This window comes from Actinomadura sp. NPDC048021 (genome assembly GCF_040653135.1).
Lineage (GTDB): Bacteria > Actinomycetota > Actinomycetes > Streptosporangiales > Streptosporangiaceae > Spirillospora > Spirillospora verrucosospora.
Window position 1 is genome coordinate 276525 of the sequence record NZ_JBEZJQ010000002.1, and the last position, 54282, is coordinate 330806.

57 protein-coding genes and 1 riboswitch (1 of these 58 cut by a window edge) are annotated in these 54282 nt (G+C 73.2%); of the genes, 28 read left to right on the forward strand and 29 right to left on the reverse strand.

Features of this window, described 5'->3' with window-relative positions:
* Together AB0C87_RS04540 and AB0C87_RS04545 are read right to left on the reverse strand one after the other, a co-directional pair.
* Positions 1 to 299 carry the 5' portion of an RNA polymerase sigma factor gene (locus tag AB0C87_RS04540; RefSeq protein WP_345171667.1) on the reverse strand. It extends 307 nt beyond the left edge of the window, so only the first 299 of its 606 coding nucleotides appear in the window; its start codon is at positions 297 to 299; its stop codon lies beyond the left edge, outside the window.
* A 69-nt stretch (positions 300 to 368) separates the two neighbouring features.
* A complete protein-coding gene (locus tag AB0C87_RS04545; protein WP_360576539.1) occupies positions 369 to 1688 on the reverse strand; it encodes an MFS transporter in 1320 nt (439 codons plus the stop codon).
* Between the two features lie 42 nt (positions 1689 to 1730).
* On the opposite strand from AB0C87_RS04545, the gene AB0C87_RS04550 reads away from it, so the two are divergent.
* Positions 1731 to 2939 carry an arginine deiminase gene (locus AB0C87_RS04550; protein ID WP_345171671.1) on the forward strand — a complete coding sequence of 403 codons (1209 nt, stop codon included), beginning with the start codon at positions 1731 to 1733 and terminating at the stop codon, positions 2937 to 2939.
* A gap of 181 nt (positions 2940 to 3120) precedes the next feature.
* Here the strand turns inward: AB0C87_RS04550 and AB0C87_RS04555 are convergent, their stop codons facing one another.
* The 4 genes from AB0C87_RS04555 to AB0C87_RS04570 form a co-directional block, all read right to left on the reverse strand.
* Positions 3121 to 3666 carry an ATP-binding protein gene (locus AB0C87_RS04555; RefSeq protein ID WP_345171673.1) on the reverse strand — a complete coding sequence of 182 codons (546 nt, stop codon included), beginning with the start codon at positions 3664 to 3666 and terminating at the stop codon, positions 3121 to 3123.
* A 371-nt stretch (positions 3667 to 4037) separates the two neighbouring features.
* Positions 4038 to 6050: a PAS domain-containing protein gene (locus AB0C87_RS04560; protein WP_345171675.1), complete on the reverse strand. Its 2013-nt coding sequence runs from the start codon at positions 6048 to 6050 to the stop codon at positions 4038 to 4040.
* Positions 6051 to 6114: 64 nt separating this feature from the next.
* Complete coding sequence (locus AB0C87_RS04565) at positions 6115 to 7461, reverse strand: cytosine permease (RefSeq protein ID WP_345171677.1); 1347 nt, start codon at positions 7459 to 7461, stop codon at positions 6115 to 6117.
* Positions 7455 to 7572, reverse strand: a riboswitch (TPP riboswitch). It overlaps the preceding gene by 7 nt.
* A 233-nt stretch (positions 7573 to 7805) precedes the next feature.
* Complete coding sequence (locus AB0C87_RS04570; protein WP_353833406.1) at positions 7806 to 8141, reverse strand: rhodanese-like domain-containing protein; 336 nt, start codon at positions 8139 to 8141, stop codon at positions 7806 to 7808.
* Between the two features lie 209 nt (positions 8142 to 8350).
* On the opposite strand from AB0C87_RS04570, the gene AB0C87_RS04575 reads away from it, so the two are divergent.
* Positions 8351 to 8650 (forward strand): SSI family serine proteinase inhibitor, encoded by a 300-nt coding sequence (locus tag AB0C87_RS04575; RefSeq protein ID WP_360576541.1) that lies wholly within the window; start codon positions 8351 to 8353, stop codon positions 8648 to 8650.
* A 123-nt stretch (positions 8651 to 8773) separates the two neighbouring features.
* Here AB0C87_RS04575 and AB0C87_RS04580 read toward each other — a convergent pair whose 3' ends face one another.
* Positions 8774 to 9637, reverse strand: a complete 864-nt coding sequence (locus AB0C87_RS04580; RefSeq protein WP_345171683.1) for a DNA-formamidopyrimidine glycosylase family protein — start codon at positions 9635 to 9637, stop codon at positions 8774 to 8776.
* A gap of 198 nt (positions 9638 to 9835) precedes the next feature.
* Here AB0C87_RS04580 and AB0C87_RS04585 point away from each other — a divergent pair, with 198 nt between their 5' ends.
* The 3 genes from AB0C87_RS04585 (at position 9836) to AB0C87_RS04595 (ending at position 13336) form a co-directional block, all read left to right on the forward strand.
* A complete protein-coding gene (locus tag AB0C87_RS04585; protein WP_141579550.1) occupies positions 9836 to 10042 on the forward strand; it encodes a heavy-metal-associated domain-containing protein in 207 nt (68 codons plus the stop codon).
* A 65-nt stretch (positions 10043 to 10107) separates the two neighbouring features.
* Complete coding sequence (locus AB0C87_RS04590; protein WP_353833405.1) at positions 10108 to 11076, forward strand: hypothetical protein; 969 nt, start codon at positions 10108 to 10110, stop codon at positions 11074 to 11076.
* Between the two features lie 28 nt (positions 11077 to 11104).
* Positions 11105 to 13336 carry a heavy metal translocating P-type ATPase gene (locus AB0C87_RS04595; protein ID WP_360576544.1) on the forward strand — a complete coding sequence of 744 codons (2232 nt, stop codon included), beginning with the start codon at positions 11105 to 11107 and terminating at the stop codon, positions 13334 to 13336.
* A 178-nt stretch (positions 13337 to 13514) separates the two neighbouring features.
* Here AB0C87_RS04595 and AB0C87_RS04600 read toward each other — a convergent pair whose 3' ends face one another.
* Positions 13515 to 13946 carry a MarR family transcriptional regulator gene (locus AB0C87_RS04600; RefSeq protein ID WP_360576546.1) on the reverse strand — a complete coding sequence of 144 codons (432 nt, stop codon included), beginning with the start codon at positions 13944 to 13946 and terminating at the stop codon, positions 13515 to 13517.
* Positions 13947 to 14060: 114 nt separating this feature from the next.
* On the opposite strand from AB0C87_RS04600, the gene AB0C87_RS04605 reads away from it, so the two are divergent.
* Positions 14061 to 15140 carry an alkene reductase gene (locus AB0C87_RS04605; protein ID WP_360576548.1) on the forward strand — a complete coding sequence of 360 codons (1080 nt, stop codon included), beginning with the start codon at positions 14061 to 14063 and terminating at the stop codon, positions 15138 to 15140.
* Between the two features lie 4 nt (positions 15141 to 15144).
* Here the strand turns inward: AB0C87_RS04605 and AB0C87_RS04610 are convergent, their stop codons facing one another.
* The 3 genes from AB0C87_RS04610 to AB0C87_RS04620 form a co-directional block, all read right to left on the reverse strand.
* Positions 15145 to 15753 (reverse strand): transcriptional regulator, encoded by a 609-nt coding sequence (locus AB0C87_RS04610; protein ID WP_353833401.1) that lies wholly within the window; start codon positions 15751 to 15753, stop codon positions 15145 to 15147.
* 176 nt (positions 15754 to 15929) lie between these two features.
* Positions 15930 to 18107 carry a glycosyltransferase gene (locus tag AB0C87_RS04615; RefSeq protein ID WP_360576550.1) on the reverse strand — a complete coding sequence of 726 codons (2178 nt, stop codon included), beginning with the start codon at positions 18105 to 18107 and terminating at the stop codon, positions 15930 to 15932.
* A 1-nt stretch (position 18108) separates the two neighbouring features.
* The gene (locus AB0C87_RS04620) at positions 18109 to 18672 is read right to left on the reverse strand and encodes a hypothetical protein (RefSeq protein WP_360576552.1); all 564 of its coding nucleotides are present in this window, start codon (positions 18670 to 18672) and stop codon (positions 18109 to 18111) included.
* Between the two features lie 120 nt (positions 18673 to 18792).
* Between AB0C87_RS04620 and AB0C87_RS04625 the strand changes: the two genes are divergently transcribed.
* Both AB0C87_RS04625 and AB0C87_RS04630 read left to right on the forward strand, forming a co-directional pair.
* Positions 18793 to 19422: an RNA polymerase sigma factor gene (locus AB0C87_RS04625; protein ID WP_345171700.1), complete on the forward strand. Its 630-nt coding sequence runs from the start codon at positions 18793 to 18795 to the stop codon at positions 19420 to 19422.
* A complete protein-coding gene (locus AB0C87_RS04630) occupies positions 19419 to 20120 on the forward strand; it encodes a hypothetical protein (RefSeq protein ID WP_360576554.1) in 702 nt (233 codons plus the stop codon). Before AB0C87_RS04625 ends, AB0C87_RS04630 begins: the two co-directional genes overlap by 4 nt.
* Before the next feature lie 7 nt (positions 20121 to 20127).
* Here AB0C87_RS04630 and AB0C87_RS04635 read toward each other — a convergent pair whose 3' ends face one another.
* Positions 20128 to 20931: a transporter substrate-binding domain-containing protein gene (locus tag AB0C87_RS04635; protein ID WP_360576556.1), complete on the reverse strand. Its 804-nt coding sequence runs from the start codon at positions 20929 to 20931 to the stop codon at positions 20128 to 20130.
* A 221-nt stretch (positions 20932 to 21152) separates the two neighbouring features.
* On the opposite strand from AB0C87_RS04635, the gene AB0C87_RS04640 reads away from it, so the two are divergent.
* Positions 21153 to 21713 (forward strand): dihydrofolate reductase family protein, encoded by a 561-nt coding sequence (locus AB0C87_RS04640; protein WP_360576558.1) that lies wholly within the window; start codon positions 21153 to 21155, stop codon positions 21711 to 21713.
* A 61-nt stretch (positions 21714 to 21774) separates the two neighbouring features.
* On the opposite strand, the gene AB0C87_RS04645 is transcribed toward AB0C87_RS04640, so the two are convergent.
* Positions 21775 to 22185 (reverse strand): phosphoribosyl-AMP cyclohydrolase, encoded by a 411-nt coding sequence (locus tag AB0C87_RS04645; protein ID WP_345171708.1) that lies wholly within the window; start codon positions 22183 to 22185, stop codon positions 21775 to 21777.
* A 45-nt stretch (positions 22186 to 22230) separates the two neighbouring features.
* Positions 22231 to 23013 (reverse strand): helix-turn-helix transcriptional regulator, encoded by a 783-nt coding sequence (locus tag AB0C87_RS04650; RefSeq protein WP_360576560.1) that lies wholly within the window; start codon positions 23011 to 23013, stop codon positions 22231 to 22233.
* Between the two features lie 86 nt (positions 23014 to 23099).
* On the opposite strand from AB0C87_RS04650, the gene AB0C87_RS04655 reads away from it, so the two are divergent.
* Positions 23100 to 23528 (forward strand): hypothetical protein, encoded by a 429-nt coding sequence (locus tag AB0C87_RS04655; RefSeq protein ID WP_345171712.1) that lies wholly within the window; start codon positions 23100 to 23102, stop codon positions 23526 to 23528.
* Positions 23529 to 23597: 69 nt separating this feature from the next.
* On the opposite strand, the gene AB0C87_RS04660 is transcribed toward AB0C87_RS04655, so the two are convergent.
* The gene (locus AB0C87_RS04660; protein ID WP_345171714.1) at positions 23598 to 24176 is read right to left on the reverse strand and encodes a TetR/AcrR family transcriptional regulator; all 579 of its coding nucleotides are present in this window, start codon (positions 24174 to 24176) and stop codon (positions 23598 to 23600) included.
* A gap of 79 nt (positions 24177 to 24255) precedes the next feature.
* Here AB0C87_RS04660 and AB0C87_RS04665 point away from each other — a divergent pair, with 79 nt between their 5' ends.
* The 5 genes from AB0C87_RS04665 (at position 24256) to AB0C87_RS04685 (ending at position 29300) form a co-directional block, all read left to right on the forward strand.
* Positions 24256 to 25665, forward strand: a complete 1410-nt coding sequence (locus AB0C87_RS04665; protein ID WP_345171716.1) for an MFS transporter — start codon at positions 24256 to 24258, stop codon at positions 25663 to 25665.
* Between the two features lie 81 nt (positions 25666 to 25746).
* Entirely contained in the window at positions 25747 to 26769 is a 1023-nt protein-coding gene (locus tag AB0C87_RS04670; protein ID WP_360576563.1) for an NADP-dependent oxidoreductase, read from the forward strand.
* Between the two features lie 19 nt (positions 26770 to 26788).
* Complete coding sequence (locus AB0C87_RS04675; protein ID WP_360576565.1) at positions 26789 to 27163, forward strand: MerR family transcriptional regulator; 375 nt, start codon at positions 26789 to 26791, stop codon at positions 27161 to 27163.
* Positions 27164 to 27253: 90 nt separating this feature from the next.
* Complete coding sequence (locus tag AB0C87_RS04680; protein WP_345171722.1) at positions 27254 to 27826, forward strand: NAD(P)H-dependent oxidoreductase; 573 nt, start codon at positions 27254 to 27256, stop codon at positions 27824 to 27826.
* A gap of 1 nt (position 27827) precedes the next feature.
* Complete coding sequence (locus AB0C87_RS04685) at positions 27828 to 29300, forward strand: DHA2 family efflux MFS transporter permease subunit (RefSeq protein WP_360576567.1); 1473 nt, start codon at positions 27828 to 27830, stop codon at positions 29298 to 29300.
* Between the two features lie 50 nt (positions 29301 to 29350).
* Here AB0C87_RS04685 and AB0C87_RS04690 read toward each other — a convergent pair whose 3' ends face one another.
* Positions 29351 to 30157 carry an SDR family oxidoreductase gene (locus AB0C87_RS04690; RefSeq protein ID WP_345171726.1) on the reverse strand — a complete coding sequence of 269 codons (807 nt, stop codon included), beginning with the start codon at positions 30155 to 30157 and terminating at the stop codon, positions 29351 to 29353.
* 110 nt (positions 30158 to 30267) lie between these two features.
* Positions 30268 to 30840: a CGNR zinc finger domain-containing protein gene (locus tag AB0C87_RS04695; protein ID WP_360576570.1), complete on the reverse strand. Its 573-nt coding sequence runs from the start codon at positions 30838 to 30840 to the stop codon at positions 30268 to 30270.
* Positions 30841 to 30908: 68 nt separating this feature from the next.
* On the opposite strand from AB0C87_RS04695, the gene AB0C87_RS04700 reads away from it, so the two are divergent.
* On the forward strand, positions 30909 to 31298 hold the full coding sequence (locus tag AB0C87_RS04700) for a carboxymuconolactone decarboxylase family protein (RefSeq protein ID WP_353833390.1): 390 nt from the start codon (positions 30909 to 30911) through the stop codon (positions 31296 to 31298).
* Positions 31295 to 32167 carry a hypothetical protein gene (locus AB0C87_RS04705; protein WP_360576572.1) on the forward strand — a complete coding sequence of 291 codons (873 nt, stop codon included), beginning with the start codon at positions 31295 to 31297 and terminating at the stop codon, positions 32165 to 32167. Before AB0C87_RS04700 ends, AB0C87_RS04705 begins: the two co-directional genes overlap by 4 nt.
* On the opposite strand, the gene AB0C87_RS04710 is transcribed toward AB0C87_RS04705, so the two are convergent.
* Together AB0C87_RS04710 and AB0C87_RS04715 are read right to left on the reverse strand one after the other, a co-directional pair.
* The gene (locus tag AB0C87_RS04710; RefSeq protein ID WP_345187657.1) at positions 32164 to 32613 is read right to left on the reverse strand and encodes a hypothetical protein; all 450 of its coding nucleotides are present in this window, start codon (positions 32611 to 32613) and stop codon (positions 32164 to 32166) included. The two genes, AB0C87_RS04705 and AB0C87_RS04710, sit on opposite strands and share 4 nt — an antisense overlap.
* A 47-nt stretch (positions 32614 to 32660) precedes the next feature.
* Entirely contained in the window at positions 32661 to 33311 is a 651-nt protein-coding gene (locus tag AB0C87_RS04715) for a YoaK family protein (protein WP_360576574.1), read from the reverse strand.
* 169 nt (positions 33312 to 33480) lie between these two features.
* On the opposite strand from AB0C87_RS04715, the gene AB0C87_RS04720 reads away from it, so the two are divergent.
* Positions 33481 to 34815 carry a serine/threonine-protein kinase gene (locus AB0C87_RS04720; protein ID WP_360576576.1) on the forward strand — a complete coding sequence of 445 codons (1335 nt, stop codon included), beginning with the start codon at positions 33481 to 33483 and terminating at the stop codon, positions 34813 to 34815.
* Positions 34816 to 35201: 386 nt separating this feature from the next.
* Positions 35202 to 35405, forward strand: coding sequence for a hypothetical protein (locus AB0C87_RS04725; protein ID WP_345187664.1), 204 nt, complete (start codon positions 35202 to 35204; stop codon positions 35403 to 35405).
* Between the two features lie 58 nt (positions 35406 to 35463).
* Here the strand turns inward: AB0C87_RS04725 and AB0C87_RS04730 are convergent, their stop codons facing one another.
* Entirely contained in the window at positions 35464 to 37248 is a 1785-nt protein-coding gene (locus tag AB0C87_RS04730) for an alpha/beta hydrolase (protein ID WP_360576578.1), read from the reverse strand.
* Between the two features lie 355 nt (positions 37249 to 37603).
* Here AB0C87_RS04730 and AB0C87_RS04735 point away from each other — a divergent pair, with 355 nt between their 5' ends.
* From AB0C87_RS04735 to AB0C87_RS04760, 6 genes are all read left to right on the forward strand, one after another.
* A complete protein-coding gene (locus AB0C87_RS04735) occupies positions 37604 to 37762 on the forward strand; it encodes a hypothetical protein (protein WP_345187669.1) in 159 nt (52 codons plus the stop codon).
* Between the two features lie 62 nt (positions 37763 to 37824).
* Positions 37825 to 38331, forward strand: coding sequence for a MauE/DoxX family redox-associated membrane protein (locus AB0C87_RS04740; protein ID WP_345187672.1), 507 nt, complete (start codon positions 37825 to 37827; stop codon positions 38329 to 38331).
* On the forward strand, positions 38331 to 38843 hold the full coding sequence (locus AB0C87_RS04745; RefSeq protein ID WP_360576581.1) for a TlpA disulfide reductase family protein: 513 nt from the start codon (positions 38331 to 38333) through the stop codon (positions 38841 to 38843). The genes AB0C87_RS04740 and AB0C87_RS04745 overlap by 1 nt, the downstream gene beginning before the upstream one ends.
* Positions 38844 to 38874: 31 nt before the next feature.
* Entirely contained in the window at positions 38875 to 40710 is a 1836-nt protein-coding gene (locus tag AB0C87_RS04750; protein WP_360576582.1) for an ABC transporter ATP-binding protein, read from the forward strand.
* Entirely contained in the window at positions 40707 to 41201 is a 495-nt protein-coding gene (locus AB0C87_RS04755) for a S26 family signal peptidase (protein ID WP_360576583.1), read from the forward strand. Before AB0C87_RS04750 ends, AB0C87_RS04755 begins: the two co-directional genes overlap by 4 nt.
* A 98-nt stretch (positions 41202 to 41299) precedes the next feature.
* Positions 41300 to 41986 carry a response regulator transcription factor gene (locus tag AB0C87_RS04760; RefSeq protein WP_345187682.1) on the forward strand — a complete coding sequence of 229 codons (687 nt, stop codon included), beginning with the start codon at positions 41300 to 41302 and terminating at the stop codon, positions 41984 to 41986.
* A gap of 17 nt (positions 41987 to 42003) precedes the next feature.
* Here the strand turns inward: AB0C87_RS04760 and AB0C87_RS04765 are convergent, their stop codons facing one another.
* Positions 42004 to 43896 (reverse strand): protein-arginine deiminase family protein, encoded by a 1893-nt coding sequence (locus AB0C87_RS04765; RefSeq protein ID WP_360576584.1) that lies wholly within the window; start codon positions 43894 to 43896, stop codon positions 42004 to 42006.
* Here AB0C87_RS04765 and AB0C87_RS04770 point away from each other — a divergent pair.
* Positions 43885 to 45102: an ATP-binding protein gene (locus AB0C87_RS04770; RefSeq protein WP_360576585.1), complete on the forward strand. Its 1218-nt coding sequence runs from the start codon at positions 43885 to 43887 to the stop codon at positions 45100 to 45102. The two genes, AB0C87_RS04765 and AB0C87_RS04770, sit on opposite strands and share 12 nt — an antisense overlap.
* Positions 45099 to 45743: a response regulator gene (locus AB0C87_RS04775; protein ID WP_353835024.1), complete on the forward strand. Its 645-nt coding sequence runs from the start codon at positions 45099 to 45101 to the stop codon at positions 45741 to 45743. The genes AB0C87_RS04770 and AB0C87_RS04775 overlap by 4 nt, the downstream gene beginning before the upstream one ends.
* A gap of 192 nt (positions 45744 to 45935) precedes the next feature.
* Here AB0C87_RS04775 and AB0C87_RS04780 read toward each other — a convergent pair whose 3' ends face one another.
* From AB0C87_RS04780 to AB0C87_RS04810, 7 genes are all read right to left on the reverse strand, one after another.
* Positions 45936 to 46517 (reverse strand): dihydrofolate reductase family protein, encoded by a 582-nt coding sequence (locus tag AB0C87_RS04780; RefSeq protein ID WP_345187144.1) that lies wholly within the window; start codon positions 46515 to 46517, stop codon positions 45936 to 45938.
* Positions 46518 to 46573: 56 nt separating this feature from the next.
* Positions 46574 to 46774: an SRPBCC domain-containing protein gene (locus AB0C87_RS04785; protein ID WP_360576675.1), complete on the reverse strand. Its 201-nt coding sequence runs from the start codon at positions 46772 to 46774 to the stop codon at positions 46574 to 46576.
* Between the two features lie 68 nt (positions 46775 to 46842).
* Positions 46843 to 47955: a serine hydrolase domain-containing protein gene (locus AB0C87_RS04790; RefSeq protein ID WP_360576586.1), complete on the reverse strand. Its 1113-nt coding sequence runs from the start codon at positions 47953 to 47955 to the stop codon at positions 46843 to 46845.
* Positions 47956 to 48182: 227 nt separating this feature from the next.
* Positions 48183 to 49676 (reverse strand): serine hydrolase domain-containing protein, encoded by a 1494-nt coding sequence (locus tag AB0C87_RS04795; RefSeq protein WP_360576587.1) that lies wholly within the window; start codon positions 49674 to 49676, stop codon positions 48183 to 48185.
* A gap of 77 nt (positions 49677 to 49753) precedes the next feature.
* On the reverse strand, positions 49754 to 50134 hold the full coding sequence (locus AB0C87_RS04800; protein WP_345187137.1) for a VOC family protein: 381 nt from the start codon (positions 50132 to 50134) through the stop codon (positions 49754 to 49756).
* A gap of 137 nt (positions 50135 to 50271) precedes the next feature.
* On the reverse strand, positions 50272 to 51159 hold the full coding sequence (locus AB0C87_RS04805) for a LysR family transcriptional regulator (protein WP_360576588.1): 888 nt from the start codon (positions 51157 to 51159) through the stop codon (positions 50272 to 50274).
* Positions 51160 to 51243: 84 nt separating this feature from the next.
* Complete coding sequence (locus AB0C87_RS04810) at positions 51244 to 51768, reverse strand: SRPBCC domain-containing protein (protein WP_360576589.1); 525 nt, start codon at positions 51766 to 51768, stop codon at positions 51244 to 51246.
* Between the two features lie 171 nt (positions 51769 to 51939).
* Between AB0C87_RS04810 and AB0C87_RS04815 the strand changes: the two genes are divergently transcribed.
* Positions 51940 to 52764: an NmrA family NAD(P)-binding protein gene (locus AB0C87_RS04815; protein WP_360576590.1), complete on the forward strand. Its 825-nt coding sequence runs from the start codon at positions 51940 to 51942 to the stop codon at positions 52762 to 52764.
* Positions 52765 to 52887: 123 nt separating this feature from the next.
* Here the strand turns inward: AB0C87_RS04815 and AB0C87_RS04820 are convergent, their stop codons facing one another.
* On the reverse strand, positions 52888 to 54243 hold the full coding sequence (locus tag AB0C87_RS04820; RefSeq protein ID WP_360576591.1) for a hypothetical protein: 1356 nt from the start codon (positions 54241 to 54243) through the stop codon (positions 52888 to 52890).
* Between the last annotated feature and the right edge of the window lie 39 nt (positions 54244 to 54282).

Genomic DNA, 54282 nt, shown 5'->3' on the forward strand with positions numbered 1-54282 from the left:
TGGCGGCGGATCAGGTTGGTCGCGATCCCGTAGAGCCACGGCCGCGCGTCGGGACGCGCCGCGTCGTAGCGGCGGCGGCGGTCGAAGGCGACGAGGAAGGTCTCGGCGACGACGTCCTCGGCGGCGTCCCGGCCCAGGCGCCGCGCCGCGTACCGCATGATCTCCGGGGCGTGCCGGCGGAACAGGCCCGCGAACCTCTCGGGCTCGGTCCGGGACGCGGCGATCAGGGACGCGTCGGTGGGGTCGTCATCGGCGGCGGGCTCGGGCCGCGGGGGCGAGGAGCGGCTCGTGGTCGGCATGCGCGGGCCTCTCGGTCGTGGACGTTTCACCCCCTCTTGCCCGTGCGGCCTCGTACGGGTCCCTCCGGTTCAGGAGCCGTCCTCGACGACGGCGGCGCGGGTCTCGCGTTCCGGCGCGCGGAGCAGGAGATAGCCGAGCAGGGCGCCGGCGATCTGGAACCCGGCGATCGCGAGGACCAGGCCGACCGGGCCGATCGCGTCGGCGGACGCGGCGGTCAGCGCGGCGCCGACCGCGGACGCGCCGATCTTGAGGCTGCCGGCCGTGGTGTTGACCTGCCCGAGCCGGTCGGGGGGCGACTCGCGCTGGCGCAGCATGAGCGTGGCCGCGAACACCGGCCCCTCCGCGACGCCCGCGGCGACGAACGCCGCCGTCGCCCACGGCAGGGAGGGCGTGACGGCGAGCGCGGCGAGCGACGCGCCGAACGCGACGAGTCCGGCGATCATGACGGGTTCGGCGTGCCGGGGCGTCAGCCACCGGCTGGACGCCAGGGAGCCGATCAGCGAGCCGACCGCCATCGCCACGAGGAGCCGCCCGCCCGCGCTGGGCGGCGCGCCGATGTGCTCGGCGAGCAGCACCGCCGTGACGGCGACGCCGCCGAAGCCCATCCACGCGAGGGTCGTCGCGACGGTCAGGCCCCGCAGCACCCGGCCCTGAGCCAGCACCACCAGCCCGCCTGTGATCACTGAGCCGACCCCGGCCGGCGGCGGCCGCGTCCGCGCGCCCGTCTCGGTCTCGATGGCCGCGGCCCGCCCGCCGACCGCGCCGGTGTTGGCCGCGGCCTCCACCGCCGCGGTGCCCGGCGCGTCCGCGTCGGCGCTCGCGGACGGGCCGGGGAAGGGCAGGAACGGGAGGGTCAGGAGACCGAGGACGCCGACCGCGACGACGGCGGTCCCGGCGTACTGGCCGCCGGCCAGGGCGGCCAGGCCGGCGGCGAGGCCGGGGCCGGCGATCCCGGCGAGGTTGTAGCTGGAGGCCTCCAGCCCGTAGGCGCGCGAGAGCCGGCCGGCCGGGACGAACCGGGGCAGCAGGCTGGTCAGCGCGACGACGATGGGCTCGGTGCAGCCGATCACGGCGGCGACGACCAGCGCCAGGGCGAGCGGCGAGCGTCCCGCGAGGACCAGCAGCAGCCCGGTCGCGGCGACGTAGCAGGCGGCGAGGGCGACGGCGCCGCGGCGGGGACGCGCCACCCGGTCCAGCGCGTTCCCGATCACGGGGCCGCTCAGCACGTACGGCAGCGTCATCGCGGTCTGCAGGTACCCGGCGGTGGCGGCGTGGCCGGTCCGCGCCTGGACGGTCAGGACCAGCGCGGTCGCGACGCCCTCGGCGGAGACGCGCAGCATCGTCGCCGAGGTGAGGTGGAGGGGCAGCCCCGCGTTCCTGCCGATCACCCTCGAATGGTGGCATATCGTCCGCCGCCTAGACTGCGGAGGGTGACGGCAGCGAAGACAGCGCACGAGCACCGGGTCACCAGCGAGGTCGGACGGCTGAGGACGGTGCTGCTGCACCGCCCCGGCGCGGAGCTCAAGCGGCTGACCCCGCGCAACAGCGACAAGCTCCTGTTCGACGCGATCCCGTGGGCGGGCCGGGCGCAGGAGGAGCACGACGCGTTCGCCGAGGCGCTGCGGTCGCGCGGCGTCGAGGTCCTGTACGTGACCGAGCTGCTGCAGGACGCCCTGGAGTACGAGGCCGCGCGCGAGCAGGCGATCGCCGACGCCATCGTCGACCTGCGCCTCGGAGACCAGCTTCGCCGCGTCGTCGAGGACCACCTGCGCGGGCTCGACCCCGAGAACCTCGCGCACACGCTGATCGCCGGGCTCGCGCACGAGGAGCTGAAGGCCGGGCACGGCCTGGTCTACCGGCTGATGGACGAGCGGGACTTCATCGTCGACCCGCTGCCGGGCCTGCTGTTCACGCGCGACAACAGCACGTGGATCGGCGACCGCGTGGCGGTGACGAGCCTCGCGATGGAGGCGCGGCGGCGCGAGTCGGCCCTCACCGGCCTGATCTACGCGCACCATCCGCGGTTCGCCGGGGTGGAGCCGGTCTACAGCCCGTCCCTGGAGCACCTGGAGGGCGGCGACGTCCTGCTGCTGCGCCCGGGTGTGATCGCCGTGGGCACCGGCGAGCGGACGACGCCGGCGGGCGTCGAGCGCCTGGCCCGCCAGGTGATCGGGGCCGGGCTGGCCCGCACGGTGCTGGCCGTGCCGATCGCGCAGGAGCGCGCCACCATGCACCTCGACACCGTCTGCACGATGGTCGACGTCGACACCGTCGTGATGTACCCGCCGGTGGCGCACTCGCTCACCGCCTACACGGTGACGCTGGACGACGGCCACCTGCGCGTCGCCGAGCCGCGCCCGTTCCTCCAGGCCGCCGCCGACGCGATGGGCCTGGACCGCCTCAAGGTGATCGACACCGGTCTCGACCCGGTCACCGCCGAGCGCGAGCAGTGGGACGACGGGAACAACACCCTCGCCGTGGCGCCGCGCCTGTGCGTCGCCTACGAGCGCAACATCGAGACCAACGCGCAGCTGGAGGCGTCCGGGATCGAGGTCATCCGGATCAGCGGGAGCGAGCTCGGGACGGGGCGGGGCGGTCCCCGCTGCATGTCGTGCCCGATCCTGCGCGAGGAGATCTGAGCCGCGCCCGGGGCGGCCGGGGAGAAGAGGGTTCTGCGTTCTTCCCGGCGCCGGGGGCTCAGAGGCGCGCGGCGCCGGGAAGAACCATCAACGCTCGCGATGTCGACGGGGGCACGACATCGCCCGAGCGTTGGAGAGGACCATACAAGGTCGGGCGGGGTTCCTTCCAGGCAGGGTCGCTCTATGCCGGATATGCCCGACTTGGAGCTACTTCACTCCTGGTTCCGTTGCAGAGGTCTTCATCCGGCTCGTCGAGCAGGTCCGGAAAGGCGGAGAGATCCGGAACGACGGCGTGCGCGCCGGCGGGAGCGGCCATCCGCTCGTCGCCGGACGACCTGGGCGTCCGCAGGATGGCCCAGACGGTCGTGGTGCCGTCCTCGTGGCGCACCCCCCAGCCCTCGGACAGCGCCTCGACGATGCCGAGCCCGCGCCCGCCGAGCGAGGAGAGCGTGCCCGGTCCCCGGCGCGGCTCGGTCATGGCGCCGCCGTCGCTGACCTCCAGTTCGAGGAGGTCGCCGCGGCAGAGCCAGCAGACCTTCACCTGGCCGGACGGCAGCGGCCGCGCGTGCCGCAGTGCGTTGCTGAGCAGCTCGCTGACGATGACACTGGCGTCGTCCACGACGGAGTCGTAGACGCCCGAATCGGCCAGCTCCGAGCTGAGGCGCCTGCGGGCGACCGCGACGCTGGACGGTGCGTGTGGTAGCAGTACGACGCTCGACGCCCTCACCTCCCCGATGCTCCGCTCACTCGGACGAGTCCCGTCATCACCCTTCCGGTACGTCCGAAATGCCCTGATGGCCATGACGGGAAACCAGGACGAACCAGTTCACCACCTGCACAACGAGTCATCAGCCGTCCGGTCACGGTGATCACCCCCGGGATCGGAATCTCGTCACCAACGGCGACCAACCAAGGATCTATCCAGCCAACGGCGGATTTACTCCTCGCGCACGCGTTTCGTCCGTCACACGCCGCCGTCACCGCACTTCTCCGCACCGTTCCCAGCCTGCCACCCCGCGAGACCGCCGAAAGCGCTGGTCACGCCCGTCTCACCGGACCGCCCGGGACGGACTGTCCGCACGGTAAGTAACCGTCCGCTCAGCGCGCCGAACGCAACACCAGGCGCATGCACGTCCCCTCGCCCGCCCGCGCGCCACCTGCGGGTCCCCGCCCGTTCGTGACGGAGAGTAGTCGACCCGCCTGTTCTTCGTGGGTGTTTTCAGAGGGATTTGACTGGTTATTCAGAGTTTGGGGGGTTTCGATGTGAGATGTCTCACGCTCGGCCGGGTGCGCGGAGATCGTGCCGCCCTGCGCCTCCGTCAGCCGTCTGACGATGTAGAGGCCGAGCCCGATGCCGCCGAACCGGCGGCGATCGCCCGCGTCGCCCTGGACGAACCGCTCGAAGATCCGCTCATGGTCGCCGACCGGGATGCCGATGCCCTCGTCGGAGACCGTGACGACGATGCCGGAACCCTCGCGGCGGGCCCGCACCCGCACGGTCCCGCCGTCCGGGGAGTACTTGAACGCGTTCTCCAGCAGCTGCCCGAGGACGATGTCGGTGGCCATCGCGTCCCCGCTGCACGGCGGCAGGTCGGGGGCGATCTCCAGCTCCACCCGGTGCAGCGGCGACAGCGAGCGGAACCCGGCGACCACGCCCTCCAGGACGCGGCCGAGATCGAACGGCTCGATCGTCACGGCCAGCTCGTCGGCCCCGGCGCGCGACCCGAGCAGCAGGTGCTCCACGAGCCGCCCGAGCGACTGGGCCCGCTCGGCGATGGTGGCGACCGCGGCGCGGCGGTCGGCGTCGGTCAGCTCGTCCCACCGGTTGACCAGCGTGGACGCGAACCCCTGCACGACCGTGATCGGGGTGCGCAGCTCGTGGCTGGTCGTGGCGAGGAACAGGTCCTTGGCCTCCTCCAGCGCCTTGGCCTCCGAGACGTCGCGGAAGTCGACGACCAGCTCGCCGGTCTCCTCGATCTCGGCGGCCAGCACGTTCAGCCACGTGCCCGACTCCAGGCGGAACGTGAGCATCTCGCCGAGATCGGGCATGTCGAAGGGCAGCGGGCGACCGATCGCGTCCTCCGGCGGGATGCCGGTCAGGGTGTGCGCGGAGTTGTTCCAGTGCCGGACGACGAGGTCGTGGTCCAGCACCGCGATGCCGTCGGCGCTGGAGTCGATGACGGCGCGCTCGTGGGCCCGCTGCCGGACGACCTCCGCGTAGGCGACGGCGTTGCCGACCGCGACCCCGGCGTGCCCGGCGAGCAGTTCCAGCAGTTCGAGCTCGGTGTGCCCGACCTTGCGTCCGGAGAACAGCGCGTACAGAGCGCCGTACGGCCGGTTCTGCAGGTACGACAGGCCGAGCGCGATCGTGTGCAGGCCGGGCAGCTCCGACCAGATCAGGTCGCCGAGGCGCCGCTCGCCCGTCGCGAGCTTGACGGTCTTGCCCGACCGCAGCAGCTCCCCGACCAGGCTCGGCCGCAGCTCGGCGCACCGGCCGCGCATCCGCTCCGGCAGCCCCGACATGCTGACCAGCCGCAGCCGCTCGCCCTCGATCTTGACGAATCCGCCCGCGTCGGCGCCGGTCAGCTCGATGAGCGCGGCGGTGATCCGGTCGAGCACGACGGCCAGGTCGAGCTCGGCGCCGAGGTCGGCGACGATGTCGTTCAGCCGCCGGACCAGCCGGGCCCGCTCGGTCATCCGGTTCTGGACGATCTCGTCGTCCTCGACCGGGTGGTACACCCCGACCCAGCCGAGCAGCGTGCCCCTCGGATCCTTCAGCAGGCTCGTGTCGATGCGCACGTCGATGAGCCGGCCCTCGCGGTGGAAGCGGCGGGTGGCGATCGAGATCTGCCCGCCGTCGGTCTCGCCCTCGCCGCCGCGCCGGGTGAGGAGCCGCTCCTGGACGGCGTTGTGCTCGGCCTTCAGCTCGTCGGGGACGATCGGCGGGACCCGGCCGAGCATCTCCTCGGCGCTCCAGCCGAACATGCGCTCGGCCGCCGGGTTCCACACGGTGACCCGGTGCCGCTGGTCCACGGCTACGATCGCGTCGGCGGCGCTCTCGATGACGGCCCGCGCGATCGGATCGTGCACGTGCTGATACACGTCTGTCATCGTGCCACCGCACTCCGGCATGGCGCCGGGCAACTTGCGCCGAAACTTGCTTTCGACCCAAACCTTACCGTCTGGTAAGCCTACCGATGAGCAGGGCCGCGACCCCCGCCACCAGGAACGACAGCAGCGAGGCGCTCATCCACGCCTGCGGCGTGAAGTGCAGCGCGTCCCGCACGTCCGACCAGAAAGCGGTCCACCGCGCGACCGTGCCCGGGTTGACGAGCTGGTAGACGACGAACCCGATCGCCCATGCCGCGATCATGCCCCAGCGGGACGGCGCGGTCCGCGAGACGTCCCAGCCGCCGGCCCGGCGGCGGCCGAGGAAGAAGTCGGCGGCGAGGACGCCCAGCATCGGCACGAACACCGATCCGATCAGCGACAGGAAGCCCGCGTAGTCGCCGATGTCGAGGACCAGCGCGAGCACGGTGATGCCGACGCCGAGCGCGACGCTCAGCACCCGGCGGTCGGCCCGGGGGAACAGGTTCTGGATCGACACCGCCGTGGAGTAGGTGTCGGCGAACGACTGGTCGGCCTCCCGCAGCACGAACACGGCGAAGAACACCACGCCCAGCGAGACGCCCAGGAACGGGTCGAAGATCCTGCTCGAGTCGCCCGCCACCAGCGCCAGCGCGAGCAGCCCGAGGACGTAGGCGACGATCTGCGTGACGGAGTAGCCGACGGCCGCGGCGCCGAAGGCCCCGCGCTCGGTGCGCGCGTGCCGGGTGTAGTCGGCGGCGACCGGGACCCAGGAGATCGACACGGCCAGCGCGGCGTCCGCGCCGAGCCAGAACCCGCCCCAGGAGCCCTGCGTCAGGTCGGGCAGCGGCTCCCGGACGAGCTGGACGTAGAAGTACACGAGCGCGATCGCCACGGCGACGGTCACGTAGCGGCGCAGCAGCCGCACCGAGCCGAGCGGCCAGACCGTCAGCACGGTGGTGATCGCGCCCGCGGCGACCACGTAGCCCCAGCGCGGGACGCCGTCCCACAGCTCGCGGGCGGCGTCGGCGATGACGATCAGCTCGAACGTCCCCCACCCGACGAGCTGGGCGATGTTGAGGACGGTCGGCGCGTACGACAGCTTCGCGCCGAACAGGCCGCGCAGCAGCACCATCGCGGGCTGCCCGGTCCGCGCGCCGGGCACGGCGGCCAGGCCGAGCATCAGCCCGCCGAGGGCCGTCCCGACGGCCATCGCGACGATGCCCGCCATGATCGAGATCGTGGGGCGGCCGCCGGCGTCCGGCGCGAGGACGGTGTAGGCGCCGGAGAAGGCCAGGAGGCTGACCCCGAGGTTCCCCCAGAAGGCGCTCTGGTCCCAGAAGCCGAGGACCTTGGGGGCCGGCTCGTCGAGGGTGAAGGGGACCTCGTCGGGGGCGCGCTCGCCCTGAGGGCGCTTTTCGACGTCGGACGTCACGGGACACACACTCCCTACGCCGGCATTACCCGGACAGGTTCATGCGGTCGGCGACGCCTTGGAGGCCGCCCTCTCAGCCCGGCTGTGGCCCGAGCTCCCGCGGTCATCGGTCAGGCCCGATCGTACAACCGCCCGTCACGCCCCAGAAGAGGGCAACCGGGTCAGATCACGCGAAAGTTTTCAGATCCCCCAGAGTCATCGAGCTCACGCAGCGACATCGACGCTCACGCGACGTCATCGACGCTCACGCGACGTCATCGACGCTCACGCGACGTCATCGACGCTCACGCGACGTCATCGACGCTCACGCAGCGACATCGACGCTCACGCAGCGACATCGACGCTCACGCGACGTACGGCGGACCGTCCCCCGCGCCCTCCATCGGCCGGCCGGCCTCGGCCCACCCGTGCATGCCGTCGCCGACGTTCCTCGCCAGCCACCCCGCCTGATTGAGCGCGGACGTGACCTGGGCGGACCGCGCCCCGGACCGGCAGATCACGTAGACCTCCCGGTCGCGGGGGATCTCGCCGGCGCGGTCGCCGAGATGGCGCATGGGGATGTGGACCGCCGCGGGCGCGTGGCCCGCGTCCCACTCGTCCTGCTCCCGGACGTCCAGCAGGTAGCCGTCCTGCGGAACATCCGCGGCGACCACGGCCGGCACGTCTTCCCCGAAATTCATCACACCCCCCATGGAACCGTGCGAAGCCCCCCTGCGTCGAATCACGCATGCGGTATCGGACGCTCGTTTTCGCAGCGCCCGGGCTGGCCTTGCTCCTGTCCACGGCCGCCTGCGGCGACGAACAGGCAAACGGAAACTCCGCCGGAGCGCCTTCGGGCACGACGTCCGTGCAGCCGTCCGGCTCACCGGCGGACACGCTCACCGTGCGGGTGAAGGCCTCCAAGGAGGCGCCCGCCGAGACCTGGAGGCTGACCTGCGCCCCGCCGGGCGGGGACCATCCCGAGGCGGCCGGCGCCTGCGCGGCGCTCACCAAGGTCAAGGATCCCTTCGCGCCCGTCCCCAAGGACCAGATGTGCACCAAGATCTACGGCGGTCCGGAGATCGCCACGGTCGAGGGCACCTGGCAGGGCAAGCGGATCGACACCACGTTCACCCGCGACGACGGCTGCCAGCTGCACCGCTGGAGCCAGATCGGCCCGGTCTTCGGGAACGTCCCGAAGGTCCGCTGATCCCGTCCCCGATCCTTCGTCCCGTCCGGACGAGCCATCCCCGTTCCGGCTCCGTCCCCGACTCCCGTCGCCAGGCCCCGGCACCCGCCGGGGCCTGGCCCGTCTCACGGCGCCCGGGGCCCGCTACTTGAGGAGGCGGGACATGCGGCGGTCGGCGAGCGGCTTGCCGCCCGTCTGGCAGGTGGGGCAGTACTGGAGCGCCGAGTCGGCGAACGACACCTCGCGCACCGTGTCCCCGCACACCGGGCATTTCTCGCCCGCGCGCCCGTGCACCCGCAGGCCGGTCTTCTTCTCGCCCTTGAGGTCCTGGGCTTCGAGGCCGCGCGAGCGCTCCACCGCGTCCCGCAGCGTGGTGACGATCGCCTCGTGCAGGACGGCGACGTCCTCCTCGGTCAGCGAGGACGCGATCTTGAAGGGGGACATCCTGGCGACGTGCAGCACCTCGTCGGAGTAGGCGTTGCCGATACCGGCGATCACCTTCTGGTCGCGCAGCAGCCCCTTGATCTGGCTGCGCTTGCCGTTGACGATCCCCGCCAGGGCGGCGGTGGTGAACGACTCGTCCAGCGGGTCGGGGCCGAGTGAAGCCACGCCGGGCACGTCGTCGGGGTCGCGGACGACGTAGACGGCGAGGCCCTTCTTGGTGCCGGCCTCGGTGAGGTCGAAGCCCGAGCCGTCGTCCAGGTGCACACGCAGGGCGAGCGGGTTCTTGCCTCCGGGCCGGACGGGCCTGGCCGGGATCTCGTCGCGCCAGCGCAGCCAGCCGGCGCGGGCGAGGTGGACGACGAGGTGCAGCCCGTCGACGTCGAGGTCGAGGAACTTGCCGTGCCGGGTCGCGCCGGTGACGGTCAGCCCGCCGAGCGCGGTCACCGGCGGGTCGTAGGTCTTCAGCGCGGAGATGGCGAGAACATCGACGCGGGCGACGGCATGGCCGACCGCGCGCTCCCGCAGGAACCCCGCCAGCGCCTCCACCTCAGGTAGCTCAGGCATGGGTTCAGTATCCGCGACGAGGCACGCTGCCGGAACGTCCGTCCACAGCCCTGTGGACGCCTGTGGAAAACCCTGGGGGCGGTGTGACCCGGATCTCGGAATCACCCATACCCCCCAGGGGTTGTCACGGGTGTCCGGTTATGGCAGCATGAGGCCCACGAGATACCCCCCAGGGGTAAAACACCGAGGGAGAAGACGATGAGCACCGCCACCTACACCGTCAGCGGAATGACCTGCGGCCACTGCGTGAGCTCGGTGACCGAGGAGGTCGAGCAGATCGCCGGTGTGACCGGCGTGGACGTCGACCTCCAGACCGGCAGGGTCACCGTCACGAGCGAGACCCCCCTCGACGACGCCCGGGTCAAGGACGCCGTCGAGGAGGCCGGATACCAGCTGACCTCCTGAGCGGACCGCGCCTCGCCCCCGCGGCGGGGTGCGTCCCTCGCAACACCGAGCGGAGTGAAACGGCAATGAACAGCGCGACCAGGCTGGGGGCCTACGCGGTGGGCCTGGCGGTCGTCTTCGGCGGCGCCGCGAGCGTCGGCAAGATCGTCGGCCCCGTCGGAGGAACCGCGAAGATGGCGTCCCACGAGAACGGCGAAGGCGGGCACGGCAGCGGAGGGCACGGCGGCGGAGGGCACGAGACCGCGGCGTCCCACGCGCCGGGCGGCCTCCAGGTGTCGGAGGACGGCTTCACGCTGGCCCCGCAGCGGACCGTCCTCACCGCCGGGGAGAAGACGGACTTCCGGTTCACGATCAACGGGCCGGACGGCAAGCCCGTCACCGGGTTCAAGCCGCTGCACGGCAAGCGCCTGCACCTGATCGTGGCGCGGCGCGACCTGTCCGGCTTCCAGCACGTGCACCCGACCGAGGCCGGGGGCGGCGTCTGGACCGTCCCGATCACGCTGGCCAAGCCCGGCGTGTACCGGTTCTTCACCGACATCCAGCCGGACGGCGCGAAGCGGCAGCTCACGCTCGGCACGGACGTGTTCGTCCCCGGCGACCTGAAGCCCGCGCCGCTGCCCGGGCCCGAGCAGGTCGCGAAGGTGGACGGCTACGAGGTGCGGCTCACCGGGGGCCTCACTCCCGGGAAGTCGACCGAGCTGACCCTGAGCGTGAGCAAGGACGGCAGGCCGGTCACCGACCTGGAGCCGTACCTTGAGGCGTACGGGCACCTCGTCGCGCTGCGGCAGGGCGACCTGGCCTACCTCCATGTCCACCCGGACGGGGAGCCCGGCGACGGCGAGACCGAGCCCGGCCCCGGGATCACGTTCTTCGCCGAGGCGCCCAGCTCCGGCGCGTACCGCCTGTACCTGGACTTCAAGCACGACGGCAAGGTCCGCACGGCCGAGTTCACGGTGCACGCCGGGAACGTCCCCGCCCAGGAACAGGGCGAGGAGCCCGAACCGGGCCACGACGACCGGCCCCACACCCACTGACGTTCCGATCGAGGCAGAGGAGGACGCGATGAGCACGGACGCTGTGTCCGGGCGTGTCGAGCTGGCGATCGGCGGTATGACGTGCGCGTCGTGCGCCAACCGCATCGAGCGGAAGCTCAACAAGATGGACGGCGTGACCGCCACGGTCAACTACGCCACCGAGAAGGCCAGGGTCGAGTTCGCGCCGGAGGTCTCGCCCGACGAGCTGATCGCCACGGTGGAGAAGGCGGGCTACTCCGCCGCCCTCCCCGCCCCGCCGAAGGCCGCCGGCGAGGCGGCCCCGGAGCCGGCCGACGAGCTGCGCCCGCTGCGGCAGCGGCTGGTCACCGCGGTGGTGCTGTCGATCCCGGTGATCGCGATGGCGATGGTCCCGGCGCTCCAGTTCGAGGCGTGGCAGTGGCTGTCGCTGACGCTCGCCGCCCCCGTCGTGGTGTACGCGGGCTGGCCGTTCCACCGGGCCGCGGCGGTCAACCTGCGGCACGGCACGGCGACCATGGACACGCTGATCTCGCTCGGCACGCTGGCCGCGTTCGCGTGGTCGCTGTGGGCGCTGTTCTTCGGCACCGCGGGAGAGCTGGGCATCAAGCACGGGTTCGAGTTCTCGATGACCCGCTCGGACGGGTCGATGAACATCTACCTGGAGGCCGCCTCCGGCGTGATCATGTTCATCCTCGCCGGGCGGTACTTCGAGACGCGCTCCAAGCGCCGTGCGGGCGCCGCGCTGCGCGCCCTGCTGGAACTCGGCGCCAAGGAGGTCTCGGTCGTCCGGGACGGCCGCGAGGAGCGGATCCCGGTCGACCGGCTGGCCGAGGGGGACCTGTTCGTCGTCCGCCCCGGCGAGAAGATCGCCACGGACGGCGCGGTCGAGGAGGGCTCGTCCGCCGTGGACGCGTCCATGCTGACCGGCGAGTCGGTCCCGGTGGAGGTCGGACCCGGCGACACCGTGGTCGGCGCGACCGTGAACGCGGGCGGCCGGCTGCTGGTGCGCGCCACCCGGGTCGGTTCCGGCACCCAGCTCGCGCAGATGGCGCGGCTGGTGGAGGACGCGCAGACCGGCAAGGCGCAGGTGCAGCGGCTCGCCGACCGGATCTCGGGCGTCTTCGTCCCGGTCGTGATCGCGCTGGCGCTCGGCACGCTCGGCTTCTGGATCGGCACCGGCGAACCCCTCGCCGGCGCCTTCACCGCCGCGGTCGCCGTGCTGATCATCGCCTGCCCGTGCGCCCTCGGCCTTGCCACCCCGACCGCGCTGATGGTCGGGACCGGGCGCGGCGCGCAGCTCGGCATCCTGATCAAGGGCCCGGAGGTGCTGGAGTCCACCCGCGCGATCGACACCGTCGTGCTGGACAAGACCGGCACCGTCACCACCGGCAAGATGGCCCTGGTCGACGTCATCACCGCCGACGGCGTCGCGGAGGAGGACGTGCTGCGGCTGGCGGGCGCGCTGGAGAACGCGTCCGAGCACCCCATCGCCCAGGCCATCGCCAGGGGCGCCGCCGAGCGGGTCGGAGACCTCGGCACGGTCGAGGACTTCGCGAACGTCGAGGGCCTCGGCGTCCAGGGGATGGTGGACGGCCACGGCGTCCTGGCGGGCCGCCCGCGGCTGCTCGCCGAGTGGTCGCAGCACCTCACGCCCGACCTCGAACGCGCCATGGAGAAGGCCCAGGCCCTCGGCCACACCGCCGTCGCGGTCGGCTGGGACGGCGAGGCCCGCGCGGTGATCACCGTCGCGGACCAGGTCAAGCCCACCTCCCGGGAGGCGATCGAGCGGCTGCGCGGGCTCGGGCTGCGTCCGGTCCTGCTGACCGGCGACAACGAGACGGTGGCCCGCACGGTCGCCGACGAGGTGGGGATCGAGGAGGTCATCGCCGACGTCCTGCCGCAGGACAAGGTGGACGTCGTCAAGCGCCTCCAGTCGGAGGGGCGGACGGTCGCCATGGTCGGCGACGGGGTCAACGACGCCGCCGCTCTGGCCCAGGCCGACCTCGGCCTGGCGATGGGCACCGGCACGGACGTGGCGATCGAGGCGTCCGACCTGACCCTGGTGCGCGGCGACCTGCGGGCCGCGGCCGACGCGATCCGGCTGTCGCGCCGCACGCTGGCCACGATCAAGGGCAACCTGTTCTGGGCCTTCGCCTACAACGTGGCCGCCCTGCCCCTCGCGGCGTCGGGCCTGCTCACCCCGATGATCGCCGGAGGCGCCATGGCGTTCTCCTCGGTCTTCGTGGTCACGAACAGCCTGCGCCTGCGGCGTTTTAACTGATCACGGGGCGTGCCGTGTCGGGACGGGGGCCCGACACGGCACGCCCCGTTTGGTCAACGCGTCGCTCCGGCTTCGCACGCGATCGCGACAGCTGAGGTCGTTGCGTGGCGGGTGCACCGGTCCATGTGAGCGCCCCGGCGCCGGGTCTTCGGGCTCGGTGCCGGGGCTTCGCGCTTTGTCAGGGGCGCAGGCGAGTGAGGAACAGGGCGAGGGCCGGGTCGGCGGCGGCCTCGTCCAGGGACTCGGTGAGGGTCTCGGCGTAGGTGGGGGCGGCCTTGTCCTGGACGGCGCGGCCCTCGTCGGTGATGACGGTGTAGACGCCGCGGCGGTCCTTGGGGCACATCGCGCGGCGGGTGAGGCCGGCGGACTCCAGGCGCGCGACCAGGCGGCTGACCGAGCTCTGGTTGAGGCCGATCAGGTCGGCGAGCTCCTGCATGCGCAGCTCCCCGTCCTCGGCGCGGGCGAGGTGGCACAGCGCGCGGTACTCCGACAGGCCGATCCCGTGGCGGCGCTGGAGTGCCTTGGCGAGCCGGTGCTCGACCCGTCCGTGAAGCACGACGATGCCGTCCCACAGCGTGCCGTCCGCCATGGCCTCGGTGCCAGCGCTCATCGCGCACCCCACTTTCTCTTGACGCCAGTTTACCCGCGATGCCAACATGTGCATGTACATACAACTCATGCAGATGCATAAAAGTGCCCGGCGCCCGACCGGAGGGACAGGACGATGACCAGCCCCCTGCTCGCCCCGTACGAAGGCCCCCACCTCAGGCTGCGCAACCGGATCGCGATGGCGCCGATGACGCGGGGCCGCGCCGACGACGCGACCGGCGTCCCCCACCCGCTGACCGCGGAGTACTACGCCCAGCGCGCGACCGCGGGGCTGATCGTCACCGAGGGGATCTGGCCGCACCCGCTCGGCAAGGGCGGGCCCGGCATCCCCGGCCTGGTGACGGAGGAGCAGGTCGCCGGGTGGCGCGAGGTGACGGACGCCGTGCACCGGGAGGGCGGGACGATCTTCGCCCAGCTCTGGCACGTGGGCCGGATGTCCCATCCGCTCATCCTTCCGGGCGGCGCGGCCCCCGTGGCGCCCTCGGCGGTGCGCATCCGGTCCGCGGGCATCCACACCAGGGAGGGGAACGTCCCCCACGTCACGCCGCGCGCCCTGACGACCGCCGAGGTCGAGGAGACGATCGCCGCGTTCGCGGCCGAAGCGCGCAACGCCGTCCGGGCCGGGTTCGACGGCGTCGAGGTGCACGGCGCGAACGGCTACCTCGTCCAGCAGTTCCTGGCCGAGAACACCAACCGGCGCACCGACCGGTTCGGCGGCTCCCGCGAGGGCCGGCTGCGCTTCGCGCTCGACGTCGTGCGGGCCGTCGCGGACGCGGTCGGGCCGGAGCGGGTCGGGCTGCGCGTCTCCCCCGGCAACCCGGAGAACGAGATCGCCGAGGAGGACCCCCGGGGCACCTACCGCGCCCTCGTGGACGCCCTCGACCCCCTCGGCCTGGCCTACCTGCACGTCATCGAGCGCGGCGCGTACGGGGCACTGGCCGACCTGCGGCCCCGCTGGTCGGGCACGCTGATCGGGAACTTCAACGGCCCCGAGCCGACGTCCCGGAGCGCCGGCGAGGAGGTCGTCGCGGCGGGCCTGGCCGACGTCTTCTCCTACGGCCGCCTCTTCATCTCCAACCCCGACCTCCCCGCGCGGTTCGCGGCGTCGGCTCCGCTCGCCGGCGCCGTGGAGGATCTCGTCTACGGAGGCCACGCCGAGGGCTACGTCGACTATCCCCCGCTCGCCCGGGTGTGACGGCTCAGGACTCCACGGACCAGAAGGCCACTTCGTGCCGCATGCCCTCCATGAAGAGGCGTTCCGCGGTCGCGGGGTCGGGGTCCGCCTCGTCGATCATCTGGGCGATGCGGGCGGCGAGGTCCGCGAAGCCGGGGTCGGCGTAGGTGTCGACCCAGCGGCGGTAGCGGGGCTCGGCCGGCGGGTTCTCGGCGAGGATCCGCCCGAGCGTGGAGTAGCCCCACATGCAGGGGTACAGGGCCGCGAGGCCGTCGCCGTACACGGCGGCGCTCTCCAGCAGGAAGGACGTGTAGGCGGCGCACGCGGGCCCCTTCCGGGCGCCGTCGAGGTCGGCGGCGAAGCTCGCGGAGAGGGAGCGGTGCAGGTCGAGCTCATCGTGGAAGGTGGCGTGGGCCAGGTCGACCAGGTCGCCTAGGTGGGCGTCGGGGGCCTGCCACGCGAGGCGCGAGAACACCCGCACGTAGTCGTGCAGGAAGAGGTAGTCCTGCTCCAGCCATGAGCGGAACACGGCCTCGTCGAGGTTGCCTTGGGCGATGCCCTTCACGGTGGGGTGCTGGAGCTGCTCGTCCACCAGCGGGCGGCCGAGTTCCTCCAGGTGCGCGGCGAGACTCATGGCGCCAGTCTGCCGCAGACACGACCAGGGCCCCGCCGGGTCGTGCGACCCGGCGGGGCCCTGGTCTTGCACCGGTGTGCGGGTCGCCTCTCGGCGAAAGGCACAACACGGCTCCAGCCGAACGGTATTCCGTGAAGGCGAAAGGTGAGGCCCGGGGACACCAGGCACACCGGCTGTCATGTGTAACCGACGGGCCCCGGGGATTGTTCCCGGCTCCCGAGATCCGCGAAGGTCCCGGTCCGGCGGATGGTGTGCCAGCGCAGGCGCGCCCCCAGCAGCGCGGTCACCACGGACTGCACCACGACCAGGTACATGAGCTGCCGGTAGACGAACTGCTGGAGCGGCAGCGCCCACAGCGGGCGGACGGACTCGCCGTCCAGCCACAGGGCGTAGGCGCCGGCGGCCGCCTGCGCGGCGACGAAGAGCGTCCAGGAGACGACCGGGACCAGCGGGTCGAGGAAGATCAGCCCGAACACCGCGAACAGGTCGATGGCCGGGGCGAACAGGGGCAGCAGCACCTGGAACACCGTCAGGTAGGGCAGGCAGCGGCGGCCGAACCGCCCCGAGCCGCCGCGGTCGACGACGGAGCGCCGGTGCTTCCACATCGCCTGCATCGTCCCGTAGCACCAGCGGTACCGCTGCCTCCACAGCTGCCGCAGCGACGCCGGCGCCTCCGTCCAGGCCAGGGCCTTCTCCTCGTAGACCACGCGCCGCCCCGTGCGGCAGATCGCCATGGTGAGGTCGGTGTCCTCGGCGAGCGTGTCGCCCGGGACCCCGCCCACCTCGGCGAGGACGGAGCGACGGAACCCCCCGATCGCGCCCGGCACGGTCGGCATGCACTGCAGGAGGTCGAACATCCGCCGGTCGAGGTTGAAGCCGATGACGTACTCGATGTGCTGCCAGCGGCCGAGGAGGCCGCCCCGGTTGGCGACCTTGGTGTTGCCGCTGACCGCGCCCACCTCCGGGTCCGCGAAGGGCGCGATCAGGTGCCGGAGGGTGTCGCGCTGGAAGACGGTGTCGCCGTCCACCAGCACGAGGATCTCCGACCGCGCCGCGGCGACGCCCGCGTTGAGCGCGCTCGGCTTGCCCCCGTTCGGCTTGCGGAGGAGCCGCACCCCGGGCAGGCGCAGGGACTCGACGATCGCGGCGGTGCCGTCGGTCGACCCGTCGTCCACCACGATCACCTCGACGGTGCCCGGATAGTCGGTGTTCAGCAGCGTGGTCACCGTCGCCGCGATGCCGGCCTCCTCGTTGTAGGCCGGGACGACCACGGAGACGGGCGGGAACGGGTCCGGCGGCAGCCCGCCGGGCGGCGGGGGCGGCCCGGTCGGCCTGCGCCGCCGGCCCGCGGGCCGCCGCACCCGGCGCATGTGGACGTGCGCGAACACCAGCAGCGCCACGAGGCGCAGCACGCAGAGCAGGCCCGCGACCCCGAAGACCGCGCTCATGCCGCCGGTCAGCCCGGACGCGGCGCGCTGGGCGGTCACCAGCGTCCAGCCGACGGCCCGCTCGCGCGCGGGCACCGCGACCTCGGCGCGCGGCATGTCCAGTGCCTGCGCGAGCGTGGTGAAGCGGTAGCCCTGCGGCTGGAGCCGGTCGAGGATCCGCCCGACCGCCGCGACCGTCTCGGACCGGTCGCCGCCCGAGTCGTGCAGCATCACGACGGCGCCCTCGCCGCGCGCCCCCGCCGCCAGCGCCCGCTGGACGATCGTCTCGGTTCCGGGACGCGACCAGTCCTCGGTGTCGCGGTCGGTGAGGACGACGATGTAGCCGTCCCCTCCCGCCCGTTCGGCCGCGCGCCACTCGGGCGCGGTCAGGCCGTCCGGGCGGGAGGAGTACGGCATCCGCATCAGCCTGGTGTGGACGCCCGCCGCGCCCGCCAGCGCGCGTTGGGTGAGGTCCATCTCCAGGCGCGCCCGCCAGCGCGGCGCGGCGGCGAGGTCGGCGTGCGTGTAGGTGTGCGAGCCGATCTCGTGGCCCTCGCGGAGGATGCGGCGGGTCAGCGCCGGCTCGCGGGCCACGTGCGAGCCGACGGTGAAGAACGTGGCGTGCGCGTCGTGGCGGCGCAGGACGTCCAGGATCCGCGGCGTCCACTCGGGGTCGGGCCCGTCGTCGAACGTCAGCGCGATCGTCTTCGGGGGCATGCGGCGGCTCTTCGGGACGCCGCCGGAGAGGTTGACGACGGGACCGCCCTCGGTCACCCGTGACGGCACCGCCCCGGAATGCCCCGGATCGGCCCGCGGGGCCTCGCCGACGGTGCCGCCCGCGAAGCCGTCCATCAGCAGGAGGACGGCCAGCACCAGGCCGCCGAGCGAGAGCAGGATCCAGTGCCCCCGCGGTTCCCCGCGCCCCATGTCAGCCGTTCTTCTTCTTGTGTCCCCACGCGGGGGGCGTCGCCTGCGACCTGCCCGGCGCGCTCGTGGTGGTGCTCGTCGCCGTCGCCGCCGGCGGAGCCGCGGGAGCCGACGGCGCTGCGGGCGCCCCGGACGGCGCGGGAGCCGCCGACGCCCCGGGCCCGGCGGGCACCGCCGGCGGGCGCGGGGACCGGACGCCCGGTCCGGTGGGCAGCGGACGCGCGGCAGGAGCCCGCTCACCCGCCTTCCCCGCCGGGACGCTCGGGCGGTTCACCTTCGCCCGCGGCTGGGCGGACGGCTCGCTCCACGGCGTCAGCGGAACGTCGGCGCCCGTGGTCAGGCCGAGGCCGAGCGCGCCCAGGAACACCAGCAGCACCGCGCCGACGAGCAGGCCCAGCCGGCGTCCGAGCCGCGCCCGCCACCCGGTCGCGTCGACGAAGACGGGCATCGCCTCGGCCTCTTCCAGCGGAACGGGCTCCGCGAGAGGCCGGGGCGGCGGCGGAGCGACCGGCGCTATGCCGGTGACAAGCAGTTCGTCCCGGTCGTGCGAGGCATTGCCGATCATCTTCGTCCGTCATCTCGTGCGAGGGGGCCGGGGCGGCCGGGCGGGAGGGGTTTTCACTCCATCAGCGCGAACCCGCGCGTACGTGTCACACCACAACGGGAATGCCTGCACAATGGCGCGGTGGACGAGGACGAGCTCGGCCGGGCTCTGCGGGCGGCGCAGGACGGCGACGAGGAGTCCTTCCGCATGCTCTACCGCGACGTGCAGCCCCGCCTGATCCGTTTCGCCGGGGCCATCGTCGGCGCGGACGCGGAGGACGTGACGTCGGAGGCGTGGCTGCAGATCGCCCGTGACCTCCCGGCGTTCCGCGGCGACCTCGACGGGTTCCGCGGCTGGACCGCGACGATCACCCGGCACCGGGCGCTGGACCACCTGCGCCGCAAGTCCCGCCGCCCCGGCTCCGACCTCCCGGTCGAGGAGCTGGTCGCGATGGCCGCCGATGCCGACACCGAGCTGGACGCCATGGACGGCCTCGCCACCGAGCGGGCGCTCCGGCTGATCGCCGACCTGCCCCGGGACCAGGCCGAGGCGGTGCTGCTGCGCGTCGTCGTGGGCCTGGACGCCAAGACGGCGGGCAAGGTGCTCGGCAAGCGCGCGGGCGCCGTGCGGACCGCGGCCTACCGGGGCCTGCGGCGGCTCGCCGAGCGGCTGCCGGCGTCCCGCGCGGACGCGGCCGACGGCGCGCCGGGCTCCCGCCCCCTCGTCCAGGGTGACAGAAGCGGCGGCAGCGGCGCTGAAGGGGTGATATGAGCGACGACACCGAGCCCGGACGGCTGGACCCGCGCGCCGCCGAGCGGCTGCTCGACGGCGCCGGCGGCCACGCCGAGCTGCGCGAACTGCTCGCGGCGGCCTCCGCGCCGGCCCGCCCCGGTGAGCTCGCGGGAGAGGACGCCGCCGTCGCCGCCTTCCTGGCCGCCCCCCGGCCGGCCCGCCGCTCCCGGGCCGCGGCCCTGCGCCGGTTCCTGACCGTCAAGGTCATCGCGGTGGTGGGCGGCTCGATCCTGCTGTCCGGCGGCGTGGCCTTCGCGACCGGGAACTTCCCCGGTCAGGAGGCGGCGCCCGGGCCCTCGTCGACGCCTCACGAGCGCAAGACCCGCGAGCCGGGCGGCGGCCCCGGGTCCCGCCCCTCGCAACGTCCCGGCATCGAGCCGTCGCCCAGGCCCTCCCGGGAGGAGGGCAGGGCCGAGGGCGAGGGCGAGGGCGAGACCGGCAAGACGTCCGCGCCCGGCCTGCAGAAGAAGACCACGGGCACGAAGACGAAGCCGACGCCTCCCCGCGGTCCGGGGAGCAACAACGGCACGACCCGCCCGACCGCCCCGATCAAGACGAGCAACCCGAACAAGAAGAACGGCACCCTGGGCAACGGGGGCGCCGGCGACGCCCCGCAGGGCGGAAACCACGGTGGCTCCCGGACCGACGCCCCCCTCGGCGGCGGCGGCGGCCGGTGAGCGGCGGTCAGAGGCAGCCCTCGAACTGGGGCACCCGCACGTCCGACAGGTCCAGGCCCGACGAGCCGAACCACCTGTGCATGATCGCCGCCATCGTCCCGTCCTGGTACATCCGGGTGATGGCCCTGTTGAGCGCCTCGCAGCCGTCGGGGTCGCCACGCCGGACGGCGATGCCCGTCCGCCGCTCGCCGAACCGGGCGTTCAGCAGCCGGAACCCGGCGCCCCACCGCGCCCTCAGCCCGGCCAGGATGGTGTCGTTCGTGGTGATGGCGTCGATGCGGCCGCCCGCCAGCATGCGCATGCACTCGTCGTAGGAGCGCGCGGCCACCGGCACGGCCGGCACCTGCCGCTCGACCGTCACCGCCTCGGCCGCGCCCGAGCCGGTGACGGCGCAGATCCGGCGCCCTTTCAGGTCGCGGACGCCGTGCACGCCGCGCTCGCCGGCGCGGACCAGGATGTCCTGGTACGACAGGAGGTACGGGCCCGCGAACGCGAGCCGCTGCTTCCATTCCGGTTCGATCCAGAATGTCAGGACCATGTCGACGTCCCCGTCGCGAAGCAGCCGTTCCCGGTCCCTCGCCAGCGCGGGGACGAAGCGGACCTTCTTCCCCATCCGCGCGGCGAGGTAGCGGGACACGTCCACGTCCAGGCCTTCGAACGCGCCGTCCGGGCGCCGGAAACCGATGCCCGGCAGGTCCGGGCGCACGCCCGCGGTCAGCGTCTCCCCGTCGAGGATGGACGCCGAATCGCGTCCGGCGCACCCGCCGGTCAGCAGGAGGGCCGCCAGCGCCGCCGCGATCGGTCGCCGCATCCCTCGCCCTCCGCCCACGGCCCCGGCCGGTCGGGCAGGGCGCAACCGTCATCACGGTGGCAGGCGGCCGGACGTCCCTCCACCCGGTGACCGCATCCGGTCCTCCCGCCGCCGCCCGCCGCCACGGCCTTCCGAGGCGCCGTAAAGATCCCGTAAACGGTGTCCGCGAAGCTGCGAGCACAGGAAACGACGACGGTGAAACCGGACCCGAGGGGGAGATCATGCGTAAGTTCACGCTTCAGGTGCAGGTCAGCGCGGACGGCTACATGGCCGGTCCGAACGGCGAGATGGACTGGATGCGGTTCCCCTGGACCGACGACATCAGCCGGTACATCGACGCGCTGATGCGGCCGGTCGACTGCATCGTGCTGGGCCGCAAGCTCGCCGAGGGGTTCATCCCGGCCTGGGAGTCGGGGCCGGAGGGCGAGACGCAGGAGGCCATCGACCAGATGAACGACACGCCCAAGGTCGTCATCTCCGACAGCCTCACCGCCTCGCCCTGGAAGAACGCCGAGATCGCGGGCGGCGACCTCACCGAGATCGTGAACGGGCTGAAGGCCCGCCCCGGCGGCGACCTGATCGCCTACGGGGGCGGCACGCTGGTCCGGGACCTGATCGCCCGGGGCCTGCTCGACGACCTCTACCTGTTCGTCAACCCGACCGCGATCGGCACGGGCATGCCGGTGTTCCCGGAGGGCGGCTACCAGCGGCTCGACCTCGTGGAGTCGCGCCTGTTCGACTGCGGCATCGCCGTCATGCACTACACGCCGAAGGCCGCCTGACCGGCGGCGCGGGCCGTCCGGCCCCCGGCGATCGCCCGGGGCCGGTCGCCCGACCGTCCCGTCACTGCAGGAGGTGGCGCAGCTCTCCGCCGTCGCCGACGGAGCGGTAGTAGCAGGTGGGCCTGGCCTCCCCGGACGGAAGGTTCGTGTGGCAGGCGCCGCCGGTGGTGCGGTTGACGAGGTAGAGCAGGGAGTTCTGCTCGCAGTTCACGCGGACGTCGACCAGCTGGAGGACGTCGCCCGAGGTCGCGCCCTTGCGCCACAGCTCGTTGCGGGACGTCGACCACAGGACCGCGATCCGCTCCTCCAGCGTGGCCTTGAGGGCCTGGTCGTTCGCGTATCCGATGAACAGGACGTCGCCGCTGCCCGCGTCCTGGAGGACCACCGGGACGACCCGCGCCCCGGTCGCCGCGACGCCCGCCAGCTTGTCGAAGTCCAGGGTGAGCCGGGTGCCTTCTTCGAGTTCGTTCACCCCGCCATCCTGCCCGCCCGCGGCGCCGGCCGTCGCGCTGACACGTCACCCCCGCCGGCGGAGGAGGGCCGCCGTGGCCTCGTCGGCGGGCAGGAACGCTTCGAGACGAAGCTCGGAGAGCGTGACGTCCACGGCGGTCGCGAACGAGGTCAGCGTGGTGATCAGGCGCAGCTCCCCGCCGGGGACCCGCAACCGGAGCGGGACGGCGAACCCCAGGTGGTCGCCCGGCGACTCCACCGGGGGCAGGTAGCCGTCCAGCTCGTCGATGAGCTCCGACAGGCCCGGATCGGGAGCCTGCCGCGCCTGGTCGCGGAGGCTGCCGGTGATGTGCCGCCCCCATTCGGCGAGGTTCTCGACGCGGCGGGCCATCCCGTCCGGGTGCAGGGCGAGGCGGAGCACGTTGACCGGCGGTTCCAGCAGCGCGGGCGCGGCGCCCTCGACGAGGACGCCGAGCGCCGGGTTGGCGGCGACGAGTTCGCCGTGCGGCCGGACGACGACCGCCGGGTAGGGCATGTGACCGGCGAGGATGCGGTCGAGGGCCTCGCGCACCGGCCCCAGCTCGGGGGCGTCCAGGCGCGACTCGGTGTAGACCGGCGCGTATCCGGCGGCGAGCAGGAGCCCGTTGCGCTCCCGCAGCGGCAACTCCAGGGACTCGGCGAGCCGCACCACCATGGCGCGGCCCGGCCGGGAGCGCCCCTGTTCGAGAAAGCTCAGATGACGCTGCGTCGTGTCGGCCCTGATGGCCAGTTCGAGCTGGCTGAGGCGGCGCCGCGCCCGCCAGCCGCGCAGGTCGCGGGCGAACTGCCCGGGCTCCGCCACCTTTGTCATGCCCCCATTCAAACCGGACGTTCGCGGCGTCGCCATTCCCTGGAGGGAATCGCGGAGTCGCACCCGCGGCTCGCAGACTGCCGGACATGCCGATCGATGTGAAGCAGGTTGCCGACCGTTACCTCGCCCAGTGGAACGAGCCCGACCCCGCGGCGCGGAGCGCGCTGATCCGCGAGCTGTGGGCGCCTGACGCGCTCCACGTGCTGGTCAACCCGCCGGAGGAGGTCCGGGACGCCGCCGCGGCGCTCGCCGTGCCCGCGCCGCCCCTGGAGGTCCACGGGCACCACGCCCTGGACGCCCGGGTCGCCAGGGCCTACGAGATGTTCGTCGCGCCGGGCGAGCACGTCTTCGAGATCGCCGAGGAGCCCTCCGTTCTGCTGCCGCACGTGGTCGCGGTCCGCTGGTCGATGGTGACCGTCGACGGCGGCGAGGCCGTCGGCGGCGGGCTGGACGTCCTCTACCTGGACGAGGACGGCCGCGTCCGCACCGACCACCAGTTCGTCGGAACGCGGTGACGCGCCGCGCGGGGAGGGGCGGCCGTCAGGACGGTCGCCCTCCCCGCGCAGGGCGAGGGCGCCGAGCGGTCATCCGGCCAGGATCGACCGCACCGTCGCGGCCACGACACGGCCCGTCTCCTCCGCGTCCAGGCGCTCGGCGCGGGTCTCCTCGGCGGCGCCGTGCAGGACGTACTGCACGACGTTGACCAGCCAGGTGATCGGCAGGTCGGTGCGGAACACCCCTTCCTCCTGGCCCCGGCGGACGATGGCCTCGACGCGCTCCGCGGGATCGGCGTGCAGTTCGCGGACGCGTCCCGCCGGGAGGGCCTCCTGCGCCGCCGCCAGCAGCGCCCTCGACTCGGCCACGAGGGACCAGCTCGACTCCACCAGCCGCGCGAGCGCCTCCCGCGGGTCGCCGGACAGGTCGACGTCCGACAGCACCGCGTCCCCCGCGCGCAGGGCGTCGACCAGGGCGGCCTCCACCAGTTCGGCCCGGTTGCGGAAGTGGCCGTAGAGCGTCATCCGCCCGACCCCGGCCGCCTTGGCGATGTCGTCGGTGCTCGCGCCCGGGTCCGTGCTCAGGCACTCGCGCGCCGCGGACACGATGCGGGCGATGTTGCGCTCGGCGTCGGCGCGCCGGCGCCGGCCGGTGGTGGCGGAGGGCATGCCGCATCTTAACTCGTATGTCGCCGTACGCGTTATTCTGCTATATCTCGTATGAAGCTGTACGAGTTAAGGAGTCGTCATGGCAGAAGACGTCCACCCCCCGGCCGCGCCGCCCCATCCGCTGCGCTGGCGCGTCCTGGGATTCCTCGGCGTGGCCCAGCTGATGCTGATCCTCGACGTGACGGTCGTCGCGATCGCGCTGCCGCACATGGAGGCCGACCTGGACCTCGGCCGCCAGGCCGTGACCTGGACGGTCAGCGCCTACACCCTGGCGTTCGGCGGCCTCATGCTGCTCGGAGGGCGGGCCGCCGACCTGTTCGGGGCCCGGCGCGTCGTCCTGGCCGGACTGCTGGTCTTCACGGCCGCGTCGCTGGTCACCGGCCTGGCCGGGTCGTCCGCCCTGCTGCTGGGCGGGCGCGTGGCCCAGGGCGTGGGGGCGGCGCTGCTGTCGCCGTCGGCCCTCTCCCTCGTCGTCACCCTGTTCCAGGACGACGAGCGGAACAAGGCGCTCGGCGTCTGGTCGGCGCTGGGCGGCGGCGGGGCCGCCCTCGGCGTCCTGCTGGGAGGAGCGCTGACCGCCGGTCCCGGCTGGCCCTGGGTGTTCTTCGTCAACGTCCCCATCGGACTGGTGATCTTCGCCGCGCTCGCCCGGATGCTGCCGCGCCACCGGCCGGCCGCGCCCCGCCCCCGCCTCGACGTCCTCGGCGCGCTGCTCGTCACCGCCGCGTCCGGCGCGCTGATCTACGCGTTCATCCGCGCCGGGGACGACGGCTGGCTCAGCCCCGGCACCGGGTGGCCGGCGCTGCTCGCCGTGCTCGGCTACCTCGCGTTCGCCGCCCGGCAGAAGACCGCCCGCTCGCCCATGATGGACGTCGCGCTGCTGGTGCGCCGGCCGGTCGCCACCGGCACGTTCCTGATCGTGATGGCGACCGCCCTGATGATCGCGATGTTCTTCCTCGGCACGTTCTACTTCCAGCACGCCCGGGACTACGGCGCGCTGCGCACCGGCCTGCTGTTCCTGCCCATCGCGGTCGCGACGATGACCGGCGCCAACCTCACCGGCCGGTTGATCGCCGCGGCGGGTCCGCGGCGGCTCGCCGTGGCCGGGCTCGTCATAACCGCGGCGGGCATGGCCCTCCCCGCCTTCTCCCTCCACCCCGTGACCGTCGTGATCGGCACCGCGGTCGCGGGTGCGGGGACCGGGGCGATGTTCGTCGTCGCCTCCGCGACGGCCCTCGGCCAGGTCGCGCCGCACGAGGCCGGCATCGCGTCCGGGATCGTCAGCACGTTCCACGAGTTCGGGGCCTCGGTCGGGGCCGCCGTCATCTCCAGCGTCGCGGCCGCGAGCCTCACCGGCGACACCCTCGACGGCTTCACGGACGGCTTCGTCCTCGCCGCCGTCACCGCCGCCGTCGCGACCCTCGCGGCCGGCGTCCTGACACCGCCCCGTCCGCGCCGCCCGGCCGAACCGGGACCGGTGGACGCTTGACCCTGACGCGCGGGTCAAGGGTTAGCTTCTTGGCCCGCGTCCGGGCCTGATCCCGGACTCCAGTCCCTGAGGAGTGTCCCGATGCCGTCTTCGCCCCGCACCTCGCGCGTGGTCCAGCTCGCCGCCGTTCCCGACGGGCTGCCCGGGCCGGAGCATTTCAGCGTCGTGGACGTCCCCGTGCCGGCGCCGGCCGACGGGGAGGTGCTGGTCCGCAACCGCTGCTTCCAGGTCTTCCCGGCGCTGCGGACCCTGATCGGCGGCGGCGTGAAGGGCACCCCCTTCCCGCCGCTGCACCCGGGCGACCCCCTGTTCGGGGCGGCGATCGGCGAGGTCGTCTCGGCGCCCGGCGGCACCGGGCTCCGTCCCGGCGACCTGGTCCGGCACTGGCTGGGCTGGCGCGAGTACGCCGTCGTGCCCGCCGGCCAGTGCACGCCGCTCGACGGCACGCTGCCCGACCCGGCCGCGCACCTCGGCCAGGCGGACGTCGCGTACACGGCGCTGACCCGGGACGCCCGCGTCCGTCCCGGCGACACCGTGTTCGTCTCCGGCGCCGCGGGCGGGGTCGGCTCGCTGGCCGGCCAGATCGCCCGGCTGCTCGGCGCGGCCCGGGTGATCGGCAGCACGGGTTCGCCGAGCAAGGCCGCCCGCCTGGTGTCCGAGCTGGGCTACGACGCCGCCGTGATCCGGGGCGGGCGGCCCATCGCCGAGCAGCTGGCCGAGGCCGCACCCGGCGGAATCGACGTCCTCGTGGACAACGTGGGCGGCGAGCAGCTCCGGGCCGCGATCACCGTCGCCAGGCCCGGTGCGCGGTTCGTCCTGGTCGGGACGCTGGCCGGGCAGCTCGCGCCGGACCGCGCCGGCACCACGGCCCCGGTCGAGGTCGACACGTTCCAGCTCATCGCCAAGCGCATCGAGATGCGCGGTTTCGGCGGGCTGGACGACACCGGGGAGCGTCCGGAGTGGGCCGAGCGCTTCGGCGCCTGGCTGCGGTCCGGCGACATCGCCTTCCCGCACGTGCGCGTCGCGGGCATCGAGCACGCCCCGCGGGCGTTGCACGAACTGATCAGCGGACGGCATCTGGGAGCCGTCATCGTCGAGCTGTGACGTTCCGGGAGGAGACCACATGCGGATCGGCGACGCCGCCGCGGCGGCGGGGACCACCCCGCGGGCCCTGCGGTTCTACGAGCAGCGCGGCCTCCTGCCGCCGCCGTCCCGCACCTCCGGCGGGCAGCGGCGGTACGGGCCCCGCGAGGTGGCCCGGGTGCTGACCATCCGCCGCCTGCTGTCCCTCGGGCTGACCGTCGAGGACATCCGCGGCTGCGCCGACCGGCTCGACCTCCTGGACGGCGACGCGCTCCCGCCCTTCGGCGGCCCCGGCTGCACGACGAGCACCGGGGTCGCCCGGCGCCGGCTCGCCGCCCTCGACGCCGAGATCGCCCGGCTGACGGAGCTGCGCGACGCGCTCGCCGCCCGGATCGGCGAACCCGCGGACAGGTAGGGCCCCCAGTCATCTGACGGATGAGCCCCCGGTGGCGGTCTCCGTAGCTTCGATCGCGTCACCAAGCCGCGACTTCGAGGGAGAGACCGTATGACCGAGGAACCGCTGCGCGTCGCGATCATCATCGGGAGCACGCGCGAGGGACGGTTCGGGCCGACCGTGGGCACCTGGTTCGCCGAGCGGGCCGGGGAGCGCGACGACCTCACCGTCGACGTGGTCGACGTCGCGGACGAGCCGCCGCCCGCCGCGCTGGGGGCGCCGCCGTCCGAGGGATTCGCCCGCGTGACCCGGACGCTGCACGAGGCCGACGCCTACGTCGTGGTGACCTGCGAGTACAACCACAGCTTCCCCGGCACGCTGAAGAACCTGATCGACACCCACTTCCACGAGTGGCGGGCCAAGCCCGTCGCGTTCGTCTCGTACGGCGGGCTGGCCGGCGGGCTGCGGTCCGTCGAGCACCTGCGGGGCGTCTTCGCCGAACTGCACGCCGTGACGGTCCGCGACACCGTCAGCTTCCACCACCCGTGGAACTGGTTCGGGAACGACGGTCTGCCGAACGACCCCGAGGGGGCGTCCGGCGCGGTCAAGGGGATGCTCGACCAGCTCGCCTGGTGGGGGCACGCGCTGCGCGACGCCCGGGCCGCCCGCCCGTACGGAGGCTGAGGTGACCGCGACGGCCGAGGCCCCGCCGCGGGGCCGGACGGCGCCGGACCCGATGGCGGTCGTGCTGGTCCTCGTCCTCGGCACCATCATGATCACGCTGGACACCACGGTCGTGAACGTCGCCGTCGACCGGCTGTCGCAGGAGTTCCGCGCGCCCCTCGGCACGATCCAGTGGGTGGCGACCGGGTACTCGCTGGCGCTCGGCGCGGTGATCCCGTCCAGCGCCTGGGCGGTCGGGCGGTTCGGCGCCCGCCGGCTGTACCTGGGCGCGATCGCGGCGTTCGGGGCCGGGTCGCTGCTCGCCGGGCTGGCGTGGAACATCGAGTCGCTGATCGCGTTCCGGGTCGTGCAGGGGTTCAGCGGCGGGCTGGTGATGCCGGTCGGCATGACGATCCTGCTGCGCGCCGCCGGGCCCGAGCGGCTCGGTCGGCTGATGAGCACCCTCGGCCTCTCGATCCTCGTCGGCCCGCTCGCCGGGCCCGTCCTCGGCGGCTGGCTGATCGACGAGGTGTCGTGGCGGTGGATGTTCTTCGTGAACCTGCCCGTCGCGGCGGCCGTGGTGGCGCTGGCGGCGCGGCTCTTCCCGCGCGACGCCCCGGCGGAGGCGAAGCCGCTGGACATCCCCGGCCTGCTGACGCTCTCGCCCGGCATCGCCGCCGTGCTGTACGGCGTGACGACGGGCGGCGACCGCGGCGCGTTCGGCTCGCCCGGCGTCGTGGCGCCGATGGCCGCGGGCGGGGTGCTGATCGCCGCGTTCGTCGTCCGGGCGCTGACGGCCCGGCATCCGCTGATCGACCTGCGCGCCTTCCGGGACCGGACGTTCGCCGCCGCGACCGGCACGCTGACCCTGTTCGCGTTCGGCTACTTCGGCTCGATGCTGCTGCTCCCGCTGTACCTGCAGGTCGTGCGGGGCGAGAGCGCGACGATGGCGGGGGTGCTCGGCATCCCGTTCGCGCTCGGTTCCGGGACGGCGATGCAGGTCGCGGGCCGGATCGCCGACCGGGTGCCGCCCGGGCGGCTCGTCCCGGTGTCGGTCGCGACGGCCCTCATCGGGTTCGGGCTGTTCACCGTGCAGCTCGACGCGGACGCGCCCTACTGGGGGCTGTGCGCCACGATGCTGCTGATGGGCGCGGGCGGCGGCGCGACGATGATGCCCGCGATGACGGCGGCGACCCGCGGCATGGCCCGCGACCGGGCCCCGGCGGCCAGCGCGACGGTCAACCTGATCAACACGATGTCGGCCGCGATCGGGACGGCGACGGCGTCGGTCCTGCTGTCGTCGCTGATGCGCGGCCTGGTGCCGGACGAGCGGGACGGCGCGCTCCAGGCCGTCCACCGGCTGGGCCCGGACGGGCGCCGGGCGGTGGCCGGGCCGCTGGCGGAGGCGTTCCAGCACACCTACCTGCTCGCGGCGGGCATGCTGGCCCTCGCCCTGGTCCCGGCCCTGCTGCTGCCGCGCCGCCCAGCCGGGTGACGCGCCGGCCCCCGGCCCTCCGGCCGGGGGCGGCGCTCCTCCGGCCGGGCTCAGACCTCCTTGAGGAAGCCGGAGTCAACGGCGAAGTCGGCCCCGGTCGTGCTCGCCGAGCGCGGCGAGGCCAGCAGCACGACCACGTCCGCGACCTCCTGCGGCGCGGCCAGACGGCCGGTCGTGAGGCTCATCATCTGGGCCGCGCCGCCGTCCAGCACCGCGTCGCGGTCGGAGCCCATGGCCCCGGCGATGATGTCGGCGGCGCCGCCCTCGTCCGTCCACCACGGCGTCCGGACCGGGCCCGGCGACACCGAGTTCACCCGGACGCCCTGCGGCGCGAACTCCTCCGACAGCCCCTTCGTCAGGTTGTTCAGCGCCGCCTTCGCCGCGTTGTAGTCGTAGTTCATCGGCCCGGGACGCCGCCCGTTCCCCGACGAGACGTTCACGATCGACGCCGCGTCGCTCTCCAGCAGGTGCGGCATCGCCGCCCGCACCGCACGGACCACCGCGAACAGGTTGAACTCGAACATCTCGCGCCAGTCGTCGTCCGACGGGGTCAGGAAACCGAACCGGGGCAGCGTCGCGCCGGGCGGCGGACCGCCCGCGTTGTTGACCAGGATGTCGAGCCGGCCGAACTCCTCGACCGCCCGCGCCACGACCTGCGCCGGAGCGTCGGCGTCCATCAGGTCGGCGGGCACGTGCAGCAGGTTCGGCCCGGCGAGCGCGTCCAGCTCCCCGCCCGGCTTGCGGGACACGGCGACCACGCGGGCGCCCTCGTCCAGCAGGGTGCGCGTGACGGCCGCCCCGATCCCCTTCGACGCCCCGGTGACGATCGCGACGCGCCCGTCGAGCCTCAGGTCCATGGGTTCCCCTCTCATAAGGCGGGCGCGCCCATCCCGGACGCGCCTCGCCCTCTGAACCCCACCCCGTCCCCAGCGGTTGCACCGGAGTGCGCGTGCTCGCCGCCCGGGGACTAGGCGTTCCGGGTCTTCGCCTCGGCCGCGCGGCGCGCGCGCAGGGCGCGCACCCGGCCGCGGCTCGCGCAGGCAGGGGACGGGCACCAGCGCCGGCGGCCGGCCGTGTCGACGAAGACACCGCGGCAGTCGTCCTCGGGGCAGACCTTGAGATCGCTCCGTCCGGGGCCGGTCAGGTGGTCGACGGCCTGCCGCGCGATGCGCCCCAGCGCCGCCCCCGCGGTCGGGGGCGCGGACCTGGTGATCCGCCCGTCGACCGAGAGGGCGACCGGGTCCTCCTCCGCGAGGTAGCCGGCGAGGCTCCGCACGTCGTCCTCGTCCGGCGGGCGCCCGTCCACAGTCGCGAGGGCGATGGGACGGAGCAGCTCGCGCAGGAGGAGCGCCCGGTCCAGATCGTCCAGGTCGGGCGGCCGGACCGGGGCGAGTTCGCACAGGTCCAGCCACTCGGCGAACCGGCCAGGATCGGGAAGGCGCTCGACCGACCGCGCGCCGAAGGCGCGGCCGCGCGTGGCGAGCAGGTTCAGCCAGGTCGCACCGCAGTCGAGCCGGAACGCCGACGGATCACCCTTCATGCCTCAAGAGTAACGCTCGACCCGTTACGGTGCTACTGTAACGACCCAAGCGTTACAGAGGAGATCCCATGTCGCTCGCCGAGCACCTCACCCCCAGCCGCCCCGACCGCGACGCGGCCTACCGGCTGCTGGACGTCCTCCAGGACGAGGCCACCCAGAACGCCGCCCTCCCCGGCCTCGACGACCTCGCGCCGGGCTTCCCCGACTGGATCGTCACGAGCCTGTTCGGCGGCACCTACCAGCGCGACGGCCTGTCGCTGCGCGACCGGCAGCTGCTCAACCTCGCCGCCCTCACCGCGATGGGCGGCGTGGATCCGCAGCTCGCCGGGCATGTGCGGACCTGCCTGCGGCTCGGCATGGCCCGCGAGGAGATCGTCGAGGCGCTCGTCCACCTCGCGCCCTACATCGGCGTCCCGAAGACCCTGGCCGGCCTGCGCGTGGCGGCGGCGGAACTGTGAGGATCAGGACGGTCCTCGGCGACATCGCCCCCGGCGACCTCGGCGTGTGCGACGCCCACGACCACCTCTTCATCCGCTCGCCCCGGCTGCCGGGCGAGGAACTCGACGACCCCGCCGCGGCCGCCGCCCAGCTCCGCGCCTTCGCCCGCCTCGGCGGCGGGGCGGTCGCCCAGTGGACCCCCCACGGGATGGGACGCCGCATCGACGACCTCGCGGACGTCTCCCGCGCCACGGGCGTCCACGTCATCGCCGCCACCGGCCTGCACCAGGCCGCCCACTACGACGCCGACCCGCTGGAGAGCGTCCGGCCCGCCGACCTCTTCGTCGACGAGCTGACCCGCGGCCGGGCGGGCATGATCAAGGTCGCCACGGCCTTTCACGGCCTGGACGCCCGCGCCCGGCGCGTCATGACCGCGGCGGCCGAGGCGTCGAACGCGACCGGCGCCCCCATCGGCGTCCACCTGGAGCAGGGGACCTCGGCCCTCGACGTCCTCGACCTGCTCTGCGGCGCCCTCGGCGTGCCGCCGGACCGGGTGATCCTCGGCCACCTCAACCGCTCTCCCGACCCATGGGTCCACCGCCGCGCCGCCGAATCGGGCGCCTACCTGGCGTTCGACGGCCCGTCCCGCGCCCACCACGCCACCGACTGGCACCTGTTCGAGTCGCTCGCCGCGCTCGCCGAAGCGGGGCACACCGACCGGCTCCTGCTCGGAGGCGACACGACGACGGCGAGCGCACGCGCGGAACTGGGCGTCCCCCACACGCTCCGCGCCCTGCGCCCGCGCGTCGAGCGGCAACTGGGCCGCGAGGCGGCGACGGCCATCTTCGTCACGAACCCGGCCAGGGCGTTCGCCGCGCCCTGGCCCTAGTTCAGAGCCTCGTAGACGAGGGCGGCCACCGCGCCGTACGCCAGGTGGGGCACGACGTCGGACGCCCAGTCCGACGCCGACCACTTCCTGGGGTCGGTCAGGCCGAGAACGGTCATCGGGGCGGTCGACCCGGCCATCGCCAGCGCCGTCAGCACGGCGGTCCCGGCCGGCCGGGGGAAGCGCCGGCGTCCGGCGAGCAGGCCGTAGAGCAGCCCAGCGCCGAGTCCGGTGCCGAAGCCGAGCATCGGCCCGAGCCCGGCCTTGCGGTTCTCGGCCTCCTCGCCCTCGCCCAGAGCGAACCCGACGACGTCGGCCAGCTTCTCCACGCTCTTCTCCGGCGTGCTGCTGGCGGGCCGTCCCCGAACCGCCATATCGAGATAGGTCACCATGTTAAGAGCGGTGGTCCCGGCCGCCCCGGCGGTCAGCCCGCGCGTGATTCTGTCCATGCGGTCGCGCTACCCAGCATCCGCGTCCTCCCACCTGGCCCCGCCGGTCAGGCCCAGTTCCGGGCGTCCGGCCGCCGCGCGGCGAGGAAGGACGCGACGGCGACGACCACCAGCAGGACGGCCGCGCACCACAGGGGGGCCGACACCGAGACGTGCCGAATGAGCAGGGCGCCGATGGCCGCGCCCAGCAGCAGAGCCGCGATCGAGAGGCCCCTGCGCGCGAGGGCCGCACCGTGCTGCCCGCGCTCGCCGACCAGCGCGGTGAGGGTCGTGGTGACCACGACCGTCCTGAGGTCGGGCACCTCCAGCCGCCGGACGATCGCGTACTGCCAGCCCATCGAGATGGCCAGGACGGCGATCGTCGCGAGGCGGCCGGAGCCGGAGCGGTGACCGAGGTTCGCCACGATCACCGCGGCGGCGGCGAGCGCGACCGCCTGCACCGCCGTGGCCGCGCCCAGCAGCCGGCCCCGGTGCGCCGGCCGGGGGAAGGCGACGCGACCGCCCACGACCGCGCCGGCGCAGAAGAACCCCGTCGACAGCGCGGCCAGCATGATCTCCGTCCCGCTGCCGCCCAGCCCCAGCCCGAGAAAGATGATGTTCCCGGTCATGTTCGCGACGAAGACGTTGCCGAGCTCCAGGAAACTGACCGAGTCCACCAGCCCGGTCATGATCGTGAGCAGCGCGAGCAAGGACGGCAAGGGCCCTTGACCTCGGGGTTCAGGCACGCACGCATTCTCGCAACCCTCGCGCCGGCACCCCGCGAGCCACCCGGGGCGTGTCACGGAAAGGAACGGGGCGCGGGCGTCCTCTCATGCCGGTCAAGAGCGGGCATGGAGAGCACGCCGCCATCCGGAGTACGGTCCTGCCGTGGCTGATGATCTCGGACGGGTGTTGCTGGACCGGTACCGGCTGATCGAACCGCTGGGCAAGGGCGGCATGGGCACGGTCTGGCGCGTCCATGACACGCGGCTCGGACGGGAGGTGGCCGCCAAGCAGCTGCGGCTGCCCCCCGAACTGGACTCCGAGCAGCGGGCGTCCTGGACGGCGCGGCTGGACCGCGAGGCGCGCGCGGCCGCCCGGCTGCGCCACCCCGGCATCGTCACGGTCCACGACCTGGTGGTCTCCGAGGACGGCCAGCCGTGGATCATCATGGAGCTCGTGCCGGGGCGCTCCCTGGCCGATCTCCTCGCGCGGGAGGGCACGCTGGCGCCGGATCGCGCGGCGGCGCTCGGTCTCCAGATCCTCGACGCTCTGGCGGCGGCGCACCGGGCCGGGATCGTCCACCGCGACCTCAAGCCCGCCAACGTCCTGCTGGAGGGCGAACGGGCCCTGCTGACCGACTTCGGGATCGCCGCGGTGGAGGGCGAGACCGCGCTCACCCGTTCGGGCGCGCTGCTGGGCACGCCGGCGTTCATGGCGCCCGAGCAGGTCCGCGGGCAGCCCGCCACCGCCGCCACGGATCTGTGGGCGCTCGGTGCGACGCTGTACAACGCGGTCGAGGGCCGTCCGCCCTTCGCCGGCTCCGCCACCGGCGCCGTCCTGGTGGCCATCGCCACGGAGGCCCCTTCCCCGATGAGCAACGCGGGGCCGCTCCAGCCCGTCGTGGAGCGGCTGCTCGACAAGGACCCCGCCGGGCGTCCGGACACCGCCGCTCTCCGGGCCATGCTGAGCCGCGTCGCCTCCGCCCCGCCTCGCCCGGCCGCGGAGGCGCCCCCGTCCCCGGCGGCCCCTCCCACCAGGCCTCTGCCACCGGCGCCCGGCCACCCCAAACGCACGGTCCTGATCGCGGTGGCGCTTTTCGCGGTGCTCGCCGTCGCGGGCACGGGTCTCACTTACGCACTGCGAGGAGACTCCGCCTACGCGGCCAACAAGAAAGACGCGGCCACCATCGGGGCGCCTTCCGGATTCACTCTGAAGAAGGAGCAGAAGGTCGACGCGGACCGGGTCCGCCTCGTCTACTCCGGTTGCCCGCAATTCTGCGCCGGTTCCCCATCGACTCTCGCATCGACCGTCCAGGTCGCCGCCCACTGGCTGGCGAGGGTCCGCTCCGTCTCCAGCGTCGGCCCGCCCGTCGCGTCCGCGAACCAGGCGGTCTGGACGATGGCGGTCACCACCAACACCGCCCCCAGGATCTCCAACGTGCGGGTCATCGCGGTCGGCGACCCGATGCAGGACGTCGTCCTGCAACTCGAGGTCGGCTGACACGGCGGCGGGAGCCCGAGAGCACGGGCCGGGCATAATCGGTCATCGCTGATCGAGTCGGGCACGTGGGCGGGGCGCTGAGACCCATCGTGGATCGCCGGCCGAGACAGGCCCGTGCCGGGCGCGAAGGTTTCCCGCCCTGACCACGCCGCAGCTCCCCAAAGGCGAGGTGCGGCTGACCAAGGTCGTGCGGGTCCCGCGCTACAAGGGGCCCGGGTCACCGGTCCTCGGACGGGTCGGCGATGGCGACGCACGCCTGTCGTACGCCGCGTTGGGCGGCGCCTGGGGCCCGAGCCGGCGGACGGATCCGGAGGTGACCGGGTAGTCAGAACAAGACCTTCACCGAGACCACGACCGGCCGCGACGTCGCGTCCCAGCCCCTGAACGTGAGCGGCCGGAAGGGCTGGGTGATCGTCCGCGAGATGCACTTCCGGAAGGAGGGCGTCAGCTCGACGATGGACCTGTCCACCGTCGTGGTGGTCGACACCGGGCGGCCGCGGCCCTCGTTCGAGTGGCTGGACGTGCCCGCGTCCCACAAGCGGCTCTGGCCGGACGTCAACACGCTGCTCCGTTCGCTGCGCGTCGGCTGATCGGCGAAGCGCGCACCGGGCGGGCCGTCACACGGCCCGCCCGGCAGGGGTGTTCAGGTCAGCGGGTTCCGAGCAGGATGGACGTGGGGACCCGCGTGGCCACCGGCGGCAGCTTCGTGCCGTTGCCGGTGGCGGCCGCCTGGGGCGCCATCGCGCTCGCGTCCGCCGGGCCCCTGGTCTGGGGCGCCGATTCGGAGCCGTCGGCGAACGGCTGGGTGTCGCCGACGCACACCTTGCCCGCGGGCGGCAGCTTCCCGCCGACGAGGTAGCCGTCGACCGCCTTCGTCACGCACTCCGAAGTGCCGTAGGCGGTGTGTCCCCAGCTGTTGCTGGACAGCAGGCGGCTGTTGGGCAGCAGCTTGCTGGACGAGACGGCGTCGTTGTAGTTCGTGGCCGGGTCGTAGTAGTTGCCCACGAACAGGACGGGAGCGTTCGTCCGCCGGTTGAAGGGCCCCGTGTAGGCGTCCTCGTCGCGGACCTTCCAGGCGTCACGGGCGCACTGGACGCTGCTCCAGCCCCACGCGCGCCCGAAGTAGGGGGCCCTCTTGTCGGACGCCGCCGTCAGCGCCGGCCAGCTCCCCGCCTTCTTCGGGTGCAGGCCGTCGGTGCAGGTGACCCCGCTGAACGCCTCAAGGCCGTTGTCGTAGGGGAAGTCCTTGGCCGAGACCTTCTCCGCCGCCTCCTTCTGCCGCGCGACCTCGGCCCGGCGCTCCGCGATGCGGGCGGCGAGGGCCTTGCGCGCCTTGGCGGCCTGCGCCGCCGACGACGCGGGCGAGGTCGCCTTCCACAGGTCGGTGGCCATGGCGTCGATGACCTCGTAGCCTCCCGGGTCGTACAGCCAGCCGAGGGCCGCGCCGACGAAGTCGGCGTAGGTGACCTTCTCGCCTTCGACGTCGGCGGGCTTCGCCCTCAGCCGCTTGGCGAGGACGTCGAAGTTCTTGACGGGGTCCCCGAACTGCGCGAACTGGCACTTCGCCTTGCCCGCCTTGCCGCAGCGGACGAGGATCTCCCGCAGCGCCTTGTAGGCGCCGTCGGCGGACCGCAGCCGGTCGTCCAGTATCCGGTTCGCGGTCTTGGGGGTGCCGACCCAGGAGACGGGGTTGATGACCCCGTCCACGACCACGGCGCGCAGCCGGTCGGGGAACATGTTCGCGTAGTACTGGCCGAGCGCCGTGCCGTAGCTGAAGCCCAGGTAGGACAGCTTCTTGTCGCCGACCGCGCGGCGCAGGACGTCCATGTCGCGCGCCGCCTCGGCGGTCGACATCGCACCCGCCAGCTTCTTCCCGGTCGTCGAGCAGCCCTTGCCGACCGCCTTGGCCGACTTGACGTAGGCCGCCTCCTGCTTCGCGCCGACCGGGAACGCGATGCCCATCCCCGCCAGCGCGAGCGTCTGGTCCCTGGTGGACTTGAAGCAGGCGACGTTGGAGCTGAAGCCGATGCCGCGCGGGTCGAAGCCGACGACGTCGAAGCGGTCGAGGACGTCAGCGCCGAGGAAGTAGGGCGACTGGTACGCGATCGCGGTGCCCTGGCCGCCGGGCCCGCCCGGGTTGACGAAGAGGCTTCCGATCCGCTTCTTGGCGTTGCGCGCCTTCACCTTCAGCAGCGCGATCTCGGTCGTCGCGCCCTTGGGATCGTCGTAGTCCAAGGGCAGCCGGACGGTCGCGCATTCCGCGTAGTCGTAGCACTTGTACCAGGCGAGCTTCGGGGTGGGCACGCGGTCGACGCGCGCCTTCTCGACGGGGCTCGTCGTGTCGCCCGGGGCGGCCAAGGCGGTGGCCGTTAAAGCCGGCAGGAGCACCGCGCCGGCTACGCCCGTCGCGAGAATCCTGTGTCCGAGACGCATGAGGTTCCCTTCGTGGGGGTCGATCTGTGGGGATCGATGCCTCTCCCGCGCAGTTGCACGGATTGGTCCACTGATTCTCGAATGCGCCACTTGTCCCCGTGATCCACCGCCGGACCGGGTCTCCGCTCCGGAAGATCACCCCGCGGACGGATTGACGCTCATCCCCGAGGGCGGACCGCACGGCGCGGCGGAACACCGGCGGATCCCGCCGGCCCCCTCGCCTGGCCAGGCCGAACACGCCAGCGAGAGAAATGATCATTTTTGGCGGAATCGCGGCGCTCGGTGTGCTGTAATCCGGTTGGTCCGAATCATGATCACCGCCCACGGCCGCAACGGCCGGGGAGAGGAGACAAGCATGAGCCGTCTCGTCGACCGCCTGCTGGCGCGCGTGGCCCCCAAGGCCACCGCGTCCGCCGCCTGCAAGACGTACTACTACTGCTCGCAGACCATCTACTACAAGAAGGTCTGCTGCGACGGCCAGTGCCGCCACTACGTGATCGGCGCCTGCGGCTGACCGTGGAACTCCCCCGCGGGCGGCGGCGCGACGCTGCCCGCGGGTGCTCCTGAGGAGTGCGGATGGAACTCGTGCGGATCGGCTGCGCCTGCTTGGTCGGTCTGGTCTTCGCCGTGTCGGCCGTGTCCAAACTCCGCGACCTCGACGGCTTCGCCAGGTCCGTCCCCGCGCTGGTGCCCGCGTGGCCCGGCCGCGCCCGGCTACTGGCGATCGCCACCACCGCGCTCGAGGCGCTGGTGCCGCCGCTGCTGGTCGCGCCGGTGACCGCCCCCTTCGGCTTCGGGCTCGCCGCCGTGCTGCTGGCCGCCTTCACCGCGGCCGTCGCGGCGGCGCTCCGGCGCGGACGCCGCACCGCCTGCCGCTGCTTCGGCCCGTCCAGCGCTCCGCTCGGCCCGCGCCATCTCGCCCGCAACGGAGTGCTCCTCACCTGCGCCGTGCTCGGCGCCCTGTCCCCCGGGGACCTGCCGCCCGCGGGCGGAGTCGCGGTGGCCGCCGCGGCCGGGCTGGCCGGAGCGGTGCTGATCGTCTCCCTCGACGACATCGTCGAGCTGTTCGCGAGGAACCCCTGATGCCCTACCTCACCGCCGCCGTCGTCCTCGTCGGGCTGCTGTCCGCCTTCAACCTCGTCCTCACCCTCGCCCTGATCCGCAGGCTGCGCGGGCACGACGCCGCGCAACTGGGCCACGGGGAGCACGGGGGCCCGCCGATGGCGCTCGGCCCCGGCTCGCAGATCGGCGACTTCAACGCGACGACCACCGAGGGCGAGCCGGTCACCCAGGCGGACCTCCTCGGCCTTGTCGGCTTCTTCTCCGCGAACTGCCCGCCCTGCCACGAGCTGGCTCCGCGCTTCGCGGGACTCGCGACGGGCCTGCCCCGGCTCGCGGTGGTGTCCGGTGACGACCCCGAGCTGGTCGCGGTCCTGTCGCCGGCGGTCCGCGTCGTCGTCGAGGAGCACGACGGCGCCGTGAGCAACGCCTTCCAGAACACCTGGACGCCGGCGCTCTACATCGTCGACGGCGGGCAGCGCGTGGTGGCCGCGGGCGGGCGCCTGGAGGACCTGCCCATCGAATCCCCGGCGTGAAGACGCCGGGCGCGGGCCGGGGGCCGGGCGCATGAGGGGCCGCGCCCACGTCCGCGGACTGGCCGCCGCCGGGACCGAGGCGGCCGCCCTCATCTGGCGGTCGGCGCCCGGCGGCGTGTCCGGCTACCTGCTGGTCACCCTCGCCGAGGCCGCCGCGCCGATCGCGACCGCCTGGCTGATGAAGACGGTGCTCGACCGGCTGACGATGACGCAGGACCCGGTCGCGGGCCCGGCCGCCGCCCTGGTGGCCGCCGGGCTGGCCGCCGCCGCCCTGCCCGGGATCGGCACGTACCTGCGCGACCAGGCCGGCCGGGCCGCCGGAGTCCTCGCGACCGACCGGCTGTTCGCCGCGACGGAACGCCAGGTCGGGCTGCGGCGGTTCGAGGACCCCGTCTTCCTCGACCGGCTGCGCCTGGCGCAGGAGGCGTCCGCCAGCGCGGGATTCCTGGTCGACGCCGTCTGCGGCACCGCCCGCGGCGCGCTGTCCCTCGCCGGCTTCCTCGTCTCGCTGCTGGTGATCAGCCCGTCGATGACGGGGCTGGTGCTGCTGTCCGCCGTCCCGGCGCTGGTCGCCGAGCTCCTGCTGTCGCGGAGCCGGGCGGCCATGCAGTGGGCGACCGAGCGGACCCACCGCCGCGAGTACTTCTACAGCGGCCTGCTGACGGACGTGGAGGCGGCCACCGAGATCCGGCTGTTCGGCATCGGCGCCTTCCTGCGCGCCCGGATGATGTCCGAACGCGTACGCGGCAACCGGGCCGAGCAGCGGATGAGCCGGCGCGAGCTGGCCGTCCAGGGCGGCCTGACCGCGCTGAGCGGCGCGGTGGCGGGCGGCGGCCTGTGGTGGGCGATCGCGGCGGCGCGGCACGGGACGCTCAGCGCCGGGGACGTCACGATGTTCGTCGCCGCGGTCGCCGGCGTGCAGACCGCCCTGAGCCTGCTGACGTCCTCGATCGCCACCGCCCACGGCCGCCTGCTCGTGTTCACGCACTACGTCGCGGTGACCCGCGCGGAGCCGGACCTGCCGAGCGCCGCCACGGGCGACGCCCCGGCGCTGCGGCGGGGCGTCGAGTTCCAGGACGTGTGGTTCCGGTACAGCGACGACCATCCGTGGGTCCTGTGCGGCGTCGACCTGACGATCCCGCACGGCCGGGCCGTCGCGCTGGTCGGCCTGAACGGCGCGGGCAAGAGCACCCTGGTCAAGCTGCTCTGCCGCATGTACGACCCGACCCGCGGGCGGATCCTGTGGGACGGCGTCGACCTGCGCGACATCCCGCCGCACGCGCTGCGCGAGCGCATCAGCGCGGTGTTCCAGGACCACATGAACTACGACATGACCGCGAGGGAGAACATCGCGGTCGGCGACCTCCGGACGCTCGACCGGCCGGAGGCGGTCCAGGACGCGGCCGCCAGGGCGGGCGTCCACGACAAGCTCGCCGGGCTGCCGAACGGCTACGACACCCTGCTGACCCGGATGTTCTTCTCGGAGGCCGACAAGGAGGACGCCGGCACCGGGGTGGTGCTGTCCGGCGGCCAGTGGCAGCGCCTCGCGCTGGCCCGCGCCTTCGTCCGCGACGGCCGGGACCTGATGATCCTGGACGAGCCCAGCTCCGGCCTCGACCCCGAGGCCGAGCACGAGGTCCACGCCCAGATGCGCCTCCACCGGTCCGGCCGGACCAGCCTGCTGATCTCGCACCGGCTCAGCGCCGTCCGGGACGCCGGCCTCATCGCGATCCTCGACGAGGGCCGCGTGGCCGAGCTCGGCACCCACGAGTCGCTGATGGCGGCGGACGGACGCTACGCCCGCCTGTTCCGCCTCCAGGCGGCCGGATACCAGGAGACCCCGCAGCCCTCCGAGGACCTCGCGTGACGTGGCTCGCCGCCACGGCGGGCGTGCTCCTGGCGGTCGGCGCCCTCACCGTGTGGGTGCGCCTGCGGTACCTGGTCACCACTGTCGACGGGCCCAGCATGGAGCCGGCGCTCCACTCCGGCGACCGGCTCCTCGTCCGCCGGACCCGGCGGGTGCGCGCGGGCCAGATCGTGGTGGTGCGGATCCGGCCGCCGACGCTGGACGCGCCGCCCCCGGACGAGCCCGGCCCCGCCCCGGACGAGGAGGTTCCGGTCGTGCGGGACCACCCGGACGGGCTCCTGCTCGTCAAGCGGGCGATCGCCGTGGCCGGCGATCCCGTGCCGGTGGACCGGGTGCCGTCCTTGCGGGAGGCGCGGGAGGAGACCGTCCCGCCGGGCGCCCTCGTCGTGCTGGGCGACAACCTGGCCACCAGCTGGGATTCTCGCGACTACGGGTTCGTCCGCGCCGATCAGTTCATCGGCGTGGCCGTCCGCAGGCTCCCCACGCCCTGACCGCGCGGCCTCCCCACTCCGGACGGCCTCCCGCACGACCGGCGTGGACGCGCGAGTTGCATATGCCGGCGATATGCCGCGCCGCCTAGTCTTCGGGTATGCGCGTGCTGATCGTGGAGGACGAGCCCTACCTGGCCGAAGCCGTCCGCGACGGGCTGCGGCTGGAGGCGATCGCCGCCGACATCGCCGGGGACGGCGACTCCGCCCTGGAACTGCTCGGCGTGAACTCCTACGACCTCGCGGTCCTGGACCGCGACATCCCCGGCCCCTCCGGCGACGAGGTCGCCCGGCGGATCGTCGCCTCCGGCAGCGGCATCCCGATCCTCATGCTCACCGCCGCCGACCGCATCGACGACAAAGCCTCGGGGTTCGAGCTCGGCGCCGACGACTACCTCACCAAACCGTTCGAGCTCCGGGAGCTCGTCATGCGGCTGCGCGCGCTGGACCGCAGGCGCGCGCACGCCCGCCCCCCGGTCCACGAGATCGCGGGCCTGCGGCTGGACCCCTTCCGCCGGGAGGTCTTCCGCGACGGGCGCTACGTCGCCCTCACCCGCAAGCAGTTCGCCGTCCTCGAAGTCCTCGCCGCCGCCGAGGGCGGTGTCGTCAGCGCCGAGGAGCTCCTGGAACGGGCCTGGGACGCCAACGCCGACCCGTTCACCAACGCCGTCCGCATCACCGTCTCCGCCCTGCGCAAACGCCTCGGCGAACCATGGCTCATCGCCACGGTGCCCGGCGTCGGCTACCGGATCGACACCGCCGCCGGCCCCGACGGCCTGAACGAATAGACGCCCACCCCCGGGGCTCATCGGGCGGGGCGCCACCAGGACGTGGTGCCGCTCAGATTGCGCTGCACGTTGGTGACGCAGTGGATGTCGCCGCCGGCCGTGCCGACGTAGTGGGAGTAGTCCCAGTCCTCGATCCAGTGGACGCGCACGCCGGCTCCGCGCAGCGCCTGCTCGGTCTCCCGCTGGAACACGTCCTGCCCGCCCTGCCGCGGCCCGTGCTGGGCCGGGGCGAGATAACCGCCGGTGCCGGTGCTGATGCCGTTGGCGGCGTCCGGCAGGTACGTGACGGTCAGGTCCTTGCGCGGATAGCCGTCGGGCAGGCCGAGCTGCGTGAACAGCGCCGGAACGCGGATCACGTCCCGTTCGGTGATCCCGGCCTTCTCGCGGAACTGCCGCAGCGCGCGGTCGACGCCCGCCGTCGCGATGCGGGTGCCGTTCACCAGTTCGGGCTTGGCGAGGGCTTGGGCGACCGTGAGGCCCGGGAACTGCGTGTCGGACGGGGCGACGCCCTCGACCAGCCGCTGCCCGCCGCCACCGCTGCGGGCGACCTTCGTCAGGAGGTCCATGCCCATCCGCGGGTCCGCGACGACCATGGCCCAGCCCTTGCCGCCGCGCCGGGGCACGAAGTGGAAGAACTCGTCGATGTGGCCCACCCCGAGCCAGCTCGTGTCGATGGCGATCGGGTCCTGGTAGCCCTGGGCCTCCAGCATCCGGGTGAACGTCGCGTCGGGCGCGAACCTGCCCTCGCCTCCGTACACGATCCGCCCGGTCCGGTAATCGCCGTACGGCGGGATCGTCCCGAAGTTGCCGCTCGAACTGGCCGATCCGTAGTACAGGTTGTCGTCGGGCCGGTCGACCGCCGTCGCGTCGAACTCCTGGAGGCCCGCGACGCCCGGCCCGCGCATCAAGGTGAACACCGGCCGGGACGCGTCCCGCAGCGGGCGGTCGCGGGCCGGGAAGTGAGGGGTCACGGCGGGCGACCTGAGGTTGACCACGATGTGGTGCTCCTTGCCGTCCGGGCCCGGCATGGACGCGTAGCCGGCCTTGAACATGTCGCCCATCCACTGGTCGCCCCCCGCCGGCGACTCGATGAACGGTGCGCGCAGGCCCTCGGCGTCCAGGCCGTGCCGCAGGTCGCGCCGGTACGCCTCCTGCCCCTTGACGGGCTTGTCGGGCGCTGTTCCCTTTTCGAGCGTCACGGGAGCCTTGGGGTTCGCCACGACCGCGCGGTCCAGCGGCAGGAGGTCGTGCTGGAAGAGAACCGGCGCCACGCGCAGCCGGACCGTGTCGGCCCGGGTCCGGCCGCCGTCGGTGACCGTCAGCGTGAGGTCGCTGAAGCCGGACCAGGCGGCCGGGTCGCGGACGACGTCGCGCGCCTCGACGGCGAGCCGCACCCCGCGGCGCAGCTCGCCGGGGCGGATCCCGCCGTCCGCGCCGAGTGCCGTCAGCCGCCCGCCGCGGCGGACGAAGATCCGCACCTTGTCCGCCGAGCGGGCGTCGGCGCGCAGCGTCGCCCGCGCGGAACCGGACGCGCCCGCCATCGCCGGAATCTCCAGCGGCGCCAGGTCGGCGGCGTCGGCCGCACCGTTCACCACCGCGTCCGCCGCGTCGTCGCACGCCGCCAGCGCCGCATCGGTCAGCCGCTTCCCACCGGGGCCCGCCGCAGGACAGCGGGAGGCGTCGTCGTCCAGGTTCGGCAGCATGATCGCCCCCCGGGCGGCGGTCCACGCGCCGCGCCGGGCGTCGTCGGCGGCCGACAGCCGCCCGTCGCGATCGGCGTCGGCGCGCAGCAGCGCCCTCGCGGACGCCGCGCCCGCCGGCGCGGCCTCGGCCGTCGGACCGCACCCCGCGAGGCAGGCCACGGCGGCCGCGGCCAGCCCGGTTCGTACGATTCGCTTGTGATCGTTCATGAGGACGAGCCTCGCGATGGGACCCCCGCCCGGGCATCGGCCGTTCGGCAGATCTTCCTGGCGTGCGCCTCGGCCGTTCGGCAGAGCCGCCCGCGGGCCCGCGCGGCCGGAGCGGCGATCGCCGCGACGGCGGCGGCCGCCGCCGCGGGCACGCCGGGCGCGGGTCCGCTGATCACGTTCTCGGCCTGGCTGACCGGCGCCGCCCTGGTCCTGATGCTCGCCTTCCCGGCCGCCCGGCCGGGCGCGATCGCCGGCACGGCCGCGGCCGGCTCGCTGGCCGCGACCCTGCTCTACCGGGGCCCGGCCGACAACCGGACGGCCGGCTGGTGGGCGGCCGAGACCGCCGCCGCCCTGGTCCTCCTCCACCTGGTGGTGCGGCGCGCGGAGGCCCGTCCCGCCGCGATCGCGGGCGCGGCGGCCGCCGCCGCGGCGACCGCGCTTCCGCTCCGGCTGACGCTGCACGTCGTCCCGCCCGCCAGCGCGCGCGGGGCGCTGCTCGGTTGCCTGATCTGCGGGCTCGGCGCGGCGGTCGCCGCGAGCGCCGGGGCGTACCTGCGGTTCCTGAACGCGCGGCGGTCCCGGTCAGTGGCCGAGGCGCGCCGCGAGCAGCGCCTCGACCTGGCACGCGACCTGCACGACTTCGTCGCCCACGAGGTCGGCGGGATGATCGTCCAGGCGCAGGCCGCCCAGATCGGCGGCGACCCCGCGGAGGCACTCAGGCGGATCGAGGCGGCCGGAGCGCGCGCCATGGCCTCGCTGGACCGCACCGTCCACATGCTCCACGACGAAGGCCCCCGGGACGGGCCGCACAGCCTCGACGAGCTGCCCGCACTCGTGGACCGCTTCGGCGAGTCGAGCAGGGCCCGGGTCCGGCTGGCGCTGGACGCCGGCACCCCGCCTCCCGAGGTGTCGGCGACGGTGTACAGGCTGGTCGTCGAGGCCCTGACGAACGTCCGCCGGCACGCTTCGGACGCCACGGCGGTCGACGTCGCCGTCACCGCGACCGGTTCCGCCCTGCGCGTCGCCGTCACCGACGACGGCCGCGGGAGCCGTGCGAGGCCGCTGCGCGAGCGGCGCCGCGGCGGCCTCGGGCTGCCCGGGATCGCCCTGCGCGTCGAGGCCCTCGGCGGCGACTTCGACGCCGGCCCCACGGGCGAGCGAGGCTGGCGGGTCGCCGCCCTGATCCCGCTACGATCAACGCGATGACCACTCGGATCGTCATCGCCGACGACCAGGCCGACGTCCGCGGCGGCTACCGCATCATCCTGGACGCCCAGCCCGACATGCGCGTGGTCGGAGAGGCGGCCGACGGCGTGACGGCCGTCGAACTGGCCCGCGAGCTGCGTCCCGACGTCGTCCTCGCCGACATCCGGATGCCTCGCATGGACGGCCTGGAGGTCACCCGGCTGCTCGCCGGCCCCGGCGTGCCCGATCCCCTCAGGGTGGTCGTCGTCACCACCTTCGACCTCGACGAGTACGTGCACACCGCCCTGCGCGACGGCGCCTGCGGATTCCTGCTGAAGCGCTCGGGCCCCGCGCTGCTCGTGGAGGGCGTCCGCGCGGCCGCCGCCGGGGACGCGCTCATCAGCCCCTCGATCACCACCCGGCTGCTGCGCCGCTTCGCCCCGCCGCGCCCGCGCGCCGACGACGGGCGCCTCACCGGCCGCGAGACCGAGGTCGCGATCCTGGTCGCGCGGGGCCGCACCAACGCGGAGATCGCCGCCCAGCTGTCCGTCACGCCCGGCACCGCCAAGACGCACGTCGCGAACATCCAGCACAAACTGGGCGTCCGCAACAGGGTCGAGATCGCCGCCTGGGCGTGGCAGACCGGCCGGCTCAACCCCTGACCGCCCCTTCGCGGAGCGGAGGGCCGAGGAGGGCGGGTCCGGTGTCGCCGCCGAGCGGATCGCCATCGCCCTGGCGGCGGTGAGCCGGCAGGCCGGTCGGCTCGAACGCGCGCGCTCGACGCCGCGGTCGCCGAGCTCGGACCTGCTGTAACGGGCGTGGCCTGTGACGTTTCGGTGCCATCCTTTCCGTGGTCAGCCGATGTGGCGGTAGCGGATGTGGGTGGTCAGCGGGGAGTGGAGCACCTCAACGGGCTCGAAGTCGAACTCGACCCCCTCGAAGATCCGCTCGCCCGAACCGAGCAGCACGGGCGCGATGTCGAGGGTGAGTTCGTCGATCACGCCGGCCGCCAGTGCCTGCCGAACGGTCGAGGCGCCGCCCGCGATGTCCACGCCCTTGTCACCCGCGGCCTGGCGCGCCGCGGCGTACGCCGCGTCGAAGCCGTCGGTGACGAAGTGGAACGTCGTCCCCCCGGCCATAGGGATCGGATCGCGGGGGTGGTGGGTCATGACGAACACCGGCGCGTGATAGGGCGGTTCGGGGCCCCACCAGCCCGACCAGTCCTCGTCCCAGTCCCCGCGGATCGGGCCGAACATGTTGCGGCCCATGACGTACGCGCCCCTCGGGCGCATCAGCCACCCTTTCGCGATCTCGTCCGCATCGTTGGCCCGCGGGTCGCCGATGTGCCAGCCGTGCAACTCCCGCCCCCGCTTCCCCAAGGGGTCCTCGCGGCTCTGGTCGGGTCCGGCGACGAAGCCGTCCAGCGAGATCGACATATGGCAGGTGGTATCCGACATCATGTGCTCCATTCAGTGGTTCTCCCTCCCGGCCATCAGCCCTCCGCGCGCTTCCCAAGGCTCCCGGTGACACAGGCTTCGCGCCGTCCGGCCCGTGCATCACGCAGTCCCACTCCCCGCCGACGCGGGACTCGAACGCCCGCGTGGTGGTCGTGAACCCATCGGGACCCCCACCATCGCGACAGGTGCCGCGCCTCGGTGAACGCCTCGAACACCAGCTCCCGCGGGGTGTCGATGACCCGGGAGCCCGGAGCACCCGATGTTGGAGCCTGTCACGCGTTTCTTGCCGGAACCCCGCCCTCGTTCACCGCGTCGGCTTGGTCCGCTCGGCGGGCGTGCCGCAGAACACTTCCTTGACGAGCGTGTCCAGCAGCTTCTCGAAGTCCTTCACCGGTCCCCGGGTGGCCGAGTCGACCCAGGTCACCGAGCCGGTCAGGGTCGTCTTGCCGTCGGGCGAGCTGTACATCAGCGCGCCGTAGCCGTGGGGCGGGCTGCCGTTGTGCTGGTAGACGGTGCCGCATTTCGGGCCCATGTCCTCCGCGAACACCCCGAGCCCGTAGCTGAGCTCCCCGTACGGCCGGCGCATCTCGGCCAGCAGCTCGGCCGGCAGGAGCCTGCCCCGGTTCAGCGCGGAGAAGAACGTGGACAGATCCTGGGTGGTGGAGATCAGGTCGCCCGCACCGACCAGCAAGGACAGGTTCTGCCGGGAGATGTCGACCGTCTGGCCCTGGTAGCTGTAGTAAGCGTGGGCGTGCGGCGCGGGAAGCTCCGTCCGGTTGCCCGCAACCATGGTGGCCGACATCCCGAGCGGCCGCAGGCTCCGCCGCTGCAGCAGTTCGGCGTAGGAGCGGCCGGTGACCTTCTCGATCACCAGCAGGGCGAGCGTGTAGTTGGTGTTGGAGTAGTTCTGGTCCGTCCCCGGCTCGAACCGCGCCGGCTTGGACAGCGCCAGGCGTACCAGCTCTTCTGGCCGGTAGCTGCGGAACCGGTTGTTCAGCCATGCGTCGCCGGTGGCGGGAATCCCCGGCACGAACGTGCCGTCGTCGTAGTACTCGCCGGTGTAGTTGAACAGGCCGCTGGTGTGCTGCAGCAGCATCCGCGCCGTGATCCGCCGATCCAGGCCGAGGTCCGGCAGGTAGCCGGCCACCGGGTCGTCCAGTCCGACCTTCCCCTCGGCCACCAGCTGCAGCATCAGGGTCGCGGAGAAGGTCTTGACGACGCTGCCCGTCCAGAACCGCCCGTTGGTCGGCGGCTTGGCGGCCGCACCCAGCTTGCGCACTCCGGCACTGGCGACCCACTCGCCCCGCGCATCGCGCACGCGCAGCTGTATTCCGGTGAAACCGGCGTCGACGAACGCCTGCATGGCCTTCTGCAACTGCGAGCGGTCCTGCCCGGCAGCGGCCGTCGGCCCGGTCACGCCGCCGTGCGCGCTGGCCGGAGCGGGGCTGACCGCGTCCCGGCCACCAGCGCGGCGGCCAATGCTGTGACGGCCACTCGCCGCAGGGCCTTGGTCGCTGGTGGGGGTTGGATTCTCATCGTTCCTCGTTTCACTGCGGAGTGGGGGCCGGACGCCGGTGAGCGGCCGCGTGGCCCCGTCGGTTCGCCCACCGGTAGGTCCGTTTCGGGGTCTGGTGCGCGGCCCGGTTATCGAGCCGGTCCGGCCTGGCCGTTGCCGAACACCTCGGCGACCAGGCGCTGTGTCGCCTCCTGGAACGCCGCGCCCATGGACATGGCGGCGTCATCGACGTAGTTCAGCGTGGCGGTCAGCGTCGTGCCGCCGTCGGGCGTGCTGTACATCAGGGCCGCGTGGCCCGCCATACCGCCGTTGTGGGTGATGACCGTGCCGCCGCCCGGCACCGGCTGCACGAAGACGCCCAGGCCGTAGCCGGCCTTGGACTCGGGCGTGCACATCTCGGCCAGCAGGTCGGCCGGCAGCAAACGGCCCCCGGCCAGCGCGGAGATGAACGTGGCCAGATCGCGGCTGGTGGAGATCATGTCGCCGCCGCTGGAGATCCAGGACGGGTTGTGGCGGGTGACGTCGACCGTCTGGGGCCGGCCGTCCTCCTCGTACCGGTAGTAGGCGTGCGCGTGCGGCTCGGGGATGTCGGTCGCGCTGCTCGGCTGGACGGTGCCCGACAGGCCGAGCGGCCCCAGGACCAGCCGCTGCATCTCCTCGGCCACCGGTCGGCCGGTGACCTTCTCGATCAGCAGCCGGGCCAGCACGTAGTTGGTGTTGGCGTAGCTCCAGTCGGTGCCCGGCTCGAACCGCGCCGGCTTGGACAGCGCCAGGCGCACCAGCTCTTCTGGCCGGTAGGTGTGGAACCGGTTGTCCACCCACTCCTTGCCCGCGGGGGTGGCGGGGATGCCCGGCGCGAACGTGCCGTCGTCGTAGTACTCGCCGGTGAAGTTGAAGATCCCGCTGGTGTGCTGCAACAGCATCCGCACCGTGATCCGCCGGTCCAGGTCGAACTCGGGCAGGTAGCCGGCCACCGGGGCGTCCAGTCCGACCGTGCCCTCGGCCACCAGCTTGAGCACCACGACCGCGGTGAACGTCTTGGTGTTGCTGCCGATCCGGACGTGCCCGTCGACCGGCGGCGGCGTGTCCCCGCCCAGCTCGCTCAGCCCGGCGGCGCCGACCCACTCGCCCCGTTCGTCGTTCACCCGCAGCGTCACCCCGGTGAGGCCCGAGTCGACGATCTCCTGGATGATCTTCTGCAGCTCCGGACGCTCCCGGTCGGCCGTCCCGGCGTCGAGCGCTTCGTTGATCTTGCGGGCCATCTCGGCCGCGGCGGGGCCGGGCTCGCCGCTGTGGGCGCGGGCGGCGGCGTCGACGGCGACGGAGACGGTGCGGCGGAAGTCGCCGGCCTCCTCCGGGGCCCGCCGCAGCAGGCTCACGGCCTCCGTGAGGGCGGGCAGCACGCGGTCGGCCAGCTCGGCCACGGACGTGCCGTCGAGCCGGATGTCCTTCGTCTTCCCGGCGAGCACGTGCCCGACCGGCCCGGTCGCGGTGGTCAGGTTGAGGGAGCCCTGGGCGGCGGCCTTGCCCGGCGAACCGGCGGCGGCGGCCATCAGCGAAACGGCGCCGTAGGCGGCGGTCCGCAGAACGCTCTTTTCCCGGTCGGCGAGGGTGATGGTCATGTGGATTCTTCCTCTGAACGCATGGCGGAATTCGGCCGCCCGGTCGAGGCGGCCGCTGAGAGGGCTGTCGAAAGGGGTCAGGCTCCTGCGGGAGGCAGCCATTCGGTGAGCTGGACGATCACGCCGTTGGGGTCGGCCAGCCGAAGGCGGAGCTCACCCCAGGGGGCCAGCTGGAGCGGGGCCACGATGGTCGCCCCCTCGCTCCGCAGCCGCTCGTGCTCGGCTGCGAGGCCGGTGACCGCGAACGACACGACCACGTCGGCCAGACCCCGCCCGGGCGGACGCAGCTCAGGATCGAACAGCTCCAGCACGAGGTCGACGGCCGCGTCGTCGCGTCCCAGCCCCACGAAGTCCTCGCCGGCCAGGACCTCGCGGAATCCCAGATGGGAAGTGAAGAACCGGCTGGAGGCTCGCGGATCCACGACGGTCAGGAACACCGTCGACGAGACGACGTTCATCTCGGGAGGCCAGGAAGATGCATGGGGGACTCTCTCCCGGCATAGGGATTCTTCGGACGGAGCAAGCATCGGCCGGGGAGGCCGCCGCGATCAACGGCGGTTGCGGCAACGGTTCGTTGCCCCTGGGGTTGACGGTCTCAGCCGGACAGCGGCCCGAGGTCGCGGACGACCCGGGCGAAGGCGCGGATCATGTCGTTCTCCGCGGCGCCGTGCCACACCGGCCCGAACGGCAGCGCCTCCATGTCCCTGACGGGCAGGTAGGCGATGTCGGGGCGGGGGTAGTACCTGGCCACGTGGGCCGGGAAGAGGGAGACGGTCCCTTCCAGGACCGCGCTCACGAGGATGTCCTCGATGTTGCCCACGTTGGCGGTCCGGCTGATCAGGCGGCCCCCTGGGGTGACCTCCGGCACGTAGCGGTCGAACCAGTAGTCCGGGACGGGCTCGACGGTGATGTGCTCGAAGTCGCTGACCGCCTCCAGAGAGACCGAGGACCATCTGGTGAGCGGGTGGCCCTCGGCCACGGCCAGCACTCTCGGCTCGGTGAACATGAGGGGGCCCATGGTGAGGCCGGGTTCCTCCACGGGGAACCAGGTGACCAGGATGTCGGCCTCTCCCTGGTGCAGTTGCGTGAACGGATCCCGGTACGCGGACATTCGCAGACGGATGTCCCACTGCGGATGACGGGCGCGGAAGGTCTCCCAGAACGGGCGGAGTTCCTGGACGTTGGCCGGGAACAGGGCGATCCGCAGCGTGCCGGTCTTGCCGGTCGCGGCCATCCGGGCCCGTTCCAGGGTCCGCGTCAGCCCCTGGTGCAGCTCGCGAAGGTCGTCGCGGAGCTGCTCGCCCAGCGGGGTGAGCCGGACGTTGCGGCTGTTCCTCGCGAAGAGCTCGGCCCCGATGGCGCGTTCCTGCTTCTTGATCGCCTTGCTGACGCGGGCCGTGGTGACGTGCAGCCGCTCGGCGGTCCGGCCGAAGTGCAGTTCCTCGGCCAGGGTCAGGAAGATCTCGATGTCCCGCAGTTCCACAGGCCCCCCGCCTCGCGCCGCATGCAGGAACAAGCTTGACATAAGGCAATTACCTGACGAAGGCGCTCACGGTGAGGTCTTCTCTCAGTGCGCAGCCTCGACGCGCTGCTTGAGCGCGGCGTTCATGGCGGCGAAGTTGTCCTGGACGTCGATCGCGCTCCCGGCGAAGGGCACCAGGAAGCCGGTGAAGTTCTCCCCCTGGGTCAGCTTGACCCGCCCAGGGCCCGTCTCCTGGATGAGGAAGTAGTGCTCGCCGTCGACCACGCCCGGGACACCGAACCGGCCGATCCAGCGCAGTTCGTGCCCGGGGTCGGCGACCAGGACGGTCGGCTTGAAGGTCATCCCCTTCCCGCCGTCCGTGCCGGCCAGCTTGTTGACCAGCTTCGCGCCCTTTCTCGGCTCGCCGACGGCGCTGAGGATGAACGGGTTCCACTCGGGATAGGACCGGAAGTCGGTGAGCACCTGCCAGACCTGGGCGGCGGAGGCGTTGATCTCGATGTCGGCGCTGAGCTTGTGCGGGTGGCTCCGGGTCCAGCCGTACAGGCTCCCGATGACGACGCCGAGTGCGACGACCACGATCCCCGCGATGCGAACGATGCGGACGGCCATAACGACCCCTCCCTCATGGCTAATGCTGTTAGCCATAACCATAAGGCTAATGACGTTAGCCATGCAAGGTCGCCCTCCACCCCGAAGGCTCGTCGTGACAGTGGAATGAAGCGTTCCGTTCTGTTATGATGGGAGCAGAACGTTCCGTTCCGCAAAGTTAGGGGTTCGATCATGACTTTCCTCGTCACAGGTGCCACCGGGACCGTCGGGCGTTTCGTCGTCGAGGAGCTCCGCGCGGCGGGGCGGCCGGTTCGCGCGCTGACCAGGAACCCCGCCCGGGCCGCCTTCCCCGACGGTGTCGAGGTCGTCGCCGGCGACCTCGCCGACCTCGACTCACTGACCGGTGTCTTCGACGGCGTCGAGGCCGCACACCTGATCAACTTCGCGGGTGACGACTACACGCCCCTGCCCGACGGCGCCGGTCTGGTGAAGCTGGCCGCAGAGGCGGGCGTCCGGCGGGTCACGGTGCTCGGCGGGCGCGCGAACGGTTCGCTGGAGCAGGCTCTGGCCGCCACCGGCATCGAGTGGACGCTGCTCGAGCCGGTCGAGTTCATGTCCAACACGCTGCGCTGGTGGGCAGAGACGATCAAGGCCGAGGGGATCATCAAGGAGCCGTTCGGGGACCGGCTCAGCGCGCTGGTGCACGAGCGCGACATCGCCGCCGTGGCCGCCACGGTGCTGGTCGAGGGCGGGCACGGCGGCGAGGCCCTCCCCATCACCGGCCCCGAGGCGATCACGCTCAGGGAAAAGGTCGCGATCCTGAGCGCGGCCATCGGCACGGACGTCGGGTTCGTGGAGCTGACCGTGGACCAGGCGCGCGCCAAGTGGCGCGGCGACGGCATGGGCGAGGAGACCATCGAGTTCCTCGTCACCGCGCTGGGGAGCACGCCGGAGGCCGGCTACACCGTGGTCCCGACCGTCAAGGAGATCACCGGCCGCGACGCGCGCAGCTTCGCCCAGTGGTCCGCCGAGAACGCCGCCGCCTTCCGCTCCTGATCGGTGACCAACGGGGGAAGGCGGCGGGACGGGCACGCGGCGTCCGTCCCGCCGCCTTCTTCCGCAGGTAGGGACGTCGGTCTCGTCCCGCCGGTCAGCGGTGGTCGTGGTTCGGCGCGATGGCTACCGGTCGCCTCGCCACGGGAGAACGGTCGTGACGGGAGGCGGGCCGGAACGGCCGCCGGGGGACGGGACGGCGTAGGTGTTGACGTAGCGGTCATTGGGCGTGCCGGTGGCCCAGGTGTCGCGGGTGCCTGCGAAAGTGGCGGCGAAGTAGCCGTCCCCGTAGGCGCGGACCTTGGCCGTGTAGCGGCCCTTGCTGTTGGTCTTCACCCACTTGACGTGGTACCAGGTCTTCTTGCCGCGGAACCGGAAGATGATGCGCACCTTCTGGCCGGGGAACGCGCCGAAACGGTTCTTGCTGCTGTAGTAGCGGCTCAGGGTCCCGGAGACGGTGATGTAGCGGTTCTTGCGGACCTTGGTCGAGGACGCCTTCAGCTTGGACATCTTGGTCGACCATCGCCACGTCTTGCGCACGGAACTGACGGAGGGGGCCGCGGTGGTGTCCCCGGCGAAGCGAGCCCGCCAGTAGCCGGAGTTGTTCACGTTGAACGAGGCGCTGAACTGTCCGTAGCTGGTCTTCATCCTGCGGACGGTCTGCCAGCCGGTGCGGCCGTTGGGGGAGTATTCGAGGAGCACCTGCTTGCCGTTCACGTCTCCGCCGGCGGAGGCCGCGTACAGGGAGCCCCGCGCCCGGAAACGCCCGTAGGCGTCCATGGTCGCCGACAGCGAGGTCTTCGTGGCCGGGCGGACGCTGACCGCGGGGAGGGTCGCAGTGGAGCCTTCGTAAAAACCGGCCGCGGGTGACCGCGCGACGTAGGTCGCGGTGCAGGGCGGCTTGATGGTGCTGCTGAACCGGCCTTCGGCGTCCGTTCTGGCCTGGAAGGTGTACATGGGCGTGGTGCAGCGGGACGGGTCGACGGCGGGGTCGATGGCGACCGTCCGTCCGGACAGCGGCCTGCCCTGGTAGGTGACCTGACCGCTGAGGGTGAGGGGCTGGCCCTCGTCCAGGCCGGCTCGGCTCCCGATCAGGGTCGTCTGCGTCTTCCCGTGGACGACCTGGACGGTCACCGCGTCGGAGTGGAGTCCGAGCGACGGCACATCGGCCCAGACGCTCACCGAGTCGCTCGCCCCGTTGGGCCTGAGCGTCGCGGTGAAGGTGCCGTCATCGGCGGTGGTGGCGTCGTCGACCGAGCCCCATCCGGTGTTCGTGGACAGGTCGACCGGGATGCTCGCGGCGGGGGTTCCGTCCGCGGCGACGACCTTCCCGATGATCGTGGTCGTGGGGTTGTCGGGGTCGACGGAGGCGGCCTGGGCGGCGAGCACGATGGACGCCGCCCCGTCGGCGAGGGCGGGAGCGGCCGTCAATGTGCCGAGGATGAGGACGGACGTCATCCCGGTGGTGGCGATACGAAGCACGAGTGTCCCTTGGGTGGGCGCGATGATCAGCGTTGTCAG

Coding starts and splice junctions, on each gene's coding strand:
- AB0C87_RS04560 (WP_345171675.1), bottom strand. CDS start 6,050: ATGACAGACGTGTATCAGCACGTGCACGATCCGATCGCGCGGGCCGTC.
- AB0C87_RS04570 (WP_353833406.1), bottom strand. CDS start 8,141: ATGAATTTCGGGGAAGACGTGCCGGCCGTGGTCGCCGCGGATGTTCCG.
- AB0C87_RS04580 (WP_345171683.1), bottom strand. CDS start 9,637: ATGCCTGAGCTACCTGAGGTGGAGGCGCTGGCGGGGTTCCTGCGGGAG.
- AB0C87_RS04585 (WP_141579550.1), top strand. CDS start 9,836: ATGAGCACCGCCACCTACACCGTCAGCGGAATGACCTGCGGCCACTGC.
- AB0C87_RS04590 (WP_353833405.1), top strand. CDS start 10,108: ATGAACAGCGCGACCAGGCTGGGGGCCTACGCGGTGGGCCTGGCGGTC.
- AB0C87_RS04595 (WP_360576544.1), top strand. CDS start 11,105: ATGAGCACGGACGCTGTGTCCGGGCGTGTCGAGCTGGCGATCGGCGGT.
- AB0C87_RS04600 (WP_360576546.1), bottom strand. CDS start 13,946: ATGAGCGCTGGCACCGAGGCCATGGCGGACGGCACGCTGTGGGACGGC.
- AB0C87_RS04605 (WP_360576548.1), top strand. CDS start 14,061: ATGACCAGCCCCCTGCTCGCCCCGTACGAAGGCCCCCACCTCAGGCTG.
- AB0C87_RS04610 (WP_353833401.1), bottom strand. CDS start 15,753: ATGAGTCTCGCCGCGCACCTGGAGGAACTCGGCCGCCCGCTGGTGGAC.
- AB0C87_RS04615 (WP_360576550.1), bottom strand. CDS start 18,107: ATGGGGCGCGGGGAACCGCGGGGGCACTGGATCCTGCTCTCGCTCGGC.
- AB0C87_RS04620 (WP_360576552.1), bottom strand. CDS start 18,672: ATGATCGGCAATGCCTCGCACGACCGGGACGAACTGCTTGTCACCGGC.
- AB0C87_RS04630 (WP_360576554.1), top strand. CDS start 19,419: ATGAGCGACGACACCGAGCCCGGACGGCTGGACCCGCGCGCCGCCGAG.
- AB0C87_RS04635 (WP_360576556.1), bottom strand. CDS start 20,931: ATGCGGCGACCGATCGCGGCGGCGCTGGCGGCCCTCCTGCTGACCGGC.
- AB0C87_RS04640 (WP_360576558.1), top strand. CDS start 21,153: ATGCGTAAGTTCACGCTTCAGGTGCAGGTCAGCGCGGACGGCTACATG.
- AB0C87_RS04650 (WP_360576560.1), bottom strand. CDS start 23,013: ATGACAAAGGTGGCGGAGCCCGGGCAGTTCGCCCGCGACCTGCGCGGC.
- AB0C87_RS04655 (WP_345171712.1), top strand. CDS start 23,100: ATGCCGATCGATGTGAAGCAGGTTGCCGACCGTTACCTCGCCCAGTGG.
- AB0C87_RS04660 (WP_345171714.1), bottom strand. CDS start 24,176: ATGCCCTCCGCCACCACCGGCCGGCGCCGGCGCGCCGACGCCGAGCGC.
- AB0C87_RS04665 (WP_345171716.1), top strand. CDS start 24,256: ATGGCAGAAGACGTCCACCCCCCGGCCGCGCCGCCCCATCCGCTGCGC.
- AB0C87_RS04670 (WP_360576563.1), top strand. CDS start 25,747: ATGCCGTCTTCGCCCCGCACCTCGCGCGTGGTCCAGCTCGCCGCCGTT.
- AB0C87_RS04675 (WP_360576565.1), top strand. CDS start 26,789: ATGCGGATCGGCGACGCCGCCGCGGCGGCGGGGACCACCCCGCGGGCC.
- AB0C87_RS04680 (WP_345171722.1), top strand. CDS start 27,254: ATGACCGAGGAACCGCTGCGCGTCGCGATCATCATCGGGAGCACGCGC.
- AB0C87_RS04690 (WP_345171726.1), bottom strand. CDS start 30,157: ATGGACCTGAGGCTCGACGGGCGCGTCGCGATCGTCACCGGGGCGTCG.
- AB0C87_RS04695 (WP_360576570.1), bottom strand. CDS start 30,840: ATGAAGGGTGATCCGTCGGCGTTCCGGCTCGACTGCGGTGCGACCTGG.
- AB0C87_RS04700 (WP_353833390.1), top strand. CDS start 30,909: ATGTCGCTCGCCGAGCACCTCACCCCCAGCCGCCCCGACCGCGACGCG.
- AB0C87_RS04710 (WP_345187657.1), bottom strand. CDS start 32,613: ATGGACAGAATCACGCGCGGGCTGACCGCCGGGGCGGCCGGGACCACC.
- AB0C87_RS04730 (WP_360576578.1), bottom strand. CDS start 37,248: ATGCGTCTCGGACACAGGATTCTCGCGACGGGCGTAGCCGGCGCGGTG.
- AB0C87_RS04735 (WP_345187669.1), top strand. CDS start 37,604: ATGAGCCGTCTCGTCGACCGCCTGCTGGCGCGCGTGGCCCCCAAGGCC.
- AB0C87_RS04740 (WP_345187672.1), top strand. CDS start 37,825: ATGGAACTCGTGCGGATCGGCTGCGCCTGCTTGGTCGGTCTGGTCTTC.
- AB0C87_RS04745 (WP_360576581.1), top strand. CDS start 38,331: ATGCCCTACCTCACCGCCGCCGTCGTCCTCGTCGGGCTGCTGTCCGCC.
- AB0C87_RS04750 (WP_360576582.1), top strand. CDS start 38,875: ATGAGGGGCCGCGCCCACGTCCGCGGACTGGCCGCCGCCGGGACCGAG.
- AB0C87_RS04760 (WP_345187682.1), top strand. CDS start 41,300: ATGCGCGTGCTGATCGTGGAGGACGAGCCCTACCTGGCCGAAGCCGTC.
- AB0C87_RS04765 (WP_360576584.1), bottom strand. CDS start 43,896: ATGAACGATCACAAGCGAATCGTACGAACCGGGCTGGCCGCGGCCGCC.
- AB0C87_RS04775 (WP_353835024.1), top strand. CDS start 45,099: ATGACCACTCGGATCGTCATCGCCGACGACCAGGCCGACGTCCGCGGC.
- AB0C87_RS04780 (WP_345187144.1), bottom strand. CDS start 46,517: ATGTCGATCTCGCTGGACGGCTTCGTCGCCGGACCCGACCAGAGCCGC.
- AB0C87_RS04795 (WP_360576587.1), bottom strand. CDS start 49,676: ATGACCATCACCCTCGCCGACCGGGAAAAGAGCGTTCTGCGGACCGCC.
- AB0C87_RS04800 (WP_345187137.1), bottom strand. CDS start 50,134: ATGAACGTCGTCTCGTCGACGGTGTTCCTGACCGTCGTGGATCCGCGA.
- AB0C87_RS04810 (WP_360576589.1), bottom strand. CDS start 51,768: ATGGCCGTCCGCATCGTTCGCATCGCGGGGATCGTGGTCGTCGCACTC.
- AB0C87_RS04815 (WP_360576590.1), top strand. CDS start 51,940: ATGACTTTCCTCGTCACAGGTGCCACCGGGACCGTCGGGCGTTTCGTC.